The 56,795-nt window shown below is 60.9% G+C and carries 53 protein-coding genes (2 of these 53 cut by a window edge); 21 read left to right on the top strand and 32 right to left on the bottom strand.

Annotation, left to right across the window (positions count from 1 at the left end):
* The 3 genes from G3572_RS09760 to G3572_RS09750 all read left to right on the top strand — a co-directional run.
* Window positions 1-422, top strand: partial view of an ABC transporter permease gene (locus G3572_RS09760; protein ID WP_164611201.1) — the end only. It extends 601 nt beyond the left edge of the window; only the last 422 of its 1,023 coding nucleotides appear in the window; its start codon lies off the left edge, out of view; it ends in the stop codon at window positions 420-422.
* 25 nt (window positions 423-447) lie between these two features.
* On the top strand, window positions 448-1,494 hold the full coding sequence (locus G3572_RS09755; RefSeq protein WP_164611199.1) for a substrate-binding domain-containing protein: 1,047 nt from the start codon (window positions 448-450) through the stop codon (window positions 1,492-1,494).
* A gap of 133 nt (window positions 1,495-1,627) precedes the next feature.
* Window positions 1,628-2,200 (top strand): DNA-3-methyladenine glycosylase, encoded by a 573-nt coding sequence (locus G3572_RS09750; RefSeq protein WP_164611197.1) that lies wholly within the window; start codon window positions 1,628-1,630, stop codon window positions 2,198-2,200.
* Window positions 2,201-2,210: 10 nt separating this feature from the next.
* Here G3572_RS09750 and G3572_RS09745 read toward each other — a convergent pair whose 3' ends face one another.
* Window positions 2,211-2,441 carry a hypothetical protein gene (locus G3572_RS09745; protein WP_164611194.1) on the bottom strand — a complete coding sequence of 77 codons (231 nt, stop codon included), beginning with the start codon at window positions 2,439-2,441 and terminating at the stop codon, window positions 2,211-2,213.
* A gap of 146 nt (window positions 2,442-2,587) precedes the next feature.
* Here G3572_RS09745 and G3572_RS09740 point away from each other — a divergent pair, with 146 nt between their 5' ends.
* A complete protein-coding gene (locus tag G3572_RS09740) occupies window positions 2,588-2,884 on the top strand; it encodes a PRC-barrel domain-containing protein (protein ID WP_164611192.1) in 297 nt (98 codons plus the stop codon).
* Between the two features lie 53 nt (window positions 2,885-2,937).
* Here the strand turns inward: G3572_RS09740 and glf are convergent, their stop codons facing one another.
* The 3 genes from glf to G3572_RS09725 all read right to left on the bottom strand — a co-directional run bounded on the left by glf (window position 2,938) and on the right by G3572_RS09725 (window position 6,688).
* Window positions 2,938-4,062 (bottom strand): UDP-galactopyranose mutase, encoded by a 1,125-nt coding sequence (gene glf, locus G3572_RS09735; protein ID WP_164611189.1) that lies wholly within the window; start codon window positions 4,060-4,062, stop codon window positions 2,938-2,940.
* Window positions 4,055-5,200 (bottom strand): glycosyltransferase, encoded by a 1,146-nt coding sequence (locus G3572_RS09730; protein WP_164611187.1) that lies wholly within the window; start codon window positions 5,198-5,200, stop codon window positions 4,055-4,057. The genes glf and G3572_RS09730 overlap by 8 nt, the downstream gene beginning before the upstream one ends.
* A gap of 126 nt (window positions 5,201-5,326) precedes the next feature.
* Window positions 5,327-6,688, bottom strand: coding sequence for a glycoside hydrolase family 1 protein (locus tag G3572_RS09725; protein ID WP_164611185.1), 1,362 nt, complete (start codon window positions 6,686-6,688; stop codon window positions 5,327-5,329).
* Window positions 6,689-6,938: 250 nt separating this feature from the next.
* Here G3572_RS09725 and G3572_RS09720 point away from each other — a divergent pair, with 250 nt between their 5' ends.
* Window positions 6,939-7,472 (top strand): hypothetical protein, encoded by a 534-nt coding sequence (locus tag G3572_RS09720; protein ID WP_164611184.1) that lies wholly within the window; start codon window positions 6,939-6,941, stop codon window positions 7,470-7,472.
* A 39-nt stretch (window positions 7,473-7,511) separates the two neighbouring features.
* On the opposite strand, the gene G3572_RS09715 is transcribed toward G3572_RS09720, so the two are convergent.
* Entirely contained in the window at window positions 7,512-8,360 is an 849-nt protein-coding gene (locus G3572_RS09715; RefSeq protein WP_164611182.1) for an SDR family oxidoreductase, read from the bottom strand.
* A 186-nt stretch (window positions 8,361-8,546) separates the two neighbouring features.
* On the opposite strand from G3572_RS09715, the gene G3572_RS09710 reads away from it, so the two are divergent.
* Genes G3572_RS09710 through G3572_RS09700 form a run of 3 tightly spaced genes read left to right on the top strand, consistent with a single transcriptional unit; the run spans window position 8,547 to window position 10,613 of the window.
* Window positions 8,547-9,269, top strand: a complete 723-nt coding sequence (locus tag G3572_RS09710; RefSeq protein ID WP_164611180.1) for a hypothetical protein — start codon at window positions 8,547-8,549, stop codon at window positions 9,267-9,269.
* Complete coding sequence (locus G3572_RS09705) at window positions 9,262-9,675, top strand: phage holin family protein (protein WP_164611178.1); 414 nt, start codon at window positions 9,262-9,264, stop codon at window positions 9,673-9,675. The genes G3572_RS09710 and G3572_RS09705 overlap by 8 nt, the downstream gene beginning before the upstream one ends.
* Window positions 9,675-10,613 carry a hypothetical protein gene (locus G3572_RS09700; RefSeq protein ID WP_164611176.1) on the top strand — a complete coding sequence of 313 codons (939 nt, stop codon included), beginning with the start codon at window positions 9,675-9,677 and terminating at the stop codon, window positions 10,611-10,613. The genes G3572_RS09705 and G3572_RS09700 overlap by 1 nt, the downstream gene beginning before the upstream one ends.
* Before the next feature lie 9 nt (window positions 10,614-10,622).
* On the opposite strand, the gene G3572_RS09695 is transcribed toward G3572_RS09700, so the two are convergent.
* From G3572_RS09695 to G3572_RS09655, 9 genes are all read right to left on the bottom strand, one after another.
* Window positions 10,623-13,031: a sensor histidine kinase gene (locus G3572_RS09695; protein WP_164611174.1), complete on the bottom strand. Its 2,409-nt coding sequence runs from the start codon at window positions 13,029-13,031 to the stop codon at window positions 10,623-10,625.
* Between the two features lie 333 nt (window positions 13,032-13,364).
* Complete coding sequence (locus tag G3572_RS09690) at window positions 13,365-13,613, bottom strand: hypothetical protein (protein WP_164611172.1); 249 nt, start codon at window positions 13,611-13,613, stop codon at window positions 13,365-13,367.
* A gap of 113 nt (window positions 13,614-13,726) precedes the next feature.
* Window positions 13,727-14,677 (bottom strand): hypothetical protein, encoded by a 951-nt coding sequence (locus G3572_RS09685; protein WP_164611170.1) that lies wholly within the window; start codon window positions 14,675-14,677, stop codon window positions 13,727-13,729.
* 214 nt (window positions 14,678-14,891) lie between these two features.
* Window positions 14,892-16,064 carry a zinc-dependent alcohol dehydrogenase gene (locus G3572_RS09680; RefSeq protein ID WP_164611168.1) on the bottom strand — a complete coding sequence of 391 codons (1,173 nt, stop codon included), beginning with the start codon at window positions 16,062-16,064 and terminating at the stop codon, window positions 14,892-14,894.
* A 13-nt stretch (window positions 16,065-16,077) separates the two neighbouring features.
* On the bottom strand, window positions 16,078-16,755 hold the full coding sequence (locus G3572_RS09675) for an SRPBCC family protein (RefSeq protein WP_164611166.1): 678 nt from the start codon (window positions 16,753-16,755) through the stop codon (window positions 16,078-16,080).
* Window positions 16,736-17,137 carry a hypothetical protein gene (locus G3572_RS09670; protein WP_164611164.1) on the bottom strand — a complete coding sequence of 134 codons (402 nt, stop codon included), beginning with the start codon at window positions 17,135-17,137 and terminating at the stop codon, window positions 16,736-16,738. Before G3572_RS09670 ends, G3572_RS09675 begins: the two co-directional genes overlap by 20 nt.
* A 130-nt stretch (window positions 17,138-17,267) precedes the next feature.
* Complete coding sequence (locus G3572_RS09665) at window positions 17,268-17,510, bottom strand: DUF378 domain-containing protein (protein ID WP_164611162.1); 243 nt, start codon at window positions 17,508-17,510, stop codon at window positions 17,268-17,270.
* A gap of 313 nt (window positions 17,511-17,823) precedes the next feature.
* Window positions 17,824-18,024, bottom strand: coding sequence for a NepR family anti-sigma factor (locus G3572_RS09660; RefSeq protein ID WP_164611160.1), 201 nt, complete (start codon window positions 18,022-18,024; stop codon window positions 17,824-17,826).
* Window positions 18,025-18,096: 72 nt separating this feature from the next.
* The gene (locus tag G3572_RS09655) at window positions 18,097-18,609 is read right to left on the bottom strand and encodes a sigma-70 family RNA polymerase sigma factor (protein ID WP_164611159.1); all 513 of its coding nucleotides are present in this window, start codon (window positions 18,607-18,609) and stop codon (window positions 18,097-18,099) included.
* A 195-nt stretch (window positions 18,610-18,804) separates the two neighbouring features.
* On the opposite strand from G3572_RS09655, the gene G3572_RS09650 reads away from it, so the two are divergent.
* The gene (locus G3572_RS09650; protein ID WP_164610046.1) at window positions 18,805-18,990 is read left to right on the top strand and encodes a hypothetical protein; all 186 of its coding nucleotides are present in this window, start codon (window positions 18,805-18,807) and stop codon (window positions 18,988-18,990) included.
* A gap of 36 nt (window positions 18,991-19,026) precedes the next feature.
* Here G3572_RS09650 and G3572_RS09645 read toward each other — a convergent pair whose 3' ends face one another.
* The 4 genes from G3572_RS09645 to G3572_RS09630 form a co-directional block, all read right to left on the bottom strand.
* Window positions 19,027-19,212 (bottom strand): DUF3008 family protein, encoded by a 186-nt coding sequence (locus G3572_RS09645; RefSeq protein ID WP_164611157.1) that lies wholly within the window; start codon window positions 19,210-19,212, stop codon window positions 19,027-19,029.
* A 3-nt stretch (window positions 19,213-19,215) separates the two neighbouring features.
* Window positions 19,216-19,638, bottom strand: coding sequence for a VOC family protein (locus G3572_RS09640; protein ID WP_164611155.1), 423 nt, complete (start codon window positions 19,636-19,638; stop codon window positions 19,216-19,218).
* A 2-nt stretch (window positions 19,639-19,640) separates the two neighbouring features.
* Window positions 19,641-20,111, bottom strand: coding sequence for a nucleoside deaminase (locus G3572_RS09635; protein WP_164611153.1), 471 nt, complete (start codon window positions 20,109-20,111; stop codon window positions 19,641-19,643).
* A gap of 91 nt (window positions 20,112-20,202) precedes the next feature.
* Window positions 20,203-21,309: a hypothetical protein gene (locus G3572_RS09630; RefSeq protein ID WP_164611151.1), complete on the bottom strand. Its 1,107-nt coding sequence runs from the start codon at window positions 21,307-21,309 to the stop codon at window positions 20,203-20,205.
* A gap of 255 nt (window positions 21,310-21,564) precedes the next feature.
* Here G3572_RS09630 and G3572_RS09625 point away from each other — a divergent pair, with 255 nt between their 5' ends.
* From G3572_RS09625 to G3572_RS09610, 4 genes are all read left to right on the top strand, one after another.
* Complete coding sequence (locus G3572_RS09625) at window positions 21,565-23,670, top strand: catalase (RefSeq protein WP_164611150.1); 2,106 nt, start codon at window positions 21,565-21,567, stop codon at window positions 23,668-23,670.
* Window positions 23,671-23,802: 132 nt separating this feature from the next.
* Window positions 23,803-26,232 carry a membrane-bound PQQ-dependent dehydrogenase, glucose/quinate/shikimate family gene (locus G3572_RS09620; RefSeq protein WP_240335475.1) on the top strand — a complete coding sequence of 810 codons (2,430 nt, stop codon included), beginning with the start codon at window positions 23,803-23,805 and terminating at the stop codon, window positions 26,230-26,232.
* A 432-nt stretch (window positions 26,233-26,664) separates the two neighbouring features.
* On the top strand, window positions 26,665-27,498 hold the full coding sequence (locus tag G3572_RS09615; protein ID WP_240335474.1) for a BON domain-containing protein: 834 nt from the start codon (window positions 26,665-26,667) through the stop codon (window positions 27,496-27,498).
* Window positions 27,499-27,834: 336 nt separating this feature from the next.
* The gene (locus G3572_RS09610) at window positions 27,835-28,527 is read left to right on the top strand and encodes a hypothetical protein (RefSeq protein ID WP_164611148.1); all 693 of its coding nucleotides are present in this window, start codon (window positions 27,835-27,837) and stop codon (window positions 28,525-28,527) included.
* 65 nt (window positions 28,528-28,592) lie between these two features.
* On the opposite strand, the gene G3572_RS09605 is transcribed toward G3572_RS09610, so the two are convergent.
* Window positions 28,593-31,568 (bottom strand): PAS domain-containing protein, encoded by a 2,976-nt coding sequence (locus tag G3572_RS09605; RefSeq protein WP_164611146.1) that lies wholly within the window; start codon window positions 31,566-31,568, stop codon window positions 28,593-28,595.
* On the opposite strand from G3572_RS09605, the gene G3572_RS09600 reads away from it, so the two are divergent.
* A complete protein-coding gene (locus G3572_RS09600) occupies window positions 31,567-31,968 on the top strand; it encodes a hypothetical protein (protein WP_164611144.1) in 402 nt (133 codons plus the stop codon). The genes G3572_RS09605 and G3572_RS09600 overlap by 2 nt on opposite strands.
* Before the next feature lie 87 nt (window positions 31,969-32,055).
* The gene (locus G3572_RS09595; protein ID WP_164611142.1) at window positions 32,056-32,628 is read left to right on the top strand and encodes a response regulator; all 573 of its coding nucleotides are present in this window, start codon (window positions 32,056-32,058) and stop codon (window positions 32,626-32,628) included.
* Window positions 32,629-32,640: 12 nt separating this feature from the next.
* Here the strand turns inward: G3572_RS09595 and G3572_RS09590 are convergent, their stop codons facing one another.
* Window positions 32,641-33,057: a response regulator gene (locus G3572_RS09590; RefSeq protein ID WP_164611140.1), complete on the bottom strand. Its 417-nt coding sequence runs from the start codon at window positions 33,055-33,057 to the stop codon at window positions 32,641-32,643.
* 230 nt (window positions 33,058-33,287) lie between these two features.
* Here G3572_RS09590 and G3572_RS09585 point away from each other — a divergent pair, with 230 nt between their 5' ends.
* The gene (locus tag G3572_RS09585; RefSeq protein ID WP_164611138.1) at window positions 33,288-33,509 is read left to right on the top strand and encodes a hypothetical protein; all 222 of its coding nucleotides are present in this window, start codon (window positions 33,288-33,290) and stop codon (window positions 33,507-33,509) included.
* Window positions 33,510-33,998: 489 nt separating this feature from the next.
* The gene (locus G3572_RS09580) at window positions 33,999-34,496 is read left to right on the top strand and encodes a YciE/YciF ferroxidase family protein (RefSeq protein ID WP_164611340.1); all 498 of its coding nucleotides are present in this window, start codon (window positions 33,999-34,001) and stop codon (window positions 34,494-34,496) included.
* A gap of 106 nt (window positions 34,497-34,602) precedes the next feature.
* On the opposite strand, the gene G3572_RS09575 is transcribed toward G3572_RS09580, so the two are convergent.
* The 10 genes from G3572_RS09575 to G3572_RS09530 form a co-directional block, all read right to left on the bottom strand.
* On the bottom strand, window positions 34,603-35,778 hold the full coding sequence (locus G3572_RS09575; protein WP_164611137.1) for a beta-barrel domain-containing protein: 1,176 nt from the start codon (window positions 35,776-35,778) through the stop codon (window positions 34,603-34,605).
* On the bottom strand, window positions 35,775-37,988 hold the full coding sequence (locus G3572_RS09570) for an ATP-binding cassette domain-containing protein (protein WP_164611338.1): 2,214 nt from the start codon (window positions 37,986-37,988) through the stop codon (window positions 35,775-35,777). The genes G3572_RS09575 and G3572_RS09570 overlap by 4 nt, the downstream gene beginning before the upstream one ends.
* 26 nt (window positions 37,989-38,014) lie before the next feature.
* On the bottom strand, window positions 38,015-39,352 hold the full coding sequence (locus tag G3572_RS09565; protein WP_164611135.1) for a TolC family protein: 1,338 nt from the start codon (window positions 39,350-39,352) through the stop codon (window positions 38,015-38,017).
* A 15-nt stretch (window positions 39,353-39,367) separates the two neighbouring features.
* Complete coding sequence (locus tag G3572_RS09560) at window positions 39,368-43,525, bottom strand: Ig-like domain-containing protein (protein WP_164611133.1); 4,158 nt, start codon at window positions 43,523-43,525, stop codon at window positions 39,368-39,370.
* 212 nt (window positions 43,526-43,737) lie between these two features.
* Window positions 43,738-44,733, bottom strand: a complete 996-nt coding sequence (locus G3572_RS09555) for an ABC transporter ATP-binding protein (protein ID WP_164611131.1) — start codon at window positions 44,731-44,733, stop codon at window positions 43,738-43,740.
* 7 nt (window positions 44,734-44,740) lie between these two features.
* On the bottom strand, window positions 44,741-45,763 hold the full coding sequence (locus tag G3572_RS09550) for a Gfo/Idh/MocA family protein (protein ID WP_205518655.1): 1,023 nt from the start codon (window positions 45,761-45,763) through the stop codon (window positions 44,741-44,743).
* Window positions 45,760-46,599, bottom strand: a complete 840-nt coding sequence (locus G3572_RS09545) for a carbohydrate ABC transporter permease (RefSeq protein ID WP_164611129.1) — start codon at window positions 46,597-46,599, stop codon at window positions 45,760-45,762. Before G3572_RS09545 ends, G3572_RS09550 begins: the two co-directional genes overlap by 4 nt.
* Window positions 46,599-47,516 (bottom strand): carbohydrate ABC transporter permease, encoded by a 918-nt coding sequence (locus G3572_RS09540; RefSeq protein ID WP_164611127.1) that lies wholly within the window; start codon window positions 47,514-47,516, stop codon window positions 46,599-46,601. Before G3572_RS09540 ends, G3572_RS09545 begins: the two co-directional genes overlap by 1 nt.
* An 89-nt stretch (window positions 47,517-47,605) precedes the next feature.
* Window positions 47,606-48,853, bottom strand: coding sequence for an ABC transporter substrate-binding protein (locus G3572_RS09535; protein ID WP_164611125.1), 1,248 nt, complete (start codon window positions 48,851-48,853; stop codon window positions 47,606-47,608).
* Between the two features lie 40 nt (window positions 48,854-48,893).
* The gene (locus tag G3572_RS09530) at window positions 48,894-49,784 is read right to left on the bottom strand and encodes an N-acetylmuramic acid 6-phosphate etherase (RefSeq protein WP_164611123.1); all 891 of its coding nucleotides are present in this window, start codon (window positions 49,782-49,784) and stop codon (window positions 48,894-48,896) included.
* A 165-nt stretch (window positions 49,785-49,949) separates the two neighbouring features.
* Here G3572_RS09530 and G3572_RS09525 point away from each other — a divergent pair, with 165 nt between their 5' ends.
* From G3572_RS09525 to nagA, 4 genes are read left to right on the top strand one after another with little or no spacing between them, the layout of a single operon-like run.
* Window positions 49,950-50,795: a glucosamine kinase nucleotide-binding domain-containing protein gene (locus G3572_RS09525; protein ID WP_164611121.1), complete on the top strand. Its 846-nt coding sequence runs from the start codon at window positions 49,950-49,952 to the stop codon at window positions 50,793-50,795.
* On the top strand, window positions 50,795-51,574 hold the full coding sequence (locus tag G3572_RS09520; protein ID WP_164611334.1) for a GntR family transcriptional regulator: 780 nt from the start codon (window positions 50,795-50,797) through the stop codon (window positions 51,572-51,574). Before G3572_RS09525 ends, G3572_RS09520 begins: the two co-directional genes overlap by 1 nt.
* Window positions 51,571-52,596 (top strand): SIS domain-containing protein, encoded by a 1,026-nt coding sequence (locus G3572_RS09515; protein ID WP_164611119.1) that lies wholly within the window; start codon window positions 51,571-51,573, stop codon window positions 52,594-52,596. The genes G3572_RS09520 and G3572_RS09515 overlap by 4 nt, the downstream gene beginning before the upstream one ends.
* A complete protein-coding gene (nagA, locus tag G3572_RS09510) occupies window positions 52,596-53,720 on the top strand; it encodes an N-acetylglucosamine-6-phosphate deacetylase (protein WP_164611117.1) in 1,125 nt (374 codons plus the stop codon). Before G3572_RS09515 ends, nagA begins: the two co-directional genes overlap by 1 nt.
* Here the strand turns inward: nagA and G3572_RS09505 are convergent.
* On the bottom strand, window positions 53,717-55,399 hold the full coding sequence (locus tag G3572_RS09505; protein ID WP_164611115.1) for a hydantoinase B/oxoprolinase family protein: 1,683 nt from the start codon (window positions 55,397-55,399) through the stop codon (window positions 53,717-53,719). The genes nagA and G3572_RS09505 overlap by 4 nt on opposite strands.
* A protein-coding gene (locus G3572_RS09500; RefSeq protein WP_164611113.1) for a hydantoinase/oxoprolinase family protein crosses the window boundary here: on the bottom strand, window positions 55,392-56,795 show its 3' portion. Its footprint extends 621 nt past the window's final position; the window shows 1,404 of its 2,025 coding nt (coding positions 622-2,025); its start codon lies off the right edge, out of view — the gene reads right to left on this strand; the stop codon is at window positions 55,392-55,394. Before G3572_RS09500 ends, G3572_RS09505 begins: the two co-directional genes overlap by 8 nt.

Raw genomic sequence — 56,795 nt, 5'->3', positions numbered from 1 at the left:
TCGAATACACGCCGACGGGCCGGTATCTTTACGCCATCGGCGCGAACCAGCGCGCGGCGGAGCTTAATGGCATTCCGACCCGGAAGTTCGTGATCGGCGCCTTTGTGTCATCGGGGGCGCTGACTGCCTTGGCAGGTGTTTTGCTAGCGTCGAAGTTGCGGATCGGTCAGGCAAGTGTGGGGCTGGAGTTCTTGTTGCCTGCGCTTGTCGGCGCGTTTCTCGGGTCGACCACAATCAAACCCGGCCGTGTGAATGTTTGGGGCACGATTGTGGCGGTGCTGATCCTTGCCGTGGGGATCTCGGGCATCCAGCAGTTCGGCGGCAGTTTCTGGGTCGAACCACTTTTCAACGGCACAACCCTTTTGATCGCGATCGGCATTGCCGGATACGCGCAACGAAAAAAGGGCTCGAACACCAAATGATCAGCAAAATATCGGGAGGATAATCATGCTGAAACGCACTCTGCTGACGGGACTGCTGGCAGGCACTTTCTTGGCAACGACGGGCCTTGCCGGCCTTGCCCAAGAGGCTTTTGACGGTCCGACGACCGGACCAAAGGCCGCGGAAGGCAAAACGATTGTCGTGCTGGCCGGAGACATGAAGAACGGGGGGATTCTGGGCGTCACGAACGGAATCGAGGAGGCCGCTGCCAAGATCGGTTGGGAGGTCAAGGTGCTGGATGGCGCAGGCTCCGTCCAAAGCCGTGCCGCTGCCGTCGGGCAGGCGCTGGCACTGGGGCCGGACGGTATCGTGATCAACGGCTTTGACGCGGCCGAACAGCAAGCGGCGCTGGAAGGTGTTGCAGCGGCAGGCATCCCGATGGTGTCATGGCATTCCGGACCCAAGATCGGCTGCGACGCGCCGGGCGGCATTTTTGCGAATGTCTCTACCGATGCGATGGATGTCTCTGCAAAGGCGGCAGAATGGGCCTTGGCGGACGCAGGCGGCAAGCCGGGCGTGGTCATCTTTACCGACAGCACCTACACCATCGCGATCCTGAAGGCGGCCAAGCTGAAAGAAATCATCGAGGCCGGCGGCGGCACAGTTCTGCAATGGGTGGACACGCCGATTGCGGAAACTTCGGCACGGATGGGGCCACTGACAACGACCCTGCTGCAACAGCATGGCGCTGCTTGGACGCATTCTTTGGCCATCAACGACCTTTACTTCGATTTCATGGGTCCGTCGCTCGCCGCTGCGGGCATCGATGGTCGCGGCGCGCCCAAGGCCGGATCGGCTGGCGACGGGTCCGAGGCCGCGTTCCAGCGCATCCGCACGGGACAGTATCAAGCCGTCACCGTGGCCGAGCCGCTGAACCTTCAAGGCTGGCAATTGGTGGACGAGTTGAACCGCGCGATCCAGGGCGAGGCGTGCTCCGGCTATATCACCGCACCCGCACTGGTGACAGAGGAGGGGCTGGCGAATACCAGTGGAAATACCTTTGACCCCGACAACGGCTACCGTGAGGCCTATGCCGCGATCTGGGGCAAGTAAGATACGCTGACTCAAGGACGGGTGCGAGGGCGTGGCCTTCGCACCTTTCTTTTTGGTCCTTTTCGCGCAGGCCCTGCCGCACCGCCTGCCACGTCTGGCAAGCGCAGGTTCTCTTTGATATCCTGCGGGCAAGATGTGTTCTGCACCTGTCCTTCCCGCGCCTGACTATTTTGATCGCGAGATCGGAGACCTCGCCCGCTCTTTAATCGGCGCGACCTTGCTGGTGCGCGGTGTTGGCGGCACGGTTGTGGAAACCGAAGCCTATGGACGGGACGATCCGGCATCTCACAGCTTTATCGGTCTGACCCCGCGTAACGCGGCGATGTTCGGGCCGCCGGGAAGTGTTTATATCTACCTCTCCTATGGCTGCCATCTTTGCCTGAATGTCGTGGGCCGCGCCGGTGAGGCGGTGTTGTTTCGCGCAATTCTGCCGGAGGTTGGCAGGGCTTTCATGGCAGAGCGGCGGGGGGCAACCTCTGCGCTGGCGTCCGGGCCGGGCAGGTTGGGGCAAGCGCTCGGAGTCAGCCTTGCAGACAACGGCCAGATGTTTGGCGCTGGCGATTATTCCCTGTTATCCGCGCCTTCTGCCCCGCGCGACATTCTCGTCGGACCAAGGATAGGCTTGTCAAAGGCGACGGATCGGCTGTGGAGGTTCGGACTTGCGGGTGCAAGCGGGCTAAGCCGCCCCTTTCCTCCGCAACAGTGATGATCTGTCGCTACTCATCGGACTCGGACAGGTTCATCAACGCAACGCTCATGCCAAGGGTGCCAAACAGCAGCGCACCTTGCGCGAAGTAAAAGCCAGTCAGAGCGCCGCCATGCGGATCTGACGCCAAGAGCGCGGGCAGATTGCCGACATTCGCCCAGAGCAGCAATTGCGCAAACGCCAAACCCATGACTGCACCATTGCAGAACTGTCGCAGCATGAAGCTCAAAAGTCTTGGCATCGTTTGCCCTCCGCTTTTGCCGCTGACAACAGGGCATGCCGCCTTTTGTTCCGCCGCGGCAGGTCTGGCGCAGGAACATAGTTTATGCACGCCAGTTTCCTTGGCTGGTCAGAACGGCTCTGGCCGTGATGAAAAAGGAGATGACGATGGACCATAGCAGCCACATTCGACTGACGCTGGCCGAACAGACCGAAGAAAACCTGACTGGTGCGCCGATCTATGACCAGAACGACGAGAAGGTCGGCACCATTTCGCATCTGCATGATGTCGGTGTCGCGCCCAAGGTGGTGATTGACGTTGGCGGTTTCCTTGGCATCGGCGCCAAGCCCGTTCTGATCAATCTGGATGACCTTGATCTTATGCGCGATACAGCGGGCCGTGTTCATGGCCTTACCACATGGTCGAAAGACCAGTTGCGCGCGCTGCCAGAACATTACGATTGATCGGCGCGATGCGTTTCCGGCACCGGGGGCTCACCTCCGGTGCCGGAACAGCCTCACTCGGCTGCGCGCGCCGCCGCTGTCGGGGTGCGGGTGGCGTTGATGCGATCGAAGGTTGCCAGCGCCTGACCCACCACCTGATCCATGTTCAGATATTGGTAGGTTCCCAACCGCCCAAGAAACCAGACATCGTCCAGCCGTGACGCTGCCGTGCGATACTTGCGGTAAAGCTCTTGGTTCTCTTCGCGCGGAATGGGGTAATAGGGATCACCCGTGGGACTCGGGTATTCGTAAGTCAGGCTGGTTTTGGGGTGCGTCTGGCCTGTCAGGTGTTTGTATTCAGTGACCCGCGTGTAATCTTCTGTCTGGGGAAAGTTTATCACCCCGACAGGCTGCGCCCATTCCAGATCGCGCGTCTCGTGTTCAAAGCGGAGCGAGCGATAAGGCAAATGCCCATAGCAATGCCCGAAATATTCATCGATCGGCCCTGTGAAAATGAGCCGCCGCGCCTTTGGTCTGTCACGCGTTTCATTCCAGGTCGTGCCAAGCTCCACGTGGATATTGGGGTGGTCGAGCATCCGGCGGAACATGGCGCTATAGCCGTCGGAGGGCATCTGCTGGAACTGATCGGTAAAATAGCGGTCATCCCGGTTTGTCCGTGTGGGAATTCGCGCGGTCACGATGCGCGACAGCTGGGACGGGTCAAGCCCCCATTGTTTGCGCGTATAGCCCTGAAAGAACTTCTCATAGAGATCTCGGCCGACCGTCGACACCACCACATCTTCCGATGTTTTGATCTCTTCGACGGGTTCGCGCCGCTCGGCCAGAAAGGCTTCCATCCCCTGTGGATCAAGGTCCAACCCGTAAAGCCGATTGACTGTATCGAGATTGATCGGAATTGGCACCAACTGCCCGTCCACTTGCGCCAGAACGCGATGTTCATAGGGGCGCCAATCTGTGAACCGGGACAGATATTCGACGACGACCGCTGCATTGGTATGGAAGATATGCGGGCCATAGCGGTGTACCAGGACGCCTGCCGCGTCATGGTAATCATAGGCATTGCCGCCGATATGATCGCGCTTGTCGATGACCAGCACCGTTTCATTGCGCTGGGTCGCCAAACGCTCGGCCAGAACGCTCCCAGCAAAACCCGCCCCTACGATCAGCCAGTCATGCATGGGCCAATTCCTTTGGCATCGTCATGCGGGAAGCCATCAGCCCCTGCATCGCGTTCCATGTCCGGCCCCATGACATTTGCCGCAACGATCGGTCGACGGCTCTTTTCCAATCCGGGGTGGGTGACGTCAGGCTGGCGCGCAGATCTGCCGCAATGCTTGATGCCTCTGCGATCTTGACCAAACGCTTCTGCCCGTATTCCGCGACCACATCCGGCACCGCTGTCGACACAACCTGCAATCCGGCAGACAAGAATTCCGGTGTCTTGGTCGGGCTGATAAAGCGGGTCGCATCATTGAGAGCGAAGGGCATCCACGCCGCTTGCCAATTTGCCATATAGGCAGGCAATTCGGCGTAGGATTTGCTGCCCAGCCAGTGAATGTTCTTTGCGTGCGGCAGGCTGGCCGGATCGATCTTGGCAGTTGGCCCGAGCATGACAAATTGCAGCTCCGGCAGTTCAGACGCCGCTTGCGCGATCAGATCAAGGTCGATCCGTTCATCGATCACCCCCACAAATCCGATGCGGGGGCCGGGCAGGTGCGCCTGATCCGCCGGATCGGGGATTGCAGTGCGCGCACGACCGAAATGGCTGACATCCACGCTGCTCGGAAAACAATGCACATCCAGATGGTGGGCACGCTTGGCTTCGAACAGGCTGCGCCCCCCCGTAAAGACAAGATCTGCCCGCCCCAGCAAATCACGCTCCAAATCGCGCAGACCGGCGGGGGCAAAGCGGAAGGCCGACAGCTCGTCCATGCAGTCGTAAATGCAAAGGTCGCAAGGAATATCCTGCACGAATTGCAATGCCATCGGCGTATAGAACCAATGGACCACAAGATCGCCCGCGATGCTGCGGTGCAGGTCTTGCACCAGCTTGTGCTGTTCCTCAATCTGATGGGCTGCGGGGTCGATGTAGGGTGTCAGGACGATCACGCCCGACTCTGCGACCTGCATCCGGAAATGCGATGGCCCCTCACCCGCCACGGGTTCTTCGACAAAATACACCAGATAGGACGCCGCAGCATGGTTGAGCAAATGCTGCGGGCGCTGATGCACGAAACCCCACCGCAAATGGGAAAAGCAGACGATGGTTTGCCGCGCCCGCGCATTCGGGCGCAGGGCAGGCTGCTTTTGGGGCACGAGGTCTTGTCCCGCCGGTGATAGCGAAAATGGGGAATTCATTGGGGCATCCGATTGAATGAGGGTCTTGGCTGCTCAACCAGTGGATGAAACTTTTGTTCCTGCGCCCCCGCGGCCTTGCCAGCCCTAGATATCGGCAAGGGTAAGAGGGGACTGACACGCATAAGGTGCGCCGCTGGGCTGGCCTTCGCGCCACTCAAATCCGGCCATGTGGCACAGGAACTTGCCGACCCTGCGGTCTGTCAGAACCGGATTTTCCAAACGATATGCGGGTATCTGTGAGGCCTCTATTTTCCCCGCGGCCAACTGAACATAGGTCTCGGACAGTTCCGAGGGCATGCGGTCAAACTGACCGGTCAGATGGTATATCCCTTGCGGATCGATCCGCCCGTTCGGCTCACGGCAGAGCGAGCACCAATCCGTGGAATCAATATGCGGATACCAACAAAAGCCTTCGAACTGACGACCTTGGGCCATCAGCTCGAGAGTCAACTGCTCACACTCCGACACCATGTATCTAAGCCATGTCAGTCGATCTTCGATCCGCCCGCGGACATTGGTTTCCGACAGCATGAGGTTGAACGGATAACGCGCGGCATATTCCTTCGCCAGCTTGCGAAAGCCAAACGGTCGAAAGGCTTCGCTAGGTCCTTTGCGCGTCCAGCCCATTTCGCTATGGGCATAGTAATCCAGTCCCAGAACGTCGATCCGCGAGGGAAGCGCGCGATAAAGTGCAAGTTCGTCTTCTCGCAAGCCATTACGCGAAAACAACTCGAACAAGGGGTGGTCAGCAGCGACCCTGCCGAGCAAGAGGTCAAGCACCGCGAACCGCAGATGATTGCTGAATTCCGTATGGTCCTTTGCAGCCTCATCCAGCGCATGATGCCGCTCGCAGGTATCGACATGCACAATGCGCAATGCCGGCACAAGATTCTCAAGGGCGATGCTGGCCGCGTGGATGGCGCGCACCATCCCGAGGATCATCTGCGCCACGCCGCCACGGCCTGTCCAATGCGGATACCAGTCGCCGGTAAAGCCGCAAAGAATTGATGTCGCAACCGGCTCATTGATGATGGTGTAGTCTGACACCCAGGGATAACGGCGGGCAAAACTGGTCAGGAAGGCGACATAACGGTGAGGAAAATCGGGGTTGGCAAAGCCGTTTTCCAGCCAGTGCGGAAAACTGGTATGGTGCAGCGGGTCCACTATGGGCCGCAGGCCAAGGCGTCTGACCTGATCTAGATAGCGGTCGGTCCAACTCCAGTCATAACTGCCGCGCACCCTCTCAATCTTGTGCCACGGGATACAGCACCGAAACTCGGTTATCCCGTCGGTAACCAGTTGCAAAAGATCGGCGGCGTAGCGTCCGGTGTGTTGGGATGTGTCCAGAACATCTATCCCATGTCCGAACATCTGGGTGCCTTCAAAGCCGCTCAGATAGAAAAGGCGGGGAGGCGGCGGGCCGGAAGTGGCGCTCTTGCCTTCCACGCAGAGGCTCAAGATGTCGGGTTCGACAAGGCAGGGGGGCCTGTGGGTCGCTGTCATGCGCTCGGGTCCAATCGGTTTTGCCCGGACACGCGATGGCCCGACCTGCTGCTGCGCTTAAAGCTGTAACTGCGCCGATTGTTCCCCGAACCTTCGGGCAAATGGCCGCAGCGGGGCGCAAAGGCGGAACATATCTCCTCTTTGAGGTGTTTGTGTCGGGAACAGTTTGAGAACGCCAAGAAAGGAAAAGACGATGATGCGAACACTCGCACTTGCTGCCTCTGTGGCTGCCCTGCCTGCCCTCGCCCCTGCCTATGCCCAAACCGCAGGAAATGATCTGCCCGCTGCCGAAACATGGTGGGACAGGGTCGGGGCCGGTTTTTTCAGTGATGAAGGTCTGACGCTGCTGCGACCGGAATTCGAGATACGCGCGCATTGGACAGCCCTGAGTTCCGACGATCAGGCTGCCATCTTGGAACGCTGCGCCATTCTGGCGGATCGGGCTGATGTTTCTGACACCTCGGGCGCGGTTGTCCCTTCGCAGCAGCAAGGCTCCAATACCGGCCTTGGTGACACCCAAGACGCGCAAGCCACGGGCAGCGAATTGCCTGCCGATGAAGGCGTCCAGCGCGAGGCTACCGCGCCAACGTCAATCTCTGGCGCGGCGGATGGGGCCGAAGTGCATCGCCCTTCCGAAGGGGTTCAGCCCTATACCGGACTCGCCGGTGGCGTCACGCCGGATGATGCTCAACTTCGCCCCGTGTGCAGCGTTGTTGCGGGAATCTGATGGTGTGGAGAGCGGGGGCAGCACTGCCCCCGCCTTTATTTAGCCTCCGATCAGTTCGCCCCCGTTCGGATGCAATGTCTGCCCTGTGATGTAAGAGCTGTCCTGACAGGCAAGAAACAGGATGCAGGGCGCCACCTCGTTCGGCTGGCCGGGACGACCGAGCGGCACGTTCTGGCCAAAGCTTTCCACCTTATCTGCCGGAAAGGATGCCGGGATGAGCGGTGTCCAGATCGGCCCGGGTGCGACGGCGTTCACCCTGATGCCGCGTTCGGCGAGTTTGGATGACAGGGCGCGGGTAAAGGCCAGAATTGCCCCTTTGGTGGACGAGTAGTCAACCAGTTGGTCCTGCCCCCGAAACGCGGTCACCGACGTGATGTTGATGATGCTGTCGCCCTGTTCCATCTGGCCCAGCACAGCCTGCACCGCGAAGAACTGACCAAAGATATTGGTTTTGAATGTGCGCAAAAGCTGATCTTCGCTGATGTCCTCGACATTATCCTGAACGTGCTGCTCGGCGGCATTGTTCACCAGAATGTTGATACGACCAAAACGGTCAATCACCTGCTGGATTGCAGCCTCGACAGCCTGCTTGTCGCCGATATCCAGTGCGATCTTCATCCCTTCGCCGCCTTCGGCATCGATCATGTCGATCGTGGTGTCCGCATCGCCATGTTCGTCCTTGTAAAGGATCGCCACATTCGCCCCTTCACGCGCGAAAAGAACCGCCGCAGCGCGGCCGATGCCGCTGTCGCCCCCTGTGATCACGGCAACCTTGTCCTTCAGTCTCCCCGATCCGGCGTAGACGGGCATGAACTCCGGCTTCGGTTCCATCTCGGCTTCGGTTCCGGGCTGGTGGTCTTGCTCTTGGGCGGGAATATCTTTGCTCATCAGAATTTTCCTTTGTCACTGCGTCATCTGCGACAGAGCCTGTCGCTCGGGGCTCCAACCGCTCCGTCGCGCCATTGTTCCGCCCGCCGTGCGGCGCGCCCTCAGGACGCCGGAACAAAGTGACCAGCCTCCAGTTGGACCTTCATGCACGCCGGCAACTTTTCGCCGGACCAAGGAGGACCAAAAATGCACAGCGAAAACAGAGACACCCATTCGCAAGACGACACCTCGGATATGGCAAAAGCTGCCCAACGCGAGCTTGACGATGCCAAAGCGCGCCTTTCTCAGGCCGCGGACCGCGTGAAACACGAGGCGCAAAACGCTGGCTCCACGATATCGGCGCTTGTGCTTGATGAACTGGACCGCAGGGCCGCCGACATGGGGTCGCAAATACGCGCGGTCGCAGGGCGGCTGCGTGGAGAGACGGCGGGCGCAGAGGATGAGGCAGCCTCGGCAATGGCCGCTCATGCCGCTGATTTGATAGACGATATGTCGTCACGCCTCGAGGGACAATCCATTCGCGAGATGGGGCAGCGTCTTGGCCAGTTCGGGCGCGAGAACCCTGCGCTTTTCGTGATGGGCTGCCTTGTCACGGGCGCTTTGGCGGGGCGCATGATCGTGGCGACCGATACCTCGTCAACGCGTGGCAAATCGAACGCCGGCCAGCGCTCCGGTGCGCGCGGCAATTCGCAAAGCGAGATGTCGCATGGTGGGCGGTCGGGGCATCCGCAGGGCGGCAGCCGAGTGACGCTCGCCACGCCACAGCGCACACAAGAGATGCTGAACGACCCGATGGTGAGCGCCCCCGAAGGCGGCAGGTCGCAATCAAATCCGGGTGTCGTCAGTGGCTCGTCTGGCCCCCTCGGCGCCACGCGCCCGGGTGGGGCGGGGACGGGCAGCCATGATTGAGCGCGATCCACTTTCCCCGCAGACAGAGTCGGGCCCCGGCGGCATCGCGGGGTTATTGGCTGATCTCATCCGCGACGTGACCGGAATCGTGCGCGGCGAAGGCAGGCTGATCCGGACTGAACTTTCGCAAGGCCTAAAATCGATGGCTGCCGGAGCCGAAATGATGGTTGCAGGGGCGATTTTTCTTTTGGTCGCTGCCCTCGTTCTGGTTCAGGCCCTCGTCATCGCCTTGGCAGAGTGGGTGGGGCCGGGTTGGGCCTCGGTCATCGTTGGCGCGGCCCTGGGCATCATCGGTGCATTGCTGATCGCGCGTGGGCGCACATCCCTTTCTGCGGCCGAACTCATGCCGGACCGCACCCTTCAACAAACCAGCCGGGATATCCGGCTTGCAAAGGAGCATTTGTGATGTCTGACAGAGCACAGCATCTTGAAAACGAAATCGAAGCCCACCGTGCGGGGGTCGAAGAGACACTCGACAAGCTAAAAAATCGCCTCTCGGTTGACCAGATGGTTGACGACGTGGGCCATTTTCTGGGGGTGGAGAATGTGCGCGAAACGCTGCACTCCGCCGGACGTCAGGTGCGGGAAAACCCGATGGCGCTGGCGCTGATCGGTGCAGGAGTTGCATGGTTGATGATGGGCAAGTCGCAGACGTCGACCCATGATCCCGACGACTGGCGCGGCGAGAGCGACACCGGTTACGGCGGGCGGTCCGGAGATCACTGGCAATCCTATTCCGGTGGTCAGGACAAGTTGCATGACGATGACAGCAGCTTGGCTGGCAAGGCGATGGCGAGCGTTTCTGATCTGGGCGAAACCTTGGGCGAAGTGCCGCATATGGTGCGCGACGCGATGGGCAGAGCGGTAGAGGGTGTGCAATCTTCTGTCGACACGGTCAAGGAACGGGCCGGATCGACAGTGCGTCCCCTGACGCGGAGCGTTTCCTCCCAGCCGCTGCTTGTCGGGGCGGCAACCTTTGCTATGGGCGCGATCATGGGAAGCGCTTTGCCGCGGACGCGCACCGAAGATCGGCTCTTGGGCCCGCAACGGCAGAAAATGTGGACGGCAGCCTATCAGGCCACGGGCGAGATGGGCGAGCGCGTGACAGAGGCAGCCAAGACAACCTATGCCGCCGCCGCAGAGGCCGCCCGCAAAGAAGGGCTGATGCCTGATGGCAAAGGCACGACCTTGGCGGAAAAGGTCGAACATGTGGCTCAGGCCGCCGTCGATACCGCGGCCGAGCAGATTGATCCCATCCTGCATGGCGATGGTGTCGACAGCGGAGCCGACAAGGATAATGCGGGCAAGGATAGCGCGCGCAAATCCAAGGCGTCGGGCATCTGATCGTGAGGCTCAGGCCAGCCTGTTCTGGCTGGCCTCGGGTGGCGTCGCTGCGCCGGCGACCAGAGTGGAGGCGGGAAGGATCATGCGGCACTCGAGGCCGCCCCGGCTCCACCTCTTTTCGATGCGTCCGCCGATCTGTCCTTCAAACACCAGCGAGATCAGCCGCGAGCCGAATCCTGTAGTTCGCGGCTGATCGTTTATCTCGGGCCCGCCCGCCTCTCGCCAGAGGATGTGAACGTCACCCTCTTCCAAGGACCAGCTGACGCTCAACTGGCCGCCCGCAACCGACAGGGCACCGTATTTGGCCGCATTCGTCGCCAGTTCATGCAGTGCCATCGACAAGGGCTGCGCCGCTGCGACCCCGATGCGTATCGGAGGGCCGGACACAGAGATATGATGTTCCGTCGTCGCGTTTTCGGCAGCAGTCGTGTCAACCAAGTTGAAGGGCCTCAACTCGCTTTCCACGATGTCGTGCAGATCCGCTCCTGTCCATTGCTGCTTGCCCAGAAGCGCCATCGTCTGGCTAAGGGCACGCACGCGTCCGCGCATGACATGGGCAAGCTCTTCCGCGCTGTTGGCTTTGGCTGTCCGTAGAAGGCTGGATACGACAGTAAGGGCGTTCTTGGCCCGATGTTCGACCTCGTGCGCCATGAGCATGACCAGTTCTTCGGATCGCTTCCGATCGGAAACATCATAAACCACGCCCATGAGACGGGTTCCGCCAAGCCGACGGGACGAGATCCTGCGGGCGCGCAGGGCGACCCAATGCGGTGTTGCAACCGCCCCCCCGCCTTCGGCCAGGCGTTGCAGGCGCACCTCGATCTGAAGCGAGCCACTCGCGCGCATGTGGCGAAGCGCCCGCGCCATCGCGCTACGATCTTCCTGGTGGACCTTTGCCATCAGGCTGCGCAGTCCAACCGGACCAGCCCCTGGATCAAAGCCGAACAGTTCCAGCGCCTTGCGTGAGCAGCGCAGAGGCTGCGAATACCCCAGCCATTCCCATGCTCCGATCCCCATCGCTTCTTGCGCAAGCCGAAGCCGTGCGTCGCTTTCTGCCAGCGCCATTTCTGTCGTGCGCAGGGGTGTCACATCAATATGGATGCCGCGCAGCATGTAGGCGCGCCCGGCAGCGTCACGGTCTATCTCGCCCCAAGCCGCAATCCAGCGCGTCTCGCCATCCTTGGTGATGATGCGGTAGCTCTGCCCGTAATCGGTATCGCCGCTGGCGTCAGACAGAGCGTTCAGCACCACCCTTTCGGCCCGCACCCGATCATCGGGGTGAACGCGACTTACCCAATCTTCATGCGCTTCCTCTGACGGGACCGGATCGTGCCCGTGAATCGCCATGTATTCTGCCGAACGCCGGCTGATGCCTGTGCGCAAATCGAACTCAAACGTTCCCATCAGGCCGAAGCGCTTGGCGCGCAGCAGCCTGTCCGAACTCAGCGCGTTGTCGCGCTGCAGGCTGACATTGCGCTCGGCGAGGCGGCGCTGGTCGAACACGACGCGTATGCTGAGCAGGAAAAGGGCAAGCGTTGCCGGCACTCCCAACGCCAGAAGAGGAAGCATGGTCGCGCGCCAGGCCGCGACAATCTGTGAGCGGGGTCGCATACTGACCGCATAAAGCGGCAAGTCGCCCACGGCCTGCATGGCCACCAGCGCCCTGTCACCCGGAATTGACAGGGACGAAGAATAGACGGCGCTTTCGATGCCAAGATCCGCAAAGTCATAAAAGGCGCTTTGCCGGTCAAGCTGCGGCAGCGGCGTGCCGCTTTCCAGAATGCCGCTGGTGGTGCTGAGCCCGAAGCCGTCATTGCGGAAAACCGCAAGGCGGTCGGTCGGCGCAGAAAGCAGCCGCGCAAGCCCATCTGCCAGAACCTTGGGACTGACAGACACAAGAACGACACCGTCAAACCTGTCGTCAGGCGTAAAATTTCCGGTGTCTGTACGGCGCCGACCGACAGAGAAAAGGAGTTGGCCGTCAAAGCGCCCGACAAAGGTTTGGCTTATGAACAACTCGGGCGCGTCAGGCTCGCTCAGGATTTGAAAGTAATCCCTGTCTGCAAGCGATCCTTCGGGAGCAGGGTAGATGTTTGTAATGACCAGAGGATAGCCGTTCCGGTCTATCACATAGCTCATCTGCGTCTGGGATAGCTCGGCAGTGATGCGGCGTAGCTCTTCGCCCAAAGCGCGCTCTCTGTCGCGGATGTCTTGGTCTGTCAGGGTGCGCAGGCGGTCATTTACGCGGCCCACCGCAACCGAATAGCCTTCAAAAGTGCGGTTGGCATATTCCGAGGCAGACAGTGCGGCGCGGCGCATGTCCGTCTCGGCGGCAGTCCAGGCAGAGGACCAACTGAGCCATCCCACAGTCAGCATGATCGACAACGGAACCACAACAGCGGTGGCAGGAAGTGCCATGTCACGCTTGCAAAAGCGCGTGGCCGACAATCGCCATTGCCTCCAGAACCGCCCCAGCGGCATCGTTTTATTGATTACTGGGTGGCGAACGTCTGGGTTCATATGATTTGGTAAAGACTGGAGTGGCAAGAATGTGGAGTTTGCAAATCCCCATCTGGCGTTGGATGCTTCAACAATACCAAACTATTTTCTAGTTGCAATGTATCTTCAAAAAACAACCATAAGTTGTATTTTCTGAGGCTGGACCCCACATGTGAAAACAGGTGGCCTCGATAGCCACCTTCACTTTGGATTGAAACAGGAAGGACGGCCCATTTTCTCGGGCAGGGTGCTTCAGCTGTCATCCAAACGCACCGCGTGCGCTAAAGAGCCGATCGCTTCAAAAGGATCGTCGAGCCGATCATCTTCATCATAAGGGTCGGCGCGCCCGACGCGTTGGTCAAGCGCTGCAAGCTCGTCCTCTTCACGAACTGATTTTGCCGATCGTCGGCGCAGGGGGCGTCTGGTTTCCAGTGCGGTTGGGAAGATGCCGACTTTGCTTGAGACAGGCAAAAGCGCCTCCGAAAACTGATGGTTTGTCACGACAACCGCCGACGCTGGAAATTGTTCCGTAACAATTGGAACTATTTGCTCCAAAGCCTTCAGCGGCACCCCTCACGAGAAGTGCCGCTGGATAAATGTGCGATGCCAGCGCGTTAGCCGAGGTATGAGAATCCACTGAAAACCCGGCCTTCGTCACGATGCCGGCCGCCCTTTACGGCAGCGACATAGCTTGCGACGCCCGCCACCAACGCCGTGGCGGTCAACAGAAAGGCGGTCAGGATGGCTGAAATGCGGGCAGTTTCCGCCGCATCCCGCGCTGCAGTTTCGGCCTCGTCGGCCAACTGCGCAGCATCATTGCGTGCCGCTTGCGCCGCCGCTACCGCTTCTTCAACGCGGGCTTCCACCTCTTGCGGGGCCAGGCCCGTCCGCGCGCTGGTCACCTCGACAAGATACGCCCGATTCGCATCACTCAACTCTCCCGTCGTGACGATATTGGCGAGAATCGCAGTCACATCAGCGGTGGTGGAGGAAGCACCTGCCGCACCCGGAGCCAAGGTTTGCGGTCTAAGCAATGCACGCGCTTCAAACGCGATCGACTCTTCCGGAAGCGCTGCTTGCGTCGCATCGGCAGCAACATCGGCAGCGCCGGCCGCTACCGAGCCTGCAACCTGCGCTCCCGCTGACGCCACGTTGCCTGCACCTGCTGCAAGGCCGGAAACGACCGACCCCAGCATCAAGGCACTTGTCGCAACGCCCAGACCCCAGACAACCAGGCCGTTCAAGCCGTCCCGCACCGTCGTTTCGTCGCGCGTGGCGGTCCCCGTGCGGCGGCGGAGACGTCCGGCAATGTATCCGCCTGCGGCATAGGCAGCCACCATGCTGACGATGATAAAGAGGGTCGAGATCACAAAGCCCACAAGGCCATTTCCCTCCCCCCTCTCGGCGGAAACGGCGGTAAGGCCAAGTGCTGCGCCAAATCCGGTGAACAGCACACCAAGCGCGACAGCAATTACCGCGCCGGCAAAGATGGCAGCCCAGTCCACATAAGGTGCGGATGCCGCCGCGTTTGTCTCTGTCTCAGTTACATGTTTGCGGGGTTCCATCACTCCGCTCACCGGACACCGACGAACGACAGGATGGCCAGAACGACCACGATCAAACCCACCAGATAAATGATGCTGTTCATGAAACTCTCCATATCAATGACAGGGCGCGGGACTGGCCCCGATGTTTGCCTTAACCGGCCAATCGGGAAACTGTTCCTTGCCCCACTCGAAAGCGCGCGCGGCCGGGGCCACGCGCGCTTTCGCAGAACTCTCAATGGGGTTTCAGAACCACCTTGATCCATTCGTCCTGATGATTGAGGAAGTTGTGATACCCCTTGGGGGCGTCCTCGAGCGACAGGTGGTGGCTGATCAGGAAAGTGGTGTCTATTTCCCCTTCCTCGATGCGCCGCAAAAGTGGCTGCAGATAGCGCTGCACATGGGTTTGGCCGGTCCGCAGCTCCAGCCCCTTTTGCATGATCGCGCCCATCGGGAACATTTGTGTCAGCCCGCCATAAACCCCCGGAACAGAAATGCGCCCGCCTTTGCGGCATGCCATGATCGCCTCGCGCAGCGCGTGCGCTGCATCGTAGGGCAGGCCCAAGGCCTGCTTGGCCTTGTCCAGAATCGTGTCGGTGACAAAGCCGTGGCTTTCCATACCGACGGCATCGATCACGGCATCCGGCCCGATGCCTCCGGTCATTTCCGTCAGCGCCTCAAGCACGCGGGTCTGCCGGAAATCGATCACCTTCGCCCCAAGCGACCTTGCCAGATCAAGGCGTCTGCTGTGGTGGTCGATGGCAATCACAGTCTCTGCTCCCATCAGAAGCGCACTCTGGATGGCAAACAGGCCAACCGGACCGCAGCCCCAAACGGCGACCGTGTCACCGGGTTCGATCTTGGCATTTTCCGCCGCCATCCAACCGGTGGGCAAGATATCGGACAGGAACAAGACCTGGTCATCACTCAGACCTTCGGGAATGACGATAGGCCCGACATCCGAGAAAGGCACCCGCGCATATTGCGCCTGACCGCCCGGATATCCGCCCGTCAAATGCGAGTAGCCAAAAAGCCCTGCCATTGCGTGACCAAACTGCGCTTCGGTCACCTCTTGCGTGTCCACCGGATTGGAGTTGTCGCAGGCGGAAAACAGATCATGGCGGCAGAAAAAGCATGCTCCGCACGAGATCGTAAAGGGGACCACCACCCTGTCTCCGACGGAAAGCGTGCTGCCCGGCCCGACATCCACGACCCGCCCCATGAATTCGTGACCTAGAATATCACCCGGCAGAACACCAGGAATAAGACCGTTGTAGAGATGCAGATCGGAACCGCATATGGCGGTAGAGGTGATTTCGATGATCGCATCCCGCGGATTGACGATCTGTGGGTCGGGAACGGTATCGACACGCACATCTTTGGTGCCGTGCCATGTAAGGGCTCGCATGACGATATCTCCTTTACGCCTGTTGGCTTTCGGCTGCTTTGGCTGTGGGTGCCTCCGGCTCCCGCTGATTGCGCGAGGTGGCTATTTCTCCGGTTTCCAACAGCATCTTCAGCCGCTTGAGCGCCCGCCTGCCTTGGGTCTCCGGGTCTTTACCTGCGAGTTTGGCAATCAGGCGCCCCAACTCTCCGAGGACAGGTGTGTAGGCGATGATCGCCTCTACCTCTGTGCCACGATCTCCGGGCGCGTCACTAAACATCACCTTGCCTTGCGTGCGGACCTGCGATGCCTCTGTAGATTTCCAAGCGATCTCGCTTCCGGGGCGGTCAGAGACAATTTCCGTTTCCAGATGAACCGTCATGCCCGCGGGGGCATCAAGCTGCCATGTCCACAGATCATTATTCTGTTCAGTGATGGCTGCCACGTGGTCCATGATGGTCGGCAAGTTCGAAGGGTCGCGCCAGAAGCGATACACCTCATCGCGAGGGCGATGGATGGTGACAGTGCGCCCCACAACCGCAAACCGGCCATAGCGCATCTGCCGCGCGGTGCGACCGGGCGCACTATCGGCGTCGTGCCGCGCCATCGGCTGCCGCGTGAGCACCGACGCCCCGACAAGACCCGTTACCGCAACTGCGCCAAGTGCGAGCCACGCAATGCTTTGGCGCGAGCGTTCATCTTGGTGATGTGTCATCTGATCCCTCCTGTGCCTTGGTCGCCACGCGGAGGTTGTTCACCAGCCGTGCCCTGTGAACCACGCGGGCAACGCCCTGTTCGACCGCATGAAGTTGGGCGGCGTCATTTAGCGTGCCGGTCAGGACAACCGCTTCACCTGTCAAAGTCAGGTGGACACGTTGCGAGATGTCAGGGCCCAACGTATCCAGCACTGCTGCCGCTCTGGCGCTTGCATCGGCGAGATCCACACCATCTGCTGCGACAGGCGGCACATAAAGCCTTGGCCCCCCGGAATCGTGTTGCCAATGGCCGTTTGCGGCGGCGGTTCCCGTGGGATGCGCAGCCGTGGTTTCGGCCCCTTCGGGCAAGCCCGTTACCCTCTGCGGAGGTTTGTCTACCATCTGTTGGCCTTTCACTGTTGCTGCTTGCTACGCTGCCTGAAGGCAACTGCCGAAAGTGAAAAGTGTATGGGCGGCTGGTTGCCGTTGCCGCCTAGCCGCCCACGCCTACTCGCCGCCGTGATTTGATGGGTCAGGGCCGATCAATCGGGCGCGAAGCGGCGGTTGCATGTGTCGGGCCAGCTATGATCGTGCTGAAGCGAACGATCTGCCAGATGGCGGAAAGACCGACCAGCACATAGACAATCCGCGCCAAGCCAGCCGACTGCCCGCCAAACAATGCCGCGACCAGATCGAACTGGAACAGCCCCACCAAAAGCCAGTTCAGCCCGCCGACGATGATCAGAATCTGAGTGATAATATCTATGTTTCGCATCTATTTGCTCCTGTGACTTCAGACCCTCAACTGAAGATTCCTTGCTTTGTTCCGTCAGGAGGCGAACGGCCCAAGGTCAGGGTCGATAAGTGGCAAAGCGAGAGCGGAGATGCTGTTTTCGGGATTGTGTCCGCATGGGCTGCCCGCAGGCAGCCCTTGGCCTCGGCGGGATCAGGGTGCAGACCAATCAGGCCGGTCCAAGGTTTGAAGCCTGTAGCGAGGCGCGCCCCGAACAGATTGGGGTCATGCCTCAATTCACGCCAGGCAGAGCACCGTTATCCGCCGGCGCTGCACGCATCAGCGTGTAGTTCGCTCAGGATCGACTTGGCCCGCCCGTGTCTTTCAGCCGAGCTTGCAGGGCATCGATCAGGCGCTGAAGATGCTCTGGAACCGGGGCATCAAGATCGGCCTCAAAGGCGCGGCGCAGATTGCGGGAAAGCTGCTTTATCTGGAGTTCGTTCGAGGCAGGCAGGCCTTTCGCCGCCCTTGCCTTTTGCGTGTCATCATCCGGCATTAGCAAATCTCCTCAGTCCGCCTAGGGCCCGTTCTAGGAAGGCTGGGCGGATGTGTTGCCGTCTCGGATACTTCAAAAAATCTCATGGAAATCGCCAACGCCGATCTGGTCAATAATCATTTTTCTGGCACGGCTGACCCGGCTTTTGATCGTCCCAACCGCACAGTTGCAGATGATCGCCGCGTCTTCGTAGCTCTCACCCAGAACGACAACCAGAACCAGAATTTCGCGATGATGTTCCGGCAATTGGTCAATTGCTTTAAGGATGCGCTGGCCTTCGATGTATGATCCGTTGTTGGCTTGGGTGATGGCCTGCAACGACGCGCAATCTGCCGCTGCCGGACTTTCCCGAATGCGCTTTTGAACGTTGGTGTAAAAGGTATTGCGCATGATGGTGAACAGCCAGGCGCGCAGGTTTGTGCCAGGCTCGAAGCGGCCCACATTGGCAATCGCCTTCATCAGCGTTTCCTGCACAAGATCGTCTGCTTCATCGGAATGCCGGATGAGCGCCCGCGAATAGGCCCGCAACGATGGAATAAGCTGTACGACATCGTCCGTCACGGTCGAGGCACGTTTGTCATGCATCTGTTTCAGTCCCCCTCAGGCTTCTACGAAACCTGTTCATAAACTCCGGAAAGGTCGGGCAAGTTCCTTTTTCGCTGACCCTCGCCAAGATCTAAAATGTGCTCGGGTGGCGGAACATACTGCGCGCTGGCGCATTGATGACAGGAACCCGCAGGTGCGCATCGCGTGCCAGACCAGCGAGAAAGGACCATCCCCATGCACCCGAACGCCCCGAAACCACCTGCACCGCAGCCTGATCTGCCAGAGCCCACCACGCCGCGTCATGAGCCGGACCCGGATACGTTTCCCGATCCGATGCAAGACCCAGACACAATTCCGGCCTATGACCCGATCACGCCACCTCCGGGTGAGGTCGTCCCTCCGGTGCAGGCGACACAGTAAGGCGCTGCGGTTGGGCGGCGATCAAAGGTCGACTGCCTAACCATCTTTCTTCTTGGGAAGACCTTTTCGCGGCGTTTTCGCCAGATCCTCGAGTTCACTTTCCGTCATCCCCTCGAACATGCTTTGCGAGGCACCTTTCAAATCGTTTTTGTCCGCATCGCCCCGCTTGGCCGCCAAGGCGGCACCCGCAGCTTTTTGCTGTGCTTTTGATTTTGCTGGCATGGCTTAGAACCCTTCCCATAATCCGGGTGTGGTGGCGACCTCGAGCATGTTGCCGTCGGGGTCGCGGAAATACAGGCTATGCCCGCCGCGCTGCCAATCTGACGTGCCTTCGATCGGCACAGCATTTTTGACCAGATGGGCGCGCCAAGCTTCGAGCTGCGCGGGGCTGATCGCAAAGGCGATGTGGATCTGCCCTTGCGCATCATGCGCGGGGATCAGGCCGCTTTTGGTCTGAACCGGCTCTGTTGTCCCGCCGCGCAGGAACAACAGCAAAACGCTTCGCCCATTTACGGAGTAGGCACGCATGCGATCTTCGGCGTGCAAGACAGGCAGACCCATGACCTGCTCATAAAATGCGCCGGCCCTGTCCAGATCATCCACATAAAGGGCTGTTTCGAGTATGGCATCGACTGGTGGCGTTAGCATTTTCATTCCTTTCCGGTGGCGTAGAGGTACAGAACCCTGTCCTCGCCCACGCCGCCTATGGCGACAAAATCGCCGCCCTTTTGAAAATCGCGAAGGTTCAGGTGCGGGAACACGAAGTATTTCCCTGCCACGCGCTCTTGGGTGGCTGCAAAGATCACCCGCGTGATCCCTGCAAAGCGCATCGCGGCAAGACACATCTCGCAGGGTTGCAGCGTTGAAATCATCACACAGCCTGAAAGATCGGTTGTTCCCAACGCCGCCGCTGCCCGCGTGATCGCGACCATTTCGGCATGTTGGGTCGGATCGGAGTGCAGTTGCACTTCATTCTCGGCGGTTGCGATGCTTTGCCCCTCGCACAGGATACTGGCGGCGATCCCTGCCTTCCCGCTTTGATGACGGGCGGACAAGGCGCGCTCGATGGCATCGTTCATCGCGCGATTCTCGGCGGGGGTGGGGGCGTTTCCATGGTCCATCAGCGGCTCGTTCCGGATAAGGGAGCGCAGCCCACGATCAAGGGGCCGCATAACCGATAACGGGCGGGCATCCAGCGGGTTCCGTTGGGCATTAATGAACCCGCTGCCCAAACTGCGAAGGCTCGGGCATCATCAGGCCCAGACAGGAAAAGGCGGTGAACAAATCGCGCAGACGTGGCAGTTCCCTTTCGCAATCGTCGAGACTCATCTTATCGCGGGCAAGGGCCGTGGCCTTTGTCTCCACCCTTTCCCAGAAGAGGCCGAACGTGGGTGGCAATGTGGGATGCAGGATGGCCCGCTCATCGGACGGCCCCAGAGCATCGCCGAGCAGGGCAGAGATCGCAGCCACGTCGGGCCACATTGCCCGCAACCGGCCCCGCAACTGATAGCGCCGCACGAACTTGTCGGCAGGCTCGAGCCACATATCTGCCAGCACCTCGTCGGTAACGGCCCCCTCGGGAAAAGTGGTATCCACAACCACCGTGCCAGAGTGGCGAACACGCAAATCGTGGCGGTGGGCAAGGGCGGCAAGGCCTTGCACCTCGTGTTCCGCCAATCGGGCGAAGCCGCCGCCCAGCATTTCGTACACCCGCCGGGAGAACGCGAGACTCGCGCTTGAGGAGGACATATGGGGCGGGTCCGGGTCATGCGGGCGGGGGTCAAGCAAATCCGCCAGCCTGACGGAAACGGACATATAGGCGCTTTCGATCCGGCGCAGTCGCATCAACTCCGCGGTCAGGGCCTGTTCTGTATCGGGATCAGGCACAAGCGTTCCACAAAGCAGATCGGCCCGGGCCAGTTCCTGAAGGTTCCGGCTGATCCAGCCCGGTCGCACCCGACAAGCGGTGTTCGTGGTCATCAAGATGCCGTTTTGCTTCACAAGCGAGGCCGCATGGTCGAGCGCAAACCCACCCTCTTGGGTTAACTGGTTGCCGTAAACCAGTCGGAGCGACAAATCGGGGTGCCGTTTCGCCCAATGCATGACCTGCGCAGTCGCAGGGTCCTGCCCGTTCGGTGCTGACAGCACCAAGCCGACTGAAAACGGTCGCGCCTTTGCGATGGCAACGGCAAGAGCATCGAGGCAAGGTTTTATCGGGCGGTTATCCGCTTGGAGCGGGATAACCACGGCAACGTCCAACGCGGTGTCTGGTCCAAGCGCAGTCACAACGGTGCGGCTTTCGCGCATGGCCTTGTTCATGAAAAACCGCTCCTCTTTATGCGCGGCATCTTCCGGCATGGCGCGTTGAACCTGTGAAGCGCGTGATTGTTCCGCGGGTCGTCGAGATTTCCCGAAGTTTCCATCTGCTGCGGCATCTGCGGAACATTCGCCGGATTCTGCGGTTGATCTGGCCGGGCTGTCCCGCGGTTCGACGACCGGACCGGACGGGATGCAGCGCATTTGCCTTGCAACACCTGAGGGCGTTCCATCGTCCGACCAAGGAGAGACGTTCCCATGACGAAAGACCAAGCCAAGCAGCGTGGCGGCGAGTTCAACGATCTGGTGTCAGATTACGGTGCAGGCGGCGAGTTTCACCAGCATGCCGGCGAAGGCGGAGATCGCCTTACCACCGCGCAGGGCGTCGTGATTGCCGACAACCAGAACTCGCTGCGGACAGGGGCACCCGGGCCGACGCTGTTGGAAGACTTCGTGTTGCGCGAGAAGATATTCCACTTCGACCATGAACGCATTCCGGAACGCGTGGTTCATGCGCGGGGCTTTGGCCTGCATGGCATTTTTGAGTGCACCCGTGCGATCCCTGAAATCACGCGCGCCGCGCCCTTTCAGAGCAAAGGCAAGATCACCGAGACCTTTGTCCGCTTTTCCACGGTTGCCGGATCAAAAGGGTCTATGGACCTTGCGCGGGATGTGCGCGGCTTTGCGGTGAAATTCTATACCGACGAAGGCAACTGGGATCTGGTCGGCAACAACATTCCGGTGTTTTTCATTCAGGACGCCATCAAATTTCCCGATCTGGTGCATGCGGTCAAACCGGCCCCCGACCGCGGCTTTCCGCAAGCGCAGTCGGCGCATGACAACTTCTGGGATTTCATCTCACTCACCCCCGAATCCATGCACATGGTCATGTGGCAGATGTCGGATCGCACCATTCCGAAGTCTTTCCGCACGATGGAAGGGTTCGGCGTGCACACTTTCCGGTTCGTGAACGCGGCGGGCGAGTCCACCTTTGTAAAGTTTCACTGGAAGCCCCGGCAGGGCCTGCAATCTGTCTTGTGGGATGAGGCCGTGAAAATCAACGGCGCCGATCCGGATCGTCACCGCCGCGATCTGTGGGAGGCCATCGAGACAGGCGACCTTCCCCGGTGGGATCTGGCTGTGCAGATGTTCGATCAAGCCTTTGCCGACCGCTTCGACTTCGACGTGCTTGATCCCACCAAGATCATTCCGGAGGAGGAGTGCCCGGCCGAGGTGATTGGCACGCTCACCTTGAACCGTCTGGTCGACAATTTCTTTGCCGAAACAGAACAGGTCGCTTTCTGCACCCAGAATGTTGTTCCGGGCATCGACTTCACCGATGATCCGTTGCTGCAGGGGCGCAACTTTTCCTATCTCGACACACAGTTGAAGCGCCTTGGCAGCCCCAACTTTACCAAGTTGCCCATTAATGCGCCGCGCGGCTGCCCTGTCAGCAACTACCAGCAAGATGGGCATATGCAGACCAGCAATCGCAAGGGGCGGGTCAATTATGAACCCAACAGCTGGGGTCAAGGTCCACGCGCGCATCCGCTGGAAGGTTATGTCAGCTATTCGGTCAGGAATGAGGGCGAGAAGCGCCGTTTGCGGCCCGAGAGCTTTGCCGACCATTACAGTCAGGCGCGGCAGTTCTACATCAGCCAGACCAGCATCGAAAAAGGCCATATCCGCGACGCGCTGATCTTTGAACTTTCGAAATGTGAGGTTGAAGACATCCGGGTGCGGATCGTGGCCCATCTCATGCATATCGACACCGACCTTGCGGCAGAGGTGGCGCAGGGGCTCGGGTTGCCATCAATGCCGGACCCCGCCCCGACATCTGGCCCGACCCGCACGGATCTCCCCCCCTCCGATGCGCTGAGCATCCTCAAGAACGGCCCTATCAGTTTTGCCGGGCGGACAGTGGGCGTGATGGTGTCTGACGGTGTGGACGCCGCAGCGATGTCGAGCCTTTCTGCAGCGATAAAGGCAGCAGGGGCGCAGATGAAGATCGTGGCACCAGCCATCGGGGGAGTAATCGACAGTGGCGGCACCCTGCACCGCGCGGATGAAAAGATCGGGGGCGGCCCTTCGGTTCTGTTTGATGCGGTTGCAGTCCTGCTTGGGCCGGATACGGCAGCGATGGTCGCCCGTAATCCCGCTGCGCAGGATTTCCTGCGCGACGCCCATGCGCATTGCAAGTTCATCGCGCTGGATCAGGCCAAGGAACTCGTCACGGCCAGCGGGCTGACCGACAAGCTTGATGGCGGGTATTTCGGACTGACGACAGGGGACGACATCACCGATTTTCTCGATGCTTGCGTCGACCTCCGCTTCTGGGCGCGCGAGGCAACCCTGGCGCATTGAACTGCAAGGCCCGTGATCCGGCCCTTTGATGGCCGGGTCACGGGTGCGTTGCGCCGGAAGTTCCGAAAAGGCGGAACAAATTTCCGTGTTGGCTGTTGGCTATGACAACAAATGTGCCAAGCGGAGTCCCCTATGCCCTATTCTGACCCTGTCACGCCGCGCCGGAGTCGTGCCGCCACGATTGCTGTCAACCTGCTTGCGGTCGTGCTTGTGATCTTCGGGTTGCCGATCTTTGGCGGTGGCATCTGGCTCATCATCCTGGGCGGGTCTTGGTATTACGCCTTGGCGGGGATCGGACTTTTGGCAACCGCTTATGCTCTGTTCCATCGGTCGATGGCTGCGGTTTGGGTCTATGTCCTGACCTTTGCTGGCACAGTCATCTGGGCCTTCTGGGAGGCCGGGTTCAATTGGTGGGCGCAGGTGCCTCGGCTGGTCGCCCCCACACTGGTTCTCGTGCTGGTGCTGGCGACCATTCCGGCATTGCATCGTCTTGGTGCGCGCAGGGCCGGTTCTACACTCCCTCTCATCGCGCTTGTTGGTTTGTTGTTCGCGCAGGCCTTCTCGGGGCAACCAGCATGGGCACAGGAACAGAGCAGCACGGAACCTGCACCCCAGCCTGACGCACTGCCGACCGAACCACCTTCCGCGCCGGTCACTTTCCAGATGCCAGAGGTCGGCGCGGATTGGCCGGCCTATGGAGGCACTCATCACGCCACGCGGTATTCGCCGCTCAGTCAGATCACACCGGAAAACGTGGCGGGACTGCGCAAGGTCTGGGAGTTCCGCACGGGCGACATGCCCGAAGGCGATGCGCGGTATTCCAACCAGAATACGCCCCTCAAGATCGGCGATCAGGTTCTGATCTGCTCGGCGATGAACAAGATCATCTCGCTTGATCCTCGCACGGGGGCCGAGAACTGGCGCTTTGATCCGCAGGTGCCGCAAGAGGCAATCCCCTACAATGCCACGTGCCGTGGTCTGGCCTATTATGCCTCTCCCACCCTTGCCGAAGACGAGCCATGCGCCGAGCGGGTGATCATGAACACGCTTGATGCAAGGCTGATCGCGGTCGACACGCGCACCGGCGCGCTTTGCCAAGGCTTTGGCAGCAGCGGCACCGTCGACCTGGAAGAAGGGATCGGCCACACCGTGCCGGGTTGGTACGCCCCGACATCACCGCCCACCATCGTGCGCAACATCGCCGTCGTTCACTCTCAGGTCCGTGACGGCCAGCGCCGTGATGCTCCCTCGGGGGTGATCCGTGGGTATGATGCCGAAACCGGTGAACTGGCATGGGCATGGGACATGGGTCGCCCCGGTGAGACCGGGCTTCCCCCCGAAGGCGAAACCTATACCAGAGGAACGCCAAATGTGTGGACCATAGCCTCGGGCGACAATGAGCTCGGTCTCGTCTATCTGCCGCACGGGGTTCCGTCGGTGGACTATTGGGGCGGAATGCGGTCGGAGATCGAGAACGAATATTCCACTGCACTGGTCGCGCTCGACGTCGAAACGGGACAGGTTGCATGGCATTATCAGACAGTCCATTACGATGTCTGGGATTATGATCTGGGATCGCAAGGCAGCCTCATCGACTTTCCCACGCCGGACGGCCCTGTTCCAGCTTTGATCTTGCCTACCAAGCTGGGGATGTTCTTCATCTTCAATCGCGAAACGGGGGAACTGCTGGTCGAGGTCGAGGAACGCCCGGTCCCGCAGGGCGGGGTAGAGCCTGAACGTCTGTCACCGACCCAGCCCTTTGTGGTCGATTTTCCAAACACCCTGAAGCCCGATATCGAAGAGCGGCATATGTGGGGTATGACGCCGCTTGACCAACTCTGGTGCCGCATCCAGTTCCGCAGGGCGAATTATGACGGCATTTATACACCTCCTTCGGTGGACCGGGACTGGATCCAATATCCCGGCTATAACGGCGGATCAGATTGGGGCGGCGTCGCAATTGATCCTGTTCGGGGCATCATGGTGGCCAACTACAATGACGCCCCCAATTTCAACAGGCTGATTCCCCGTGACGAGGCGGATCGCCGGGGCGCCGTTCCGATTGACGAGCCGGGTGCCGAAGACACGCCCGAAGGGCTGAACCCGCAAGCCGACACCCCCTTTGCCATCAAGGTGAACGCAGGTTGGCGCGTGGGCCTTACGGGGCTTTTGTGCAAAGAGCCGCCCTATGGCGGCATCATGGCGATTGATCTTGCCACGCGTGAGGTGCTTTGGGACAAGCCTTTCGGCACCGCCCGCAAGAACGGGCCGTTCGGCATCCCGTCGATGCTTCCTCTCGACATCGGGACCCCGAACAATGCGGGGGCGGTGGTGACTGCCAGCGGGTTGATCTTCATTGCGGCGGCGACCGACGATCTGATCCGCGCGATGGACATCGCAACCGGCGAGGTCCTTTGGCAAGACGCCCTGCCCGCAGGCGGACAGGCCGGCCCCGCGATGTACGAAGTGGACGGGGTTCAATATCTGATCATCAATGCGGGCGGCCATAACTTCATGGAAACCCCGATTGGCGACTACTTTATCGCCTATGCGTTGCCTTAGCCGACAGCGGCCTTGTCGTCGCGGCACCGGGGGAGACAAGGTGTTGTCTCCCCTTTTGCATTCAGCCGCCGCGAGGCGGAAGCGGCGGCGAAAAGCTTTGCGAGGCTGGCTGCATTGGCGGGCGATGGCTGCGCGAGGCATTATTCCGTTCGCTTGCACGATTTGAAGTGACGAGCCCGACAAGGCAGATGGCCAGGAGGATGCCGAAAACGACAACGGCGATGAGTGTCTCTGACATGGAAATCTCTCCGGTTTTTATGTTGGAAAGTGCTCTCAACTTCTCAACCGGCTGCAATGTTCCACCGCCTGACTGAGCGCTCTGGCCGACCGTGGGGGGAGGCCGAGCAAGGAACATTTACCTCATCCCCCGGTTGGACAGGGGGCACGGCAGCACTGCGCCGTGCGCGAAAAACCATGAGAGGAGTGCCAAACATGGCTAGATCAAGACAGTTTGAGGCTGACCGCGAGGGTGGCAGATCATCCCAAGACGAAAACAGATATGCACGAGACCGCGAGTCACATCAGGATGCGGGCTATGGCCGCGGCTACGGCATGGCGCATGAATATGACAACCGCAGCCCGGCTGACCACCGCAGTCAGGGTGGATATGGCGGCCGGCAGGGTGATGACTACGCCCAAAGCCGGATGATGGACGAAGGATCGGGCAGCGGGTATCGCGGCCGCGAGAGCGCGCAGTCTTCCCACGATGAGGGCGGCTACGGCTATGGTCAGAGGTCGAGCGGGCCTTACGGATACAGCCAGCCTTCTTTTGGACCCTATGACCGTGGTGGCTATGGCGGCCAAGGCCGAAGTTCGGGTTATGGCGATCAGCGTCAGGGCGGCTATTCGGAAGAGCGCGGCTTTCTCGAAAAGGCTGGCGACGAGATATCGTCTTGGTTTGGCGACAATGATGCGCAGCGTCGGCGCGACAACGATCACCGGGGCAAAGGCCCCAAGGGTTACACCCGGTCCGATGACCGTATTCGCGAAGATGTGAATGACCATCTGAGTGACGATTCATGGCTCGATGCTTCGGACATCGAGGTCAGCGTGTCTGGTGGCGAGGTGACGCTTACCGGACAGGTGGACTCGCGTCAGAGCAAGCGCCGCGCCGAAGACTGTGTCGATCGCATTACGGGCGTGACCCATGTGCAGAATAATCTGCGCGTGAAATCGCAAAGCCTGTCAGGTTCGGTGGATGACATGACGTCTTCTTCCGGGTCGAGCGCCAAAGGCTCAGTGGGCCAAGGGAAGACACAGGCCTAAGGCGGGCCTCGGTTTGAAAGTGTATTGGCGCGCCCCGCGGGGGCGCGCCATTTTTCTTTGCTCCGAAGACGGCGGAACTGGCTCGAGACGAAAGCCGCGCCTTCCGGACCCGTCATCGGGAACAAATGGCCAAGCGGCCAGTTGGAAGGCGGTGGGTCGCAACGATGCCGCGGGATAGACCTTCCCCCGATGGCGCTTGTGGGCGGCCGCACAGCAGGCTTGGCGACTTAGGTCGCGTCAGCAGCAGTGTTGCACAGGCCCGGACAGAGCAGAGGCGTTGCGCATCGCCTGATCAAGACGACGCAAGGCCCGAATTTTTACGCAATGGAGACGGCAATGAAACTGACCTTTCTTACAGTGACGATGGCAGCGCAACTGGCAGCAACCGTAGCGATGGCACAGACCAGCGACGGCACCAGCGGGACTTCGGCAATGTCGGGCACCTTCGGGTCTGACTGGTCGACTTCGCTGGGTTCCGCGATGTTCGGCGAAGATGGCAGCACGGTCCGTTCGACCAGCGAGATCGAAGCGCAATGGCAGACGTTGTCGGAAGAAGACCGGACGATGATCCGCCGCGACTGCATGGTGTTCATGCAAGGCTCGGCAGGCAGCATGGGCGGTGCGGCCACGGGCGATGCAGCGGCATCGGGCACTGTCGGCACAGACAGCACCACGGGAACAAACAGCACCACCGGCGCAGGCAGCGCGACCACGGGTGCCGATGCGACTGGCTCTGCCACGACGGGGGCCGAGGGAGGCACAACCAGCGGTGATGCAGGTGCTGCGGGCAGCGCCACCACGGGCACGGGTGCCGCTGGTTCTGTCGGCACAGGGACCGAGGGCGGCACCGGTGCGGATACGACCACCACCGGAACGGCCGAAGGTGGTGCATCTGGCACGGGCGCGGCAGAGATCGGCTCCACTGGCACGGGCGAAGGTGCCACGGCGGCAGGCGGCTCTGTCACGGGCATGATGGATGTATCGCCCGAAAACATGCAGGCGATCTGCGCGGCAACCGCGAACCTCTGAATTTCCTGCCAGATGAAAGGGGCGCGCTTGGCCGCGCCCCTTTTGCCATTCGGTGACCGATGCCGTCAGGTGCGATACTGCGTTAGCGGCAAGGAAAGATCAAAAGCGAGGCCTTCTGAGGTCAGCCGATAGGACGTGTCGGCATTAAGCTGATAGGAGAGACCCCGTTCAATCAACTCGCGGCCAAAACTGATGCTGCTTTGATCTTTGGCAAGCTGGGACGGGGGCAAGGGTTCTGCAAAGGTCTCTCGCCATGCCAGAACCAGACGCCGCTTGCCCTCTGCGACATGTTGCATGTGCCAATCCACGCAAACCGATCCTCCCGCCCCTGCAAACCCGCCGCTTGCTATGCTCTGTGCCACGAGTTCATGCAGGGCCAGCGCCAAGGTCTGAACCGAAGAGGAACGCAGCCTTATGCCCGCCGGTCCCGACACCCGCAGCCCGGTGGTTTCTTTTATCGCGATCCCATGCCCCTGGAAGACGCTGGCAAGCAATTCGTCAAAGGTGATTTGCCCGTCGTCTCGCAGCTTGGAGAGCAGCCCGCTGGTGCGCGCAATCGAGCCGAGTCGCGATTGGATGACCACGCGAAAATCCTCCAATGTGGCGCTGGAAGCCAAGGTGCGATCGGTCACCGCCATGACCACCGCCATCAGGTTGCGCGTCCTGTGCTGCAATTCGGCCACCAGCGAGCGCAGCCGTTCCTGCATGTCATGCTGACCTTGCACATCGGTCGAGGTGCCAAGCCATTCTACCGGATGCCCCGTCTCGTCCCGCACCGGCAAGGCGCGTGTCTGAAACCAGCGATAGGTATCCGTGGCATGGTCGCGCAACCGGTATTCCGCGCTGAACTTGCCCAGATCTCGAGCCCGGGCCCAAGCCGCCTCTGCCTCTGCCCTGTCCTCCGGATGAACCGCGTCCAACCATCCCGCATTCTGGCTTTGGCTGTTCGTGAGGTTTGTGAAAGCGGTCCACTGGGGGCTGGCCCATGTCCAGCGGCCACTGGTCGCCGCACGCCAGACAAGCTGTGGCATACCCTCGACCAAGGTTCGGAAGCGTGTATCGATGGCGCGCTGGGCGGTTTCTGACCGGGTTTGCGCGACAGCCGCCCAGATTCTCTGTCCTGCTTCGGCCAGAAGTTCCACTTCTGCTTCCGTCCATTGCCGCGCCTCGCAGGTGGTGACGCAGATCGCCCCCGCCGTCTGTCCGCCAAGAATGACCGGCACGCAGAGGCAAGCGGCGATCTGGCCTGCCAGAAAACGGGCCTGCACAAATGCGGGGATGGCCGAATGGCTGCGCATGTCGCAAACCTCGAACCGATCTCCCCGGCGCAGCAGTGTCATTGCCAGGCCGAAGCTGTCCGCACGATAGCTTCCCGCGACCGAGTTCAGCGCGGGGTCAAAGTGATCCTGCGCGACGTGCACTTTCCCGGTGGGTTCATCCAGTTCTGCAAAGAAAGCGCGGTTCACTTGCAAATGCTGTGCGACAAGGCGGCAGGCTTCCTTCTGCGCTGGAAGCGGGGCCGATTGTCGCAAGGCATCGACCAAGGACAGCAGAAAGGCCTGCCGTCCTTCGCTTTGTCGCAGGAATTCTTCGGTGCGCTTCTGATCGTCAATGTCGGTGGTCGTTCCGAACCAGCACAAGATGCGGCCTTCTGCGCCGTGCTGCGGCCGGGCGCGGGTCAGGCACCAGCGGTATTGCCCGTCTTTGCGGCGATTGCGCAGTTCCATCTCGAATGGCTCTCCGCTGCGCAGCGCCGCTGCCCATGCCTGTTTCGCTTTTGACCGGTCATCGGGGTGCAACAGGAAAGCTGACGGCCCGGTCTTTGGCCCGTGAGGATCTTGTCCCGCAAAGTGCTGCCATTGTTCGCTGACATAGCTGATCGTGCCGTCGGCGTCGGCCATCCAGACGACGGACGGGGCCAGATCGGCAAGCTGACGGAATTTTTCCTCGCTTTGGCGCAAGGCGCTCTCGGCGCGGGCCTGTTCCAGCGCCGGCATGATCCGTTCTGTCGCCTCGGCCATCAGGGTCAATTCCGCCGCACTCCAATTGCGCGGCTGTTTATTATGGACAACCAGCCCGCCAATCAGTTTGCCGCCGCGCAAGTAGGGTACGGCGACAAAGGCGCGTGCCGATACGGCCTCGAGCGTGGCAACGGCCTGCGCTGACAAGCCGCCCGTGCGCGTGTCGGCGCAGACTTCAATCTGACCGGTGGCAAACCGGTGACCAATGTTTTGGCCGAGGAGGCTTTCGATCTGGTAATCCTGGACGCTGTCGGCACCGGCGCAATAAGCCCTCCCCACAGCGGCATCCGGTTCTGTCATATCCAGCCAGGCCACGCGGTCCACGCCCAGATGCTCGCCCAAAAGTCGCAAGCTTGACCACTGCACGCAAGCCGCATCGCCCGGTGCGCAGATTGCGTCGGAGAGTTCCAGAAGAAAGGCCTTGCGAGCATTGCTTGCACGCAATTCGGCTTCCCGCGCGCGATGCTCTGTTATGTCACGGAAGATGATCCCGACAATGCGGCTGTCGTCGCCACCAACACGGGCAGCAAAGACATCAAAAAGCCGACCGATAGGTTCGGCCTGATATTCAAAGCGTATGCTGCGACCCGTCAGGACGACATTCGCATAAAGCTCGACCCAGCCCCGTTCCAACTCCGGCACAAGTTCGAGCGCAGTTCTGCCTACAGCATTCTGCATCCCCGTATGTTGGCTAAAGGCGCTGTTGGTTTCCAGAAACCTGTAGTCACAGGCTTGCCCCTCTGGCGTGAAAAGGACTTCCGCAAGACAAAAGCCCTGGTCGATCACTTCGAACAAGCGCCGATAAGCGCCCATGTCTTGCAGAACCGGCGGTGCAGGATCGCCCACGCCGCGGTTCAGTTGCGTGACAAGCGCTCCAACCACGCCGCCATCTGCGCCCCATAAAGGCGACATCACCAAGTCTTGCGCCGGATCAGACGCAGGTGCCGGGTCACTGCCTTGCAGGCGCAGCAGGACGCTTTGGCCCTGTCTGATCGACACCAGAGAAGGCTCGAGAGCCATGCGAAGCTCTGGCGTCAAGCTTTCTGTCCTCACACCACGCAGATTTTCAAAGGCCGAATTGGAAATCAATCGTGGCGGGTCGTCCCAAAGCACCGCCGCCGGAGCCTTTGCCTCCAGCACCAGTTCAGATGCGGCGCGAACGCAATCAGGCCAGGAGCTGCGGGGGCCATACACGGCTTCCCATGCCACAACTTTCTCTTTGCGTGAGCGATCCTGCGGCGCAGCGCGCCCCGGCAAAGGTGAATTCTTGCTGACCATATTCTACCTGTCGAAGACGGGGCCAGCCCTGTCAGAGGTTAAAGACGGCGGCAGGGCAAAAGGTTCCGCGGCTTGTCCTGCGATGATGCTTTTCGGCGGAAATGTTCCGACGCCCTTCGCGATCGCCCTTATCTACTTGTGATTGCGCGGCCAAAGGGGTTGTCTTGGGTGAATGCGTCATGACCCACGCTAAGGTATCATCGTCGTATCGGGATCCGGGGGGCTTTGCATGCTATTCGACTTTCAGGGGCGGCGGGTTCTTATCGCCGAGGATGATTATTTTGTTGCGACCGAACTGGCGAATGAGTTCAGGGCGGCCAATGCACAAGTGATTGGTCCCTGTGCCAGTCTGGCCGAAGCCACCCGTCTGGCACCCACCAGCCAGATGGCCGTGCTCGATGTCGATCTCCGGGGCCAGATGGTTTTTCCTCTGGCTGACCAGATGTTGCAGGACGGTGTGCCCTTTGTCTTTTACACCGGGTTCGATCAGCCTCTGTTGCCCCCGCGCTTTGCCGAAGTCGTCTGCATCAACAAGCCGATGGCTCCGCAGACGACGGTCAAGATCCTCGCGCGGTCAGGTCTTGCCAATCCTCAGACCATTGCAGACCTCGTCCCGCAATTGCGCCTGCGCGCCCGCGAATTGATGCAAGACAAAAGTGCTGCCGATCGTCTTGTCGAATTGACCCTTCGCCGCGCCATCGCCGATCCGGACCCGCTGCCGGTGATGACGCAGGTCGGCCCTTGGCTTGAACGTCTGATGCGCACGCTGGCCGAAGATCACGGGCGTCGACTTTTGCACTAGGGTGTCGGGCTGTCAGTCGGCCAGCATCTGCTGCGGCCGACATTTCATCGCCTGTTTGCACATGCGCTCAACGGCCTCGGCCACCTGCGCGCTTTCGATTGGCTTTTCGATGCGAGCAAAGTGGCGGTATGGGGCGGGCAACATGCTACTGTCATAGGCGGTGACGAAGGTGATCGGCACCTTGCGCTCGATAAGCGCGTCGGCAACTGCGAACACCGTCTGGCCCGCGATGTTGACATCGAGCAAGGCACCATCAATTGCTTCGGCGCTTCTGGCGATTTCCAGCCCTGCCTTGATCATTCCGGCGGGCCCGATCACGGTGACGCCGATGCTTTCCAGATAAGTGCACAGGTCAAGAGCCACGATGTAATCGTCTTCCATGACCAGAATGTTGCAAGTGCCGTCCCGTTGCGTTGTGGCGCGCTCCATACCCCCTCCCTCGGGCTGACCAATCGGTTTGACAGGCGGACAGTGCAAATTTGTCCATTGATGCCCCCGGCGCCCATCGTCGCGCTTAAACGCACATTTCGAGGGCCCGGTTCCCGCTTTCTCGACGGTTTCTCTGGGTGAAATACAAGAGAATCACGTTTTTTTGTGTCTCTGGCACGCATTTTGACTGTATGAAGCCCCCACTTCGACTATCTTGAATGAAGTGACGATTGATTAAGAAACAGAGGGCGGGTCTTGGCGTGAAAACAGATGTCAAAGCGAACCAAACCCCTGATGACATGCTGAATGGCACGGCAGAAGCGGTTCTTGATGCAATTCGGGCAGAGCCCGTTCCACCCGAAATGATGGAACTCGCCCTCAAACTTCAGGCCAAGTTTTCCGAGCAGAATTCGGACGACGCCGCGTCGGACGGTGCGGTTGCCCGACTGTAATGCCAACGATGGCCTGATCGTCAGGGCTTGGCATCGCCCGTATCCGCAGGCCACCCCTTCTTGAACTCTTCGGGGCTGTGCGCTGACCCTTCGTGGTCATCCTGATCATTGTTGCGATCTGGTGACGGCGGGCGCTTCTCACGCGCGGGTTTCGGCTCATTCGGCATCGTTCTTCTCCGCCTGCGGATCGGCAAGGGACTGTCCCGCCTGCTTTTGCTCTCGCTTGGGGCCGGCATCGGAACGATCCGGAGAAGGGCGCGGCTGAATATTCGCCGACTGTCCGGGCGGTTTGGCGTGTGGTTTAGACATGGGTTTCCCCTTTCCGTGGTACGAGGACCCTCCCTCAACGGTGCCGCTGGGCCGATTGTTCCCGCCGAAATGCGACCAGATTTGGTCACGTCTCTTGCGGAACAAATGACACAGCACCCGGTTCTTCTCCCGCCAATGCGAGGCTGCGATCTGCAGCCGGACAGGATCAAGGAGATCATCATGAAGACGAAAACGTTGAACGATCTGTTTCTCGAGAACCTCAAGGACATCTATTACGCCGAGCGCAAAATCCTGAAAGCGCTGCCCAAGATGGCCCGCGGCGCGCAGTCCGAAGAATTGAAAGAGGCCTTCAGCACCCACGCCGAGGAAACACAGGTGCAGATCGAGCGCCTCCAGCAGGTGTTCGAAATCATCGGCAAGCGGGCGGTCGGCAAAACCTGTCCGGCGATTGAAGGCATCATCGAAGAAGGCGAGGAAGTGCTGGACACTTTCAAAGGTTCGGCCGCGATTGATGCGGGGCTGGTGGCCGCCGCGCAGGCTGTCGAACATTATGAGATGGCGCGCTACGGCACCCTGAAAGCTTGGGCAGAAGTGCTGGGCATGGATGAAGTGGTTAAGCTTCTGGATCAGACACTGGAAGAAGAAATGTCGACCGACGAGCGGCTGACGGCTCTTGCGGACAGTTCCGTAAATGCAACGGCCCTTGAAGCAGCCTGACATCCGGTCTGCGCTGTAACGACATGGCGGGCGCCCCTGCACGGGGTGCCTGCCGTTTTTCTTATGCCTCCCTTGAGCCGATGTTCTTCGGATACCACAAACAGTCCTAGCGTTCGCGCAGCGCTTCGTTTGCCTTGTAAAGTGGCTTTGTCAGATAGGTCAGGATGGTCTTGCCCCCGGTCTGCAACTCTACCGTTGCCTGCATGCCAGGCCGGATTTCAAGGTTTTTCTGGCGCTCTGTGAGGTGCTGGCTGTCCACCCGCAGTGTCACTTTGTAATGCGGATCGCCGTCCGGGGTGCGTGACCGTTCATCCCTGAAGGTATCGGCCGACACAAAGGTTACCCGTGCCTGCAGGCTGCCGTAGATGGTATAGTCATAGGCGGATAGTTTGATCGTCGCCATCTGATCCAGCCGCACCTGTGCGATATCGCGGGGCTTCACCCGCGCCTCGACGAAAAGCTCTTCATCCAGCGGTATGATCTGCATGATCTCTTCACCGGGGCGCACCACTCCACCGATGGTCGTCAGCGACAGTTTGTTCACCACCCCCCGCATCGGTGCCACAAGTTCGGTGCGCGACAGCTGATCTTGCGCCTGTTTCAACCGCTGCCGCAAAGAAGCCAGTTGGGCCTGCGTTTCAGAATAGGTGGATGCGCGATCAAGTTCTGCCATCGTGCGCGCCTCGGCAAGCTGTGCCTCAGCATCAGAGGCCGCTTTGCGGGCGCGTGTCACCTCGATCAGAGGTGCGACCTCCTGCTTGTACATCCGCTCCAGCAGGTCGCGCTCGGTCTCCGCCTGTTTGAGGATCGCCTTCGCCCCCGCCACGCGCGCCGATTGCTCAGACATGCGGGCTTCCAGCAACGTGCGCTCTGATGCAACCACATCGGCAACTCGGCGCGCGATGTCGTCGGGAACCACAAACTCTGACCTGCCTTCCAGTTCCGCCTCCAGTCGCAGCTTGCGCACTTCCAGAGTGGCGATCTGATCACTCAGGTCATCCACGGCAGCCTGATACTGCGTGCCATAAAGCCGCGCGAGCGTTTGCCCCGGCTCTACCGTGTCCCCCTCGGCCACGAACAGCTCTGCCAGAATGCCTCCCTCGAGGTTCTGGATGATCTGGGGCCGCGATGAAGACACGATCTGCCCCTCGGCGCGGACAATCTCGGCCAGCCATGCGAACGAGGCCCATAGTATAAACACCACCAGTGAAAGGCCGATCATCCAGATGGTCAGGGAAGGCCCACGCATGCGCTGATCAAGGCCGTGGTCAAAGGTCGTCATGATGCGCCGCCCCCGCCGACCATTGCGGCAGCTTGTGGTTGCGCTTTCATCAGATGCGCCAGAACGGCATCGCGGGGACCATCCACCGCCAGTTTCCCGTTTTGCAAGATAAGCGTGCGGGTCGTCAGCTGGAGGATCGGCACCCGATGCGTGGCGATGATGGCGGTCCGCCCTTCCAACCAGACCCGCAAGCGGCTGACCAGCGTCGTTTCAAGGGTCTGATCCAGCGCTGCGGTGGGTTCATCCAGAATGGCGACGGCGGGGTTTTGCAGCCAGATCCGCGCCCAGCCCAAGGATTGCCGCTGGCCAACAGACAGACCCTCGCCCATTTCCTTGATTTCCAGATCAAGACCGCGCGGATGGTTGCGAACAAAGGGGCCGAGCCCTGCGAAATCCAGCGCTTCCAGCAACCGGTCGTCATCACGTTCCAACTGGGTGGTGTTCAGGTTGTCGCGCAGGCTGCCTGCAAACAGACGAACCTCCTGCCCCAGATAGCCGATCCCCCGGCGCAGATCGCGCGGATGGACCTGCCCCAGATCGACGCCATCAATCAGCACGCGGCCCGCTGTCGGGTCGTAAAGGCCCGCAAGAAGGCGCAACAGGGTCGATTTTCCTGATCCGTTGGTGCCGAGGACGGCAATGTGCTGTCCTGCCGGAATGGCCAGCGCGGCGATGTCGACTGTAGGAGATGCAGACGGATCATAACGGAATTCGAGGTTGCGCAGTTCATATGCTCCGGTCAGTTTCTCGCGGCGCAGATACTTGCGCTCGGCTTCTTCCGCTTGCCGTGCCGACGCAATTGCATCCAAAGCCTCCAGCGCGCCTTTCACATTGGACCAGCGAGCCATCGTTGCAGAAAGCTGCGCCAAGGGGCCCAAGGTGCGGCCCGTCAGGATGCCGATGGCAATGATCGTCCCGACGGTGAAGTTACCCGAGAACACCATGAACGTGCCGACCATCACCGCACCGACATAGGTTGCTTGCTGCACGCCCTGCGCCCAATAGGTCAAAAGCGAGGTCAGTTTGCGCTGCTCGGATGATTTGACTGCGTTCAACGTGACAAGCTCCGCCCATAGGCGCTTTATGCGGTCTTCCCCCCTTGTGATGGTAACCGTTTCAGTCTCGAACACGGCTTCATAGAGCAGTTTTGCTTGTCTGGTGCTGGCCCCCTGCGAGGCCTTGCTCATCTCCACCATCTTCCCGCGCAGCAGGAATCCCGGCAGCACCATGAGGACGCCGCCGGCGATCAGGACCCAAACCAGATTTCCTCCGATGGTGGCGACCAACGCCAGAAAGATCAGGATGAAGGGCAGGTCCGCGAGCGTGCCGATGGTTGAGGCGGTGAAGAATTCTCGCACCGAGCCGAACTCGCGCATCGCGTTGAAGATCTGGCTGGGACGGCGCTCGTGCGGGTTGGCTTTCATGCCAAGCAGTTTTGCCATCAGGCGGTCCTGCACCACCAATTCGATGCGGCGCCCGGTCATGTCCATCAGGCCAGACCGGGCTCCCTTCAGCATGCCTTCGAGGACGATGGCGAGCATCGCGCCCAAAGCCAGCACCCAGAGCGTCGGCTCTGACTGGTGGGGGATCACACGGTCATAGACCTGCAAGGAAAACAGGGCGACGGACACCGCCAGCAAGTTGGCAAAAAGAGAGCCGGCAGCGACTTCGAGCAGTTGCCGGCGATACTTGGAAAACTCCCCCCAGAACCAATGCGCCCCGGCCTTGGGCGTGTGGCGGGACTCCAGATCGGCCATTGTGGTGCGGGCGCGCAGAATGGTGCCCGCATAGACACTTGCAAAATCGGCCTTCGTAACGTCGGCACGGCCGTCGGGGACTGTCGGATCATAAACGGCGATACCATCCTCATCCTCGGAGAGGACCAGCACGATCTGACCCGATGACATTTCGGCAAGGGCAGGCCATAGGTCGGGGGCAGGCGTGGCGGCCTTTTCTACCTTTGCCGTCAGGCCGCATCCCTTCAGTGCGGTGCACACTTCAGCCAGACCGAGGGTGCCCGATCCTGCTGCGATCTGGATATGTTCAAGCAGATCGGCGGCGGCGATCTCGGCGCCAAGAATGCCGGCGTAGACGCTGGCAAGCTGGGCCCGGTTCATGGCGCGATTGGTGTGGCGCGGTCGGGATTTCCGGCTGGCAGGGGCGGGACGTGACGAAACCGGACCAGCAGATGCGGCCCGGCCTGCGTTCATGTCAAAGGAAACCACCCTGTCGCTTGTCACATGCGCGCCCCGTCTACCAGAACGCCACGTTCAAGGGCGATTTGCAGCCGCAGATCCGTGGCGATGTATTTCAGAGCCACCTGGTCGCGCTCTGCTCTGGCGAAACTTTCGTATTGCTGCACAAGTTCAAGCAGGCTGCGGCGACCGACCTTGTATTGTTCGGTAAACATCGAAAGGTTGCTGCCGGTCTGCCGCAAGACCTCCGCCCCTTCGGCTTCCCTGCTCAGCACACTTTGCATTTCCCGCTGCAAGGCGATGATGCGCCGGTTTGCATCTTCTGCGACCTGTGCGGTTCTGCGATCCACCAGATCGGCTGTCGCATCCAAAGCCTCGCGCGTGGCAGAGGAGCCAAAACCGAACGTGCCGCCATTCAGGCCGATGCCGCCGTCCACCCCGCCTTTGCCAAGCGCGGCACTGGCGGTCAGGCTAGGAAGCATGTCTGCCTTTGCCATGGCCGCCTCGGCAATCATGCGTGCGCCCTCGCCACGGGAGCGCGTCACGGCGAGAGGTTCGGGATGCGGCTGATCGGCAGGCAGATTTTGAAGACCGCGAAGCAACGAGAGATCGCGGGTGGTCATCGCGCCCAGTTCGCTCATGGCGGTCAGTTCGGCCTGCCGGTCCGCCGAAAGATTGGCCTGCATCTCGGCAAGTTTCTGCGACAAGACCCGCTGTTCGGATCGATCCGAGATGCCGCCGTCGACCCGCAGCGCCATGATCCGCTCAAACTCGGCAAGGCGGGTGACCGCGCGTTCCGACACATTCGACTGATCGCGCGCGCGTTCGGCTGCCAGATAGTGCCGCAGGCCATCATAGACCCGTTTATTGCCCTCGCTTGCCCAAACAACCGCTGCCACCTCGACATCGGCGGCGGCATAGGCGCGTTCTGCCTTTCGCCTTCCGTTGTCGAACAAGGTCTGCTCCACCAGCAGAGACGCCGCCAGCGTCCCTAGTGAGGTCAGGTTTGCGGATGGGCCGATCTGGGGTAGCCAGTTCTTGGCCTTTGCCTCTGCCCGAAGCCGTGCAATGCGCAACTCGGCCGCCGCAACGCCTGCTCCGGCCTCTATCACGGCATCGGCAACTGCCGAGAACGCGCCACCCGGTGGCAAGACCGAACGGCGCGCCTGAAGATCATCAATCAGCGCAGACCTGACATCGCCCTGCGCTGATAGGGATGCCGCGCGAAGGTCGGCGGGGGCGTCCCCCGCGCCGAAGCCCATCTTGGCAACGCCCGGTATGCCTTCGCCCAGACAGGCCGAGAGCAGAAAGCACATCCCGAGCATCAGGGCAGGGCGTATGCCCTTGACCCTGATGCGTGCCGTTGATTGATGCGGCATGACAGGGAGCCCCCGTCAAACCGTCTGGATATCGTCGTCGAGCAGCACCGTCGCACCCGAGGAACCGACAGTATAGATATTGTAGGTTTCGCCGTCGACTTCACGGGTTTGTCCGGTGTTGACCCCGTCGATGATCTCGACCCGGTCATCCGAACCGCCTTTGATCAACACCGTCTTGTCCGCGCCCGTGATGTTCAGGAGCTGCGCCTCGGTGATCGTCAGATCGGCGTCTGGCGCAAAGGTCAGGTCGATCGCCGAGAAGTCGAAATTGGAAAGACCGGGGCGGGACAGATCGATATCAGGGGCGTTTGTGTTGTTCACGATGAGCAGGGTAGAGCTTTGGTTCCCTGCCAGATCGGTCGTGTCCACAACCAGATAGCTGCCGTCCGGCACCGGTGTGGGCGTAAACCCGTTGGCCCCCCGAGACCCGAAGGTAATGTTCTCGTCGCCCGTCACTTCGTCTATCGAGCGCACGGCGTTGATATGCGAGGCGTTGCCATTCGCGTCGATCCGCGTGAACTCGTAGCTGCCATCCACTTCTTGCGTGACGATCCGGGTCAAACCTGCGCTGACACGTTCAAACTTGACGACATCGGGCGCACCCGGAGCGACAGTGTCGATGACCAGCGGCTGACTGTAGCTGTCGATGTTTCCGGCAAGGTCCTGCGCGGTCACAACCACCCGCGCGTTCAATTCTCCACGCGGCAGATTGCTGCTGCTGAAGGTCGTCGACCAGTTGCCGCTGGCATCCGTGACGATGCGCATCGCGTTGCCCACCACCTGATCGCCCACCATCATCTGGACGGTGACCGTAGAGCGGGGTTCAGACGTGCCGGTGACAAGCAGACCCTCGGACGCTTCACGCGCGTTCAGGTAGCCATCGCCGGACAGCATTTCCTGTCCGGGGCGAAGGGGTGTCACCTCGCGGTCGATGGCAATCGCCTCGCGGTGCACACCCGTGTTGCCCAGACGGTCGGTTGCAGTCACCACAAGTTCTGCCGAAGTCGTGCCTTGGGGAATCTCCGATGCGGGAATGGTGATCGACCAGATCCCGCCCGATACGGTTGCTGCGCGCGCGTCATGGCCATCAAAGCTGACCATCACGGTAGAGCCCGCTTCAACAGTGCCCGTCACGGTCAACCCGCGGCTGGCTTCGGCATCGTTCAGGATATTGTCGCCGCCGGTCGACATGGTGCCACGGGTCAGCGGCACCACCTCGGTATCGATGTTCACCACATGGCTCGCGCTTGCGATGTTGCCAAAACTGTCTACCGCAGTCACTGCCACGTTGGCTGTCGTGGTGCCGGACGGAATACCGGCAGTGCTGACAGGCAGGGCCCATGTGCCATCGGCCGAAGCGCGCACGTTTTCATAGGTGGTCCCGTTGAAGGTAACGCTGAGCGTTGCGTTTGCCTCTGCCGTCCCGGTCAGCGTGATGCCCGCCAACCGCTCTGCCCCGGATATGAAGTTGTCGCCAGCCTGAATGGGGTCGATGCCGACGCTGGTTTGGGTGTCGACCTCAACCATGTGGGTGTCGGTCGCGATGTTGCCTGCCGCGTCGCGGGCAGACACCGAAACAGAGGCGGTGTAAGTGCCGGATGGCAACTCGCCGGGGGCATATTCGATCGCCCACTGGCCGTTTGCCCCCACCGTTGTCGGATGGGTCACGGTGCTGCCCGGAGTGGTGACGCTGACCGTCAGAGCCGCACCGGGTTCACCGGTGCCGGTCAGGGTAAAGCCTTCCGCGCGCTCTGCCCCGGAAATGCGGTTGTCGCCCGCTTGGGTTTCGTCGGTCCCGACCGCGATTTCGGTATCCACAAGGATGTCGCGCCGGGCGCTCGAGGTATTGCCCGCCGCATCGGTTGCAGTCACGATGGCGGTGGTTTCATATGTGCCGCCCGTCGCTGTGCCTGCGGGGAAGGTCACCGTCCAGTTGCCAGAGGCGTCGGTTGTCGCGGGGCGCGTGCTGCCCGCCCATTCGACAACAACCGTAGACCCGGCCGCCGATGTGCCGGACATCGTCACAGCGCCTGCTGCTTCAACGGCATTGACGATGTTGTCACCGGCAATTGCGTTCTGGTCGAAGGCAACGCTGATCTCGGTATCAACATCAAAGCTGCGAGTGACCGATGACGGGTTCCCTGCGGCATCCACCGTCGAAAGGGTGGCGGTCGCCTGATAGGTGCCTGCAGGCAAGGTGCCTTGCGGGAAGGTTTGCTGCCAGTTGCCCGACGCGTCCGAGGTTATCGTGCGGGTCACCGTCTGGCCACCGCCCTCGACAACCAGCGTCACAGTCGTATTGGGGCTGGTGCTGCCCGTCATGCTGAAGCCCGAGGCATACTCGGCCTGATTGACAAGGTTGTTTTCGGTCACCGGGTCAATGGAGACGGGATGCGGAATGGTGTCAATCACCAGCCGGTCGGTAATGACCGTGGTATTGCCCAGCGGATCTGTCGCGGTCACCTTGACGTCAAGGGTGCGCTCTCCGCCTGCAATCTCGGACTGGCTGAACGTGAAGGACCAGTTCCCCTGTGTGTCGATCACGGCATCGCGCGTCAGGCCGCCAACCTCGATCCGAACCGTAGCGCCCGGTTCGCCTTCGCCGGCAATGGTGATGCCGTCGGCATAATCTGCGAGGTTCTCCAGATCGCCCACGCTTTCGGTGCCGGTCGTGACTTCGACCGCGGGGGGCGTCATATCGATGATGTAATCCGGCCCATCCAGAACATGTTCGGTTCCGCCCGGTTCCGTCACGACCACAACCGAGGAATAGCTGCCATCGGCGGGCAATTCATCGCCTTCGAAGTCTACAGCCCAAGTGCTGTCCGACCCGATCACCGTGGTCTGAGTGCTGTTACCTACGGTCACGACAACAGCATCCCCGGGCTCGCCGGTGCCGCTGATTTCAATGACCGGATTGGCCGTGTTGGTGGTCAGAATGTCTTGGTCGTTCGGATTGTTGACTGTCGGCGGCACACGTGTGTCCCCGCCACCACCGGGCGTCGTATCGCCACCGCCGCCGGGTGTCGTGTCGCCGCCACCACCGGGCGTCGTATCGCCACCGCCGCCGGGTGTCGTGTCCCCGCCACCACCGGGCGTCGTATCGCCGCCACCACCGGGCGTCGTATCGCCGCCACCACCGGGCGTCGTATCGCCGCCACCACCGGGCGTCGTATCGCCGCCACCGCCGGGTGTCGTATCGCCCCCACCGCCGGGTGTCGTGTCGCCACCGCCGCCGGGCGTCGTATCGCCGCCACCGCCGGGTGTCGTATCGCCCCCACCACCGGGTGTCGTATCGCCGCCACCACCGGGCGTCGTGTCGCCACCGCCGCCGGGCGTCGTATCGCCGCCGCCACCGGGCGTCGTGTCCCCGCCGCCGCCGGGCGTCGTGTCACCACCACCACCGGGCGTCGTGTCGCCACCGCCGCCGGGCGTCGTGTCGCCACCGCCTCCGGGTGTCGTATCGCCACCACCGCCGGGTGTCGTGTCACCGCCACCACCGGGCGTCGTGTCGCCGCCACCACCGGGTGTCGTGTCCCCGCCGCCGCCGGGCGTCGTATCGCCACCACCGCCGGGTGTCGTGTCCCCGCCGCCGCCAGGCGTTGTGTCACCACCACCACCGGGTGTCGTATCGCCACCACCGCCGCCGCCGCCACCGCCACCTGCAGCCAGGCCGAGGCCGAGCAGACCCGCGCCCGCTGCGCCAACTCCGCCCATGCCGCCGAGCATTGCGGGCGCGAAAAGACCCATGCCTGCGGGTTCATCCCCGATTGCCGAGTCGTCGATCACGCCGTCTGCTTGCGTAAAGCGCAGATCGTCCAGCGGGCTCCATTTTTCCATGGGTTGTGCCGGGCCATATTGCGCCGTCAGCACACCGCTTCCATCACCGGAAAGCATTACCTCGGTGATCTGGTCATTCGAACTCAGATAAAGATGCGCACCGCCCGTTGCATCGAAGTATCCTGCCAGAACGATCACACGCCCATCGGCCAATGTGATGACAAGGTCACGACCTTGCTGTTCATAGGCTACAACGCTCGACGGGGAAATGTTCAGCGAAACGCTGTCACCCGATCCTACTTGAATGAAATTTGCTTGTCCCTCGCCAGCCACTGTCCCATGCTGACGACCGCCCGCAGAAGTGCGGACGGCGAAGTTAATCGCCGTTACCATTTTACTACTCCGCCTCAAACCCGGATCTTTTTTGATCCGATGTGATTATTAGCCCTCGTTCGAGGTGCAATTGATCGGAGGATACAGCCGAACGATCCCTATTTCTAGGGGCTATGTCATGGGACAGCCGCGATTGCGCCGCTTTTTCGCCAAGATTTATTCTGTAAGGTTGTGGGGCGGGTGAATTACATATGCTTAGGGTTGAGCATTTGTTAGCGTAAGCGTCTGCCCGCTGCGTCAAAATAAAACGCCCGCTTGTCATCCGGTTCAAGTGTCACATCACTATCGACACTATGATCGTGTTCTCCGAACAAACGTACGGTTAAAAGCCCATGCGGATGCGTGCGGATATAAACCAGAGTTTCCCCGCCCAGCTTTTCCACATGGCTGACGGTCCCTGTAATTGACCCGTCTTTCTTGATTTGCAGATGCTCCGGACGAATACCCGTAGTTTCTCCCGGTAAACCCAGAGGGCCCGACTTCAGGAAATTCATTTGAGGACTGCCAATGAAACCTGCAACAAAGGTATTGTCAGGATCGTTATAAAGATGCATCGGACTGCCCACCTGTTCCACTCGACCGTCCCGCAAGACCACGATCTTGTCTGCAAGTGTCATGGCCTCTACCTGATCATGTGTCACATAGATCATTGTCGCACCAAGCTCGCGGTGCAGGCGGGCAATTTCTATACGCGTCGCCACACGCAGCGCGGCGTCAAGGTTTGAGAGCGGCTCGTCAAACAGGAACAGTTTTGGCGTTCGCACGATGGCCCGCCCGATCGCCACGCGCTGCCGCTGCCCGCCCGACAATTCCGCGGGCCGGCGGTCCAGCAGCTTTTCCAAAGACAGCATCGTCGCAGCCTTGTCGGTGGCACGCAGGATATCTGCCTTGGCAACCCCCGCTTGCTTGAGCGCAAGCCCCATGTTGTCACGCACGGTCAGATGGGGGTAAAGCGCATAAGACTGGAACACCATCGCAAGTTCGCGTTTGGCCGGTGCCACATCGTTAACGCGCTTGCGATCCAGCAAGATATCCCCGCCGGTCGCGTCTTCCAGCCCCGCGATGATACGCAGCAGCGTCGACTTTCCACAGCCAGACGGGCCGACGAACACGCAAAACTCACCTTCGGCAACCTCCAGATCAACGCCCTTGATCACATCGGTAGACCCGAAGGACTTGGTGACCGACTTCAGTTCCAGCGCACCCATGGCAGCCTCACAATTTGACAGGTTGGCCAGAGCGCACCGACTCGTCGGCGGCAAGGCAGATGGCAAGCGACTGGATGGCATCCTGCATATGGCGGGACAGATCCAGATCTTCGGTAATCGCGCGCAGCATGAAGGCCTGCTCCCGCTCGCACAGGTCTTGATGCCCGGGCTCGTCGGCCATGTTCAGGTCTTCATCCGGCTGTCCGTTGCGATGCACCCGGATCACCGAGGTCTTGGTATGGGTGTCATGATCGTCCGACTTGGCCCCTTCCGGCATGCGGATAGACACGGCGCCCCTCGGGCTTACGACGTCTTTCACAAAAAATGCTGTGTCGGACATCATCGGACCCCAGCCTGCCTCGTACCAGCCAAGGCTGCCATCGGCGAACAACACCTGAAAATGGCCGTAGTTATACATGTCGGGCGCAATCTCGTCGGAAAGCCGAAGGCCCATGCCACGCACCTCCACCGGGCGTGCATCGGTGATCTGGCACATCACATCGACGTAATGCACCCCGCAATCGACGATGGGCGAGGTGCTTTGCATCAGCGTCTTGTGCACCTCCCATGTCGGGCCGCTGCTCTGCTGGTTCAGGTTCAACCGAAACACATAAGGCCCGCCAAGCGCCCGCGCCTCATCGATCAGCCGCATCCAGCTGGGGTGATGGCGAAGGATATAGCCCACCACCAGCTTCCGCCCGTTCGCCACGGCACAATCCACCACACGCCGCGCATCCGCCACCGTTCCGGCCAGCGGCTTTTCGACAAAGACATGCGCCCCCGCCTCCATCGCCGCGCAGGCATAGTCTGCGTGGCTGTCGGTGTAGGTCGAGATATTCACCAGATCGGGTTTCAGGCGCGCCAAGGCTTCGTGAAAATCCGGGGTGACCGGGTAGTCCGCCAGTTCCGGGTCCAGCCGCGGTGTGCTGCGGTTCACCATGCCGACAAGGTCAAACCCCGGATTCCGGTGATAGGCAAGCGCATGGCTGCGCCCCATCGTCCCAAGTCCCGCCACGAGTGTTCGGATCATTTCACAGCCCCCGCCGTAATGCCGCGGATCAACTGCCGCGAGAAGATGAGATACAGAACCAACACCGGCAGGATGGCGAGGCTCAGCGCCGCCAGAACCGCATTCCAGTTGGTGACAAACTGCCCGATGAACACCTGACTGCCCAGGGTGATGGTCTTCACCTCTTCTGCCGGAGCAAGGATCAGCGGGAACCACAGATCATTCCAGATCGGGATCATGGTAAAAACTGCCACGGTCGCCATCGCGGGCCGCACCAGCGGCAAGACGAGCGTGAAGAAAATCGCATACTCCGAAAGCCCGTCGATGCGTCCGGCGTTCTTCAGATCGTCAGACACGGTCTTCATGAACTCTGACAGGATGAACACCGCCAGCGGCAATCCTTGTGCGGTGTAGACGAGGATGAGCGCCGTGAGTGTATTGACCAGCCCGCCCGCCACCATGATCTGCAAGATGGCCACGGTGCCAAGCCGGATGGGAATCATGATGCCCAAGGCAAGATAAAGGCCCATCAGCAGGTTGCCCTTGAACCGGTATTCCGACAGCGCAAAAGCCGCCATCGCCCCGAACAGAAGTACAAAGAACAGGCTTGCGACGGTGACGATCATCGAGTTCTGGAAGTAGCCAAAGAAATCCCCCTGCTTGAGAACAGTGGTATATCCGACCAGGTCGAAATGCTGCGGCCAAGGCAGCGCCAGTGGGTCGGCAAAGATCGCGCGGCGGGATTTGAAGCTGTTCACGACAGTGACAAATACCGGGAAAAGGGCGATCACAGTCCATGTGATGAGGATGGCATGGGCAGCAATGGTGCGCCCTATGGATGTGCGTGCGCGTGCCATCAGAACTGGTACCTCCGCAACCGGGTCTGGATACCGAAGAGATAGATGCAGACCCCAAGCAGGATGATCCCGAACATCGCCCCCGCAATTGCCGAGCCCATGTAGGGATCGCCCAGTTGCAGCTGAAACCCGAAGAAGGTGCGATACAGGAAGGTGCCCAGAATATCGGTGCTGAAATCCGGCCCCGCCAGCGCGCCTTGCGCCACATAGATCAGATCAAAGGCGTTGAAGTTGCCTACAAAAGTCAGGATCGAGATGATCCCGATGCTCGGCAGGATCAGCGGCAACTTGATCTTCCAGAACTGGCTTGCCCCGGTAATCCCGTCCATTTCGGCGGCCTCCAGCACCTCGTCGGGGATCGACAGAAGGGCTGCATAGATCAGCATCATCGGTATGCCGACAAACTGCCAGACCGAGATCAGCGCCAGCGTGGTCAGCGCATACTCTTCCCGCCCCAGCCAAGGCGCAAACAGGCTTTTCAGTCCTACCAGATCCAGAAGCCCCGGCGCGATGCCCCAGATGGGCGACAGGATCAGCTTCCATACGAAACCGACGATCACGAAACTCAGGATGGTCGGAATGAAGATCGCGGTCCGGTAAAAGGCCGCCATGCGCAGTTTTGGCGTCGAAAGGATCGCTGCCAGGGCGATGCCGATGGGGTTTTGCACCAGCATGTGGATCAGGAAGAACCAGGCATTGTTGCCGAGGGCATTCCAGAAAGAGGCTGACCAGCGGGGGTCGCCAAAGAGCGTGGCAAAGTTCGCCAAGCCGACAAATTGCACTCCGTCAGGGCCTTTGTTGAACAGGGACAGGTTCAGCGTCCCGATCAGGGGTATGATCATGATTGCGGTATAGACCAAAACCGCAGGCGCAAGAAAAACGGCAATATGCCAGCGCACTGGCTTTCGCGCAGCCATGTCCTTCCCCTTTTCATCTGTTTGAAAATATCCTCGGGGTGGTCTGGAGGGGCAGACAGCCCCTCCAGTCCCGCAACTTCAGCCTGCGCTTACTTTTGGGGCTCGTACCAGCTTGCCAGCCCGTCTTGCAGCCGCTTGGCGGCATCGGCTGGGGTTTCCGACCCGCGGATCACGTTGGCCGACGCGTTCCAGGTCTCGTTCTCCAAGTTCGGCGTTCCGCGCGACAGGATCTGATAGGTCGACCGGATCGTTGGTTCGCACTTGCCGCGCCACGAGACGAATTCCTGCGCCAGCGGGTCTTGCATCTCTACCGGAGTGGAGTTCAGGCTGAAAAAGCCGGGCAGGGCGTTGGCATAAAGCGTCGCAAATTCGGGGCTTGCCACCCAATCCAGAAACACGCGCGCAGCCTCGGCATTCGGCGACTTGGCATTCAGACCGATCGCAATATCTGTGTGGTCGCTGATATAGCAGGTATCGCCCTCTGCGGCGACTGGCGGCGGGAAGGCCCCCATCTTGAAATCAGCCTGCGCGTTAAAGCCTGAAATTTCCCATGACCCTGCGGGATAGATCGCGGCACGGCCGAGGGTGAACAGGTTCTGGCTGTCCGGATAGGTTTGCGCTTCAAAGCCGTCGCCCAGATAATCCTTCCACTTTGCCAACTGCTCGAACGGGGCCACCCATTGCGGGTCTGTCAGCTTTTGCTCGCCTGCGATCAGGGCGCGGCGGCCCTCCTCACCCTTCCAGTAGTTCGGGCCAATGTTGTTGTATCCCATCGTCGCGGCTTCCCACTGGTCGTTGGTGCCCATCGCCATCGGAATATAGGTGCCATCCGCCTTGATCTTGTCGAGCGCGGCAAAGAATTCGGCTTCGGTGGCAGGAACCTCGATGCCAAGTTCGGCAAAGGCATCGGCGTTGTAGATGAACCCGTGGATGACCGACGCCATCGGCACGCAGAACGTCGCCGCGCCATCATCGGTCTGCCATGCCGATTTCGCCACATCCGAGAAATTGGCCATGCCCGCAAGATCGGTCAGATCGGCAAGATGGCCTTGGTTGAACAATTCCAGCGAAGCATCGAAGGGGCGGCAGGTGATCAGATCACCGGCGCTCCCCGCCGCCAGTTTCGAGTTCAGCGCGGCGTTGTACTCGGCCGGTGCAGAAGGCGCGAAAACCACCGAAATCTCAGGGTGCTGCGCGTTGAACGCGGGAATGATCGTGTCTTGCCAGATCGTCAGATCATCATTGCGCCAGCTTTCGATGGTCAACGTGGTCTGCGCAAGCGCCGGCCCGGCCAGCAGGGTGCTGGTCAACAGGGCAGTAAGATAGGTCTTGTTCATCGTCGTCTCCCGGTTGGTGGGCTTTTTGCCCGGTTGGTCTTTATTGGTTTTCAAGGAGCGCAGGGGCCAGATGCCCGCCGGTGCGGACAAGCGCCGCCTCGGCCTCGGGGCGGGTCATGCCCGTGGCCACCAGAATCGCCGGTTTTACGGCGCCCTCGGTTTCATCGAGTGCCGCCTGTGCCGCTGCGATGTCGGCGCCGGAAACAGCGGCCACGATGCGCGCGGCACGGTCCAGCAGTTTGATATTGTCTGCGGTCAGGTTGACCATGAACCCGTCATACACATGGCCCAGATGCAGCCCGACCAACACCGAGATCATGTTCAGTGCGATCTTCTGCGCCGATGCCGCCCCCATCCGGGTAGACCCGGTGATGATTTCGGGGCCGGTGTCCAGCACCACGGGAATGTCGGCCAGAGCCAAAAGATCGGCCTCCGCCGTGTTCGACAAACCGACAACGACGGCTCCGCGTGCCTTTGCCTCTTTTGCAACTGCAAGCGTATACGGTGTCCGCCCCGAGGCCGCGAGGCACAGGATGGTATCGCCCGCACCAATCTGTGCGCGGGCGATGTCGGCAAGCGCAAGCTTCGGATCATCCTCAACCCCGCCCTGCATGTGCAAAAGCGCCTCAACCCCGCCTGCGAACAGCATCGGAACGCGGTCAGGGGCGATACCGAATGTGCCGGGCAGTTCGAGACAATCGGCAAGCGCCATCAGGCCGGACGACCCTGCTCCGGCATAACCCATTTTCCCGCCAGCCCGCAGCGCCTGCGCGCCTGCCTGTGCGGCGGCTATGATCTGGGGAAAGGCCGGGGTCAGCGCGGCAATCGCTCCGTGCTGGCTTGCCAGGATCCGTGACAGAACATCAGCCCCCTGCGCGGCGTGAAGATTGGCCGACAAGATGTGGCGGCTTTCTGTCCTGCGCTCTGCCAACTGATTCTCTCCTTGCCCCCGTCTTGCCTAAGACAATGCCAAAACAATACCAATTGTAAAGAATTAAGTTGTGAACCCGCCATTTCGGCTCATAATGAGGCGACAGAAAGATACCACTTTCAAAATGGTATTGTTTTGGTATCTTGCCTGCAAAGGGGGAATCGGATGCAGCTTTTTCTGGGAATCGATGGCGGCGGTACCGGATGTCGGGCTGTGGTCGCCGATCAGGACGGGTTCATCCTCGGGCGTGGATTTGGTGGCCCCGCAAACATTGCCTCGGCTCCCGATGCGGCGCGTGACAGCATTTTGGCGGCAACGCATGCGGCAATGTCGGCTGCGCTGGGCGCTAAGCCTTCGGCGCAGGATTTGTCGTCCCTGCGCGCGGGTCTGGGTGTGGCGGGGGCAAACGCCGCCGGTGCCGCGGGCCGACTCAGGCTTGCGCTTCCGTTTGCTCGGGCGCGTATTGAAACAGATGCCGTGGCCGCCGCGCTTGGCGCCTTGGCCGGGTCAGACGGCATTGTCGCGGCGATGGGCACGGGCTCGGTTTTTGCTGTCCGGCAGGGGGATAAGATCCGCTGTTTTGGCGGCTGGGGTCTGGTTCTGGGGGATGAGGGCAGCGGCGCATGGCTTGGGCGCGCGGCGCTGTCACGGGCCTTGCGCGCAACCGACGGTTTAGAAGGCATGACTCCGTTTCTGGCGCAACTTCTGCAGGACCATGGCGGCGCGGCGGGCATTGTCAGCTTTGCACAATCCGCGCTCCCGACCGATTTTGCAGCGCTTGCGCCGTCGATCGTGCAGTCGGATGACCCTGCCGCACAGGCCATCTGGGCACAGGCCACGGCAGACGTCGCCACCGTTCTGTCCCATCTGGTGGCATTGGCACCCTTGCCGGTGACCTTCATCGGCGGCCTCGGTTCCAGCTATGCCGCTGCCCTGACGCAGTTTGCGCAGGTTGCGCCAAAGGGTTCGGCGCTTGACGGAGCGCTGCTTTTAGCCAGAGAGGCGGGATGATGGACACGATCTTTTCTCCGGCAGGCTTCGAAGAGTCCGGCTCTGGGCCGCTCTATCTTCAACTCCAGAGGCGGCTCGTGGATGCCATCACTTCGGGTCGGCTGGCGGCTGGGGACAGCCTGCCTGCGGAACGTGACATGGCCAGCATGACAGGGCTGTCGCGGGTGACGGTTCGCAAGGCAGTGCAAGCGCTTGTGGCGAATGGCCAGCTTGTGCAGCGGCGGGGATCGGGCACTTTTGTGGCTCCAAAGGTGGAACGGCTGGAACAGGCATTGTCTTTGCTGACCTCGTTCACGGAAGACATGGCGCGCCGTGGGAAATCGGTGGAATCCGTCTGGCTGTCACGGCAGGTCGTGACGCCCTCACCCGAAGAGGTGATGGCACTTGGTCTTGGCATCGGGGACCGCGTTGCGCGGCTGGAGCGTGTGCGCCGTTCCGATGATGTGCCACTGGCCATCGAGCGTGCCTCGCTGTCAACGGCGACCTTGCCTGATCCCGGGATGGTGGAGACCAGTCTCTACGCCATTCTGGAATCGCGCGGCCTGCGGCCTGTCCGGGCCGTGCAGCGCATTTCGGCGGCCAATCTTGGCGGCAGAGATGCCGAGTTGCTGGGTGTGCCAATCGGCGCGGCGGGGCTTCGAATTGAACGTATCGGCTATTTGCCATCGGGCCGGGTGGTTGAATTCACCCGCTCACTCTATCGCGGTGATGCCTATGACTTTGCCGTGGAACTGACCCTGTCGCCGCAAGGCGGCCCATCGGAAAGGACACCGACATGACCCAAACGCATATGGCACGCGAAGTGGCAGAGATTCCGGCCGCCGTCGCGCGATTTCTGGCGCAAAGTGGCCCTGCGGTGCAAGACGCGGCACAGGCCATGCAAGCCCTCGACCCAAGGCTGATTGTGACCGTGGCCCGCGGGTCTTCGGATCATGCGGCGACTTATCTCAAATACGCTGTCGAGTTGATGGCGGGGGTGCCTGTCGCCTCGGTCGGCCCTTCTGTTGCGTCGATCTATGGGCGCCCGCTCCGGCTGGACGGGGCGGTTTGCGTTGGCATTTCCCAATCCGGCCAAAGCCCCGACATTGTCGAGATGATGCGCGCGGGTCGCAGTGGCGGGGCTCTGTCCGTTGCCATCACAAACTTTGCCGACAGCCCTATGGGAGCGGCCTCGAACCATTGCCTTCCCTTGCAGGCAGGGGTGGAGCAGAGCGTTGCGGCAACCAAGACCTTTGTGGTCTCGGTCTTGGCTGGCCTGACGCTCGTGGCGGAATGGCAGCAGGACAATGACCTGCGCCGCGCCATCGCAGCCTTGCCCGATGCGCTGGAAAAGGCGCTGCATCTGGATTGGTCGCCCTTGGCCGCACGCCTTTCGCGCGCCAATTCGGCCTATGTTCTGGGGCGCGGTCCTGCCTTTGCCATCGCGAACGAATGCGCGCTGAAGTTCAAGGAAACCTGCGGTCTCCATGCTGAATCCTATTCCGCCGCCGAGGTTCTCCACGGCCCCGCCGCGATTGTTCAGGCGCAGTTTCCCGTTCTGGCCTTGGGCGTGGCGGATGCCGCCCTGCCGCATGTGATCACCACGGCCGAGCGACTGGCTGCGCAGGGTGCAGATGTGTTCCTGACGGGCGCAGCGGGCAAGGGTGTCACACAGCTTCCCTCGGTGCCGGACCTGCATCCTTTGGTTGCCCCGCTAGTGCTTGCCACCGGCTTTTACAGCTTTGTCGAGGGCCTTGCCCGTCGCCGCGGATTTGACCCCGACACGCCGCCGCATCTGCGCAAGGTGACGGAGACTGTCTGATGACCACCGCTTTCATCGGCGCGCGGATTTTTGATGGCGTCCTTCTGCACGATGATGCGGTTCTTGTCATCGAGAACGGCGAGGTGGTGGAGCTTGCCGCCTCGGTGCCTGCGGGGGCCGAAGTGACGGATCTGGGCGGGGGCATCCTCTCGCCCGGTCTGCTTGATCTGCAGGTGAATGGCGGTGGCGGGTATATGGTCGATGGAAGGGCAGGCGTGCAGACCTTGTGCGCCATCTGCCAGACACACGCCCGTATGGGAACGACGGGCATTCTGCCGACCCTCATCACCGACACCTTCGATGCAACCGCCCATCTGATAGAGGCCGGTATTGCCGCAATCGGGGTGCAGGGCTTTCTGGGCCTGCATCTGGAAGGCCCGCATCTGGACCCGCGACGCAAGGGTGCCCATGATCCGGCATTGATCCGCCCGATGGAGGATCGCGATCTTCGGCTCCTGATCCGCGCCGCCCAGCGCCTGCCCGCGCTTATGGTGACTGTGGCCCCATCCGCCGTGCTCCCCGAACAGATCGAGGCCTTGGCCGCTGCGGGTGCGGTTGTCAGCCTTGGCCATTCGGAATGCACCTATGCCGAAGCGGAAGCAGCCATCGCAGCGGGTGCGCGCTGTGCCACGCATCTGTTCAATGCGATGAGCCAGCTCGGCAACCGGGAGCCGGGGCTGGTCGGCGCAGTGCTGAGCCACGACATTGCCGCAGGGATCATCGCAGATACCATTCACGTTGCTCCTGCCACACTGCGGATTGCGCTGTCATCACGTCCGGACGGGTTGTTTCTGGTATCGGATTGCATGGCCGCTGCCGGAACGGACCAGACAGAGTTTACGCTTGGAGGGCGCAAGATTTTGCGCCAAGGCGGCAGACTGACGTTGCAGGACGGCACCCTTGCGGGGGCTGATCTCAGCCTCCCGCAGGCAGTCTCGACTATGGTTCACAAGATCGGCCTTTCGCCGGAAAAGGCTTTGGCGATGGCGACACGCGCGCCTGCACAGGTGATCGGGCGTGAAGATCTGGGGCAGCTAACGGCAGGTGCGCGGGCCGATCTGGTGCATCTGAGCCCGGCGTTCGATGTGCTGGCGGTTTGGCAGGGCGGAGAGCGCAGGGTCTAATCCTGCCGTTTCCAGCGCTCGCCCGCCTGTTCTGCGGTGTAATAGCCCAAACGGATGTCCTCAGCGATCCTTGCCGGATCACGCCATGCCGGATCGCCAAAACCGCCCCCGCCGGGGGTGCGCACCCGCACCCTGTCGCCCGGTTGAAGCAAGATATCTTGTGCCTTGGAAAGATGCGGTGGCACAAAAACAGTGTCCCGCTGCATCACCTCGACACGGTTCACGGCCCCATCCTGACCGCCAAGCGCGCCCAAAGGCCCCGTGCGCCCGTGATCCATAACAAAGCTTGCGCGGGCTTCACCCCGCAGCAGTTCGATCTCGTAGTCCAGACCGAAGCCGCCCCGTTGCTGGCCGGCACCGCCGCTGCCCTCGTGCAGGGCGTAACGGCGATAGAGCACAGGAAACTTCTGCTCCATGATTTCAACCGGTGGCGCCTTCGAAATGCCGATGGTCGAGCAGCCGTTCGACAGCCCGTCATGGTCGGCATTGCCACCATAACCGCCCCCGGAAATCTGATACATGACGTAGCTTTGCCCAGAGGCTGGATCAAACCCGCCCAGACCGAAATTGCCGCTTGTTCCTGCGGGTGCGGCAGGCACGCGATCAGGAATGGCTTGCACCAAGGCGGCGAAAACCGCTTCGGCGATGCGCTGGCTGACTTCCGCCGCGCAGCCAGAGACGGGCCGCGGGTATTGGGCATCCAGAAACGTGCCTTCCAGTCCGACGACCTGAAGCGGCTCGAACGCACCTGCGCTGATAGGAACATCGGGGAAGATATGACGCATCGCCAGATACACTGACGAAAGCGTGGTCGCCCGAACCGAATTCATCGGCCCCATGCAGGGGGGGGAGCTTTTGGAGAAATCGAACAGCAGACCCTGACCGGATTTGGACACGGTGACGGTGATGTTCAGCGGCGCATCGACAACGCCATCTGAGTCGACAATGGCCGTTGCGCTGTAATCTCCGTCCGGGATCAGGTCTATCATCGCCCGCATCTGCTGCGCGGCGCGGGTGCGCATTTCCTCAATTGCGGCTGAAACCGTGGCATCGCCATAGCGGTCGAGCAGAACCGCCAGCCGATCAGCCCCGACCATAAGCGCACTGGCCTGCGCCTGCACGTCACCGATCCGCTGATCGGAGACCCGGATGTTAGAGCAGATGATCTGCCAGATTTCTGTATCCAGCACGCCCTTCTTGAACAGTTTTACCGGAGGAATCCGCAGCCCTTCCTGTTCGGCGCTGATGGCGCTGGCACTGAAACCGCCTGGCACCATCCCCCCGGTGTCTGGCCAGTGGCCGGTATTCGACAGCCAGCAGAAAATGCGCCCGTCGCGCCAGACCGGCATGGCAAAACGCACATCCATCAGATGAGTGCCCCCGAGATAGGGATCATTCACCATATAGATGTCGCCCTGTTCGGGGGCCGGCGTCACGCCGCTTTTGATGCGCTGCAAGATGCTCCGCGTCGAAAACTGCATGACACCCACAAAAACCGGAAGTCCTTTGGACCCTTGCGCGATCAGGCTGCCGTCTTCGGCACTATAGATGCCGTCAGATCTGTCGTCCGCCTCTGCAATGACAGGGGAAAACGCAGCGCGGCTGAAACTAAGGTCCATTTCATCGCAGACTTGCTGCAATCCGGCCTGAATCACTGCGAGCGTGACGGGGTCAATCATGCCGAACCTCGACAATCAAGTTGCCATCGGGATCAGAGGTGACATGGCAGTCCGGCTCGATCATCACCGTGGTGTCCATCTGCTCGATGATCGCGGGGCCACTCAGCGAAAGGGAAAGCGGCAAATGATCCCGCCAATAAACCGGCGTGTGAACCCAGCTCCCGTCAAACCACACCTGCCGCCATTCCGAAGGCACCGCTTCGGCCCGCCGCTCTGATCGGTCTATCAGCGCCGACAGGTCCATCTCCGGCCTCTCCCCGATGACAGAGACGTTCAGGTTCACCAGATTGGCCTTGATGCTGGGCAGGTCGACACGAAAGCGCTGGTGATAAGCCTCTTCGAACAGGCGCTGCAGATCTTGTCTTGACGGTTGGCCATGTGGCAACGCCACCCGCATCAGATGCGTCTGCCCCACAAACTGCATGTCGGCGGAATACTCGGCACGAACGTTGACCAGACGGATGTTTTCCGCCCCGATCAACTTGCGCCCCTCTGCCTCCTGCTCGGCAAAAATGGCATGCACAGTGTCTATATCCACCCGATCAACCGGCTGGTTAAGCGTGCGCACAAAGTCTTGGCGCAGGTCCGCCACCACACAGCCCAGCGCATTCGTAATGCCCGGTCGTGCCGGAATAAGCACGGTTGGCACCGCCAGTTCACGCGCCAGAGCCACAGCATGTAACGGGCCGGCACCGCCAAAAGCAAAAAGCGCGAAATCCCTCGGATCGGCCCCCACAGAAAGCGAGACCATTCGAATGGCACCGGCCATATGGGTATTGGCTATACGCACCACAGCTTCGGCTGCCTGTTCCACGCTCAGCCCGAGGGGCGCGGCGATCTGTTCGGCCATCGCCTCCCGCGCCGCCAGCGCCGCTTGCCCGAACCGGCCAGCGGGCAGGCGGCCCAACAGCAGATTGGCATCGGAAATCGTCACTTTGGTGCCGCCGCGCCCGTAACAGATCGGGCCGGGGCTGGACCCTGCGCTTTCCGGCCCCACCCGCAGCATGCCCCCTGCATCAATCCGCGCAATAGACCCGCCGCCCGCCCCGACTGTGCGCACATCCACCATCGGCACGTGGATCGGCATGGCATATTCAACCTCGATCTCGTTCGACACGGGCGCCCGCCCGTTGCGGATCATCGCGACATCGGTCGATGTGCCGCCCATGTCATAGGTAAGAAGATTCATCCGGCCCGCACGCCGTCCGGTCGCGATGGCAGCCATCACCCCTGAGGCGGGCCCCGACATGACGGTTTTCACCGCTTCTTTCGAGACGGTTCTGGCCGAAACCATACCGCCGTTGCCATTCATCACCAAAAGGTCACGCCGATACCCGCGGTCGGCCAGTTTGTCGGCAAGACGGGTGACATAGCGTTCCAGCAGCGGCTGGACGCT

The organism is Pseudotabrizicola algicola (genome assembly GCF_010915705.1).
Classification (GTDB): domain Bacteria; phylum Pseudomonadota; class Alphaproteobacteria; order Rhodobacterales; family Rhodobacteraceae; genus Pseudotabrizicola; species Pseudotabrizicola algicola.
The sequence above is the reverse complement of the archived record's forward strand: the minus strand, read 5'-3'. Positions and strand labels throughout refer to the sequence as shown.

Bases quoted from the DNA above. Each gene is read 5' to 3' on its own strand.
- G3572_RS09755 (WP_164611199.1), top strand. From the start codon at position 448: ATGCTGAAACGCACTCTGCTGACGGGACTGCTGGCAGGCACTTTCTTG.
- G3572_RS09750 (WP_164611197.1), top strand. From the start codon at position 1,628: ATGTGTTCTGCACCTGTCCTTCCCGCGCCTGACTATTTTGATCGCGAG.
- G3572_RS09745 (WP_164611194.1), bottom strand. From the start codon at position 2,441: ATGCCAAGACTTTTGAGCTTCATGCTGCGACAGTTCTGCAATGGTGCA.
- G3572_RS09740 (WP_164611192.1), top strand. From the start codon at position 2,588: ATGGACCATAGCAGCCACATTCGACTGACGCTGGCCGAACAGACCGAA.
- glf (WP_164611189.1), bottom strand. From the start codon at position 4,062: ATGCATGACTGGCTGATCGTAGGGGCGGGTTTTGCTGGGAGCGTTCTG.
- G3572_RS09720 (WP_164611184.1), top strand. From the start codon at position 6,939: ATGATGCGAACACTCGCACTTGCTGCCTCTGTGGCTGCCCTGCCTGCC.
- G3572_RS09715 (WP_164611182.1), bottom strand. From the start codon at position 8,360: ATGAGCAAAGATATTCCCGCCCAAGAGCAAGACCACCAGCCCGGAACC.
- G3572_RS09710 (WP_164611180.1), top strand. From the start codon at position 8,547: ATGCACAGCGAAAACAGAGACACCCATTCGCAAGACGACACCTCGGAT.
- G3572_RS09705 (WP_164611178.1), top strand. From the start codon at position 9,262: ATGATTGAGCGCGATCCACTTTCCCCGCAGACAGAGTCGGGCCCCGGC.
- G3572_RS09700 (WP_164611176.1), top strand. From the start codon at position 9,675: ATGTCTGACAGAGCACAGCATCTTGAAAACGAAATCGAAGCCCACCGT.
- G3572_RS09695 (WP_164611174.1), bottom strand. From the start codon at position 13,031: ATGGCACTTCCTGCCACCGCTGTTGTGGTTCCGTTGTCGATCATGCTG.
- G3572_RS09685 (WP_164611170.1), bottom strand. From the start codon at position 14,677: ATGGAACCCCGCAAACATGTAACTGAGACAGAGACAAACGCGGCGGCA.
- G3572_RS09680 (WP_164611168.1), bottom strand. From the start codon at position 16,064: ATGCGAGCCCTTACATGGCACGGCACCAAAGATGTGCGTGTCGATACC.
- G3572_RS09675 (WP_164611166.1), bottom strand. From the start codon at position 16,755: ATGACACATCACCAAGATGAACGCTCGCGCCAAAGCATTGCGTGGCTC.
- G3572_RS09670 (WP_164611164.1), bottom strand. From the start codon at position 17,137: ATGGTAGACAAACCTCCGCAGAGGGTAACGGGCTTGCCCGAAGGGGCC.
- G3572_RS09665 (WP_164611162.1), bottom strand. From the start codon at position 17,510: ATGCGAAACATAGATATTATCACTCAGATTCTGATCATCGTCGGCGGG.
- G3572_RS09660 (WP_164611160.1), bottom strand. From the start codon at position 18,024: ATGCCGGATGATGACACGCAAAAGGCAAGGGCGGCGAAAGGCCTGCCT.
- G3572_RS09655 (WP_164611159.1), bottom strand. From the start codon at position 18,609: ATGCATGACAAACGTGCCTCGACCGTGACGGACGATGTCGTACAGCTT.
- G3572_RS09650 (WP_164610046.1), top strand. From the start codon at position 18,805: ATGCACCCGAACGCCCCGAAACCACCTGCACCGCAGCCTGATCTGCCA.
- G3572_RS09645 (WP_164611157.1), bottom strand. From the start codon at position 19,212: ATGCCAGCAAAATCAAAAGCACAGCAAAAAGCTGCGGGTGCCGCCTTG.
- G3572_RS09640 (WP_164611155.1), bottom strand. From the start codon at position 19,638: ATGCTAACGCCACCAGTCGATGCCATACTCGAAACAGCCCTTTATGTG.
- G3572_RS09635 (WP_164611153.1), bottom strand. From the start codon at position 20,111: ATGGACCATGGAAACGCCCCCACCCCCGCCGAGAATCGCGCGATGAAC.
- G3572_RS09630 (WP_164611151.1), bottom strand. From the start codon at position 21,309: ATGAACAAGGCCATGCGCGAAAGCCGCACCGTTGTGACTGCGCTTGGA.
- G3572_RS09625 (WP_164611150.1), top strand. From the start codon at position 21,565: ATGACGAAAGACCAAGCCAAGCAGCGTGGCGGCGAGTTCAACGATCTG.
- G3572_RS09620 (WP_240335475.1), top strand. From the start codon at position 23,803: ATGCCCTATTCTGACCCTGTCACGCCGCGCCGGAGTCGTGCCGCCACG.
- G3572_RS09615 (WP_240335474.1), top strand. From the start codon at position 26,665: ATGGCTAGATCAAGACAGTTTGAGGCTGACCGCGAGGGTGGCAGATCA.
- G3572_RS09610 (WP_164611148.1), top strand. From the start codon at position 27,835: ATGAAACTGACCTTTCTTACAGTGACGATGGCAGCGCAACTGGCAGCA.
- G3572_RS09600 (WP_164611144.1), top strand. From the start codon at position 31,567: ATGCGAAGCTCTGGCGTCAAGCTTTCTGTCCTCACACCACGCAGATTT.
- G3572_RS09605 (WP_164611146.1), bottom strand. From the start codon at position 31,568: ATGGCTCTCGAGCCTTCTCTGGTGTCGATCAGACAGGGCCAAAGCGTC.
- G3572_RS09595 (WP_164611142.1), top strand. From the start codon at position 32,056: ATGCTATTCGACTTTCAGGGGCGGCGGGTTCTTATCGCCGAGGATGAT.
- G3572_RS09590 (WP_164611140.1), bottom strand. From the start codon at position 33,057: ATGGAGCGCGCCACAACGCAACGGGACGGCACTTGCAACATTCTGGTC.
- G3572_RS09580 (WP_164611340.1), top strand. From the start codon at position 33,999: ATGAAGACGAAAACGTTGAACGATCTGTTTCTCGAGAACCTCAAGGAC.
- G3572_RS09575 (WP_164611137.1), bottom strand. From the start codon at position 35,778: ATGACGACCTTTGACCACGGCCTTGATCAGCGCATGCGTGGGCCTTCC.
- G3572_RS09570 (WP_164611338.1), bottom strand. From the start codon at position 37,988: ATGAACGCAGGCCGGGCCGCATCTGCTGGTCCGGTTTCGTCACGTCCC.
- G3572_RS09565 (WP_164611135.1), bottom strand. From the start codon at position 39,352: ATGCCGCATCAATCAACGGCACGCATCAGGGTCAAGGGCATACGCCCT.
- G3572_RS09560 (WP_164611133.1), bottom strand. From the start codon at position 43,525: ATGGTAACGGCGATTAACTTCGCCGTCCGCACTTCTGCGGGCGGTCGT.
- G3572_RS09555 (WP_164611131.1), bottom strand. From the start codon at position 44,733: ATGGGTGCGCTGGAACTGAAGTCGGTCACCAAGTCCTTCGGGTCTACC.
- G3572_RS09550 (WP_205518655.1), bottom strand. From the start codon at position 45,763: ATGATCCGAACACTCGTGGCGGGACTTGGGACGATGGGGCGCAGCCAT.
- G3572_RS09545 (WP_164611129.1), bottom strand. From the start codon at position 46,599: ATGGCACGCGCACGCACATCCATAGGGCGCACCATTGCTGCCCATGCC.
- G3572_RS09540 (WP_164611127.1), bottom strand. From the start codon at position 47,516: ATGGCTGCGCGAAAGCCAGTGCGCTGGCATATTGCCGTTTTTCTTGCG.
- G3572_RS09535 (WP_164611125.1), bottom strand. From the start codon at position 48,853: ATGAACAAGACCTATCTTACTGCCCTGTTGACCAGCACCCTGCTGGCC.
- G3572_RS09525 (WP_164611121.1), top strand. From the start codon at position 49,950: ATGCAGCTTTTTCTGGGAATCGATGGCGGCGGTACCGGATGTCGGGCT.
- G3572_RS09520 (WP_164611334.1), top strand. From the start codon at position 50,795: ATGGACACGATCTTTTCTCCGGCAGGCTTCGAAGAGTCCGGCTCTGGG.
- G3572_RS09515 (WP_164611119.1), top strand. From the start codon at position 51,571: ATGACCCAAACGCATATGGCACGCGAAGTGGCAGAGATTCCGGCCGCC.
- nagA (WP_164611117.1), top strand. From the start codon at position 52,596: ATGACCACCGCTTTCATCGGCGCGCGGATTTTTGATGGCGTCCTTCTG.
- G3572_RS09505 (WP_164611115.1), bottom strand. From the start codon at position 55,399: ATGATTGACCCCGTCACGCTCGCAGTGATTCAGGCCGGATTGCAGCAA.